The sequence below is a fragment of the bacterium genome (assembly GCA_024742285.1).
Taxonomy (GTDB): Bacteria; Myxococcota_A; UBA9160; order UBA9160; family UBA4427; genus UBA4427.
The window spans coordinates 458,521-515,325 of record JANSYR010000001.1; the positions used below are offsets into that span (position 1 = coordinate 458,521).

Here is a 56,805-nt window from a genome sequence, read left to right on the forward strand (position 1 = left end):
CGCGTCGCGTTCTCGGAGTAGGTGCGCTCGGGCAGATAGGCGGTCAGCGACAGCCACAGGAGGGGCTTCGCGAAGCGTTCGCCCTCCGAGAGCGCGACGAACCAATCGTTGCTCGAGGGCCGCTTGAAGAGGTAGTCCGTCCGTCCATCACCGTCGAAGTCGCCGAGGAACTGGAAGTTGTGGGGGTCCTCGTGATAGGCCTGCCCGGTCGGCGAATCGCTTCCGGCGAGCCAGCGCGTCGGGAGGTCGAACACGTCCGCCCGGGAGCGGGCGACGTACCACTCGTCCACGCCCTCGCGCTTCCATAGATAGTCGTCGGCCCCGTCGCCGTCGAAGTCGGCCACGTACTGATACCCACGGTTGAACGTCGGGAAGCCGGGGGCGTCGACCTCGCCGAGCCACAGCGTCGGCGTATGGAACGAGTTTCCGGACGAGAGCGCGACATACCAGTCTCCGCCTCCCGTCTCCTTGAACAGGTAGTCGCTTCGACCGTTTCCGTCGAAGTCGCCGATCAGCTGGAAGCTCGGATCGGCGTGGTAGGTCCTTCCGGTCGGAGACGCCGCGCCGAAGAGCCAGGGGAGCGGCGGCTCGAGCCCGTTCCCGGTCGATCGGGCGACGAGCCACTCGTCGATGCCCGAGCGCTTGTAGAGGTAGTCCGACCGTCCGTCTCCGTCGAAATCCGCGACGTACATGTACCCGGCATTGTGGGTCGGACCGGCGGGAGCGGTGCTCGCGTCCAGCCAGAGGGCCGGCGTCTCGAATCCATCTCCGTTCGAGACCGCCGCGTACCAGTCGTTCGTTCCCTCCTGCTTGAAGAGATAGTCGCTCCGTCCGTCCCCGCTGAAGTCCGCGACGAACTGGAAGGCCGCGCTGACGTGGTAGGACTTGCCCGTCGGAGAATCTCCGTTGGTCAGCCAGATCATCGGCGGGGCGAAGCCGCCCCCCGTCGAGACCGCGACGTACCAGTTTCCGGTCGCGACCTCTCGGAACATGTAGTCGTCCCGCCCATCGCCCGTGAAGTCGGCGACGTAGCGGTGCCCCGGATCCGGATGGAGGCTCACGCTCGTCGCCGAGTCGGCGTCGAGCAGCCAGGGCGTGGAGTGCGATCGATAGACGTCGCCGAGCGTGTCCTCGAAGACGCCGTAGCCGGCGACGACGCTCAGCTGATTGTCCCAGCCGTTGACCGATACGAGCTCCTCCGGTGGCACCTCGAGCGCATACCGGTAGCGATCGTAGATACCTCCGATCGTGCACTGCTCTCCGACCTCGGGCTCGGACACGAGATCGGCGGTGACGATTCGAACGGCGTGGCCGTCCGAGAAGAGGCCGACCTCGAGCGACTCCTCGAGATCGACGGCACAGACCCAACCCTCGACGACGTAGTCGCCGGCGTGATCGAACGAGGCCAGCTCGATGTCCGCGCGCACCTCCGGAAAGCGTGTCGTCCGCTGCGAGGCGGTGAGGACGAAGTCGCCTCCGACGTCGAGCACCAGAACCGCCTCCTGGAGGGTCTCGATCGCGAAGCCCGGCGGAGAGACGATCTGGGGATCGGTCGCGTCGTAGTGGAGAGAGATGGTGTCGCCGACCGTCGGGGCGAGGAGCGCCTGGCGGATCTGCGGGCCGTAGTCGAAACCCGCGACCTGGATGGTCTCGGGGACGAGAGCGAGGGGCAGGAGCACGAAGCCCTCGGCATCCCCGGCGAGCTCCGCGAGCTCTTCGTCGATCTCGGACTCGACGACCCGCGCGAGGGCGCCTTCGATGACGGAGAGATCCAGCGCGTCGGCGATCACGTCGGGAAGGAAATCGCCGAAATCGTCGAAGAGGCTGATGACGGATCCCAGTCCGCCGCCTCCGTCGATGTCGACCGTGACGGGACCGTTCGTGGCGGCGAGGTTCGTGATCTCGCCCGAGATCGGATCGAAGAGTCCGCTGACCGCGATGTCCGGGACGGTGATCTTGACGATGAACTTCGTGTTGTCATCGGCCTCCGGCTTCAGCTTGAACTTGAGGAACGCTTGTTCGAGTCGTGCCGTGAACGCATGGGATCCCGTGGCGAGGGCGGTCGATTCGACGCCGATGCTTCGCGTCAAGGTCAAGCGAACGTTGCGCACGTTGAACGAGTACTCGTTGAACTCCTGGACCAACGCGGACCGAAGCTTGTTCTGCAGATCCGTTTCGATGTCGCTCACCTCGCCCCGGAGCGTGTCACCGACGCTCGCGACGATCTCGACGTCGTCCTGCGTTCCGGTCTGCACGGAACCGTCTTCGTCGTAGACGACCGCCCCGACGTGTCCCGTCCGGCGCACGAGCTTGTCCACGCGAGGGCACTCCCCGCACGAGCCGCCGCAGCCATCGTCTCCGCAGAGTCTGCCGGAGCAATCGGGAGTGCACGTGCCGGGAGGCGGGGTACACGTGCTGATGTGGGACACCATGATTCCGCCGAGACCCGGCCCCGCGCAGCCCGCCCCACCCTCTCCCTGGATCCGGATACGGATCCGATCGCCCTCGCTCATTCCCATGTATCGGAACGTGTAGACGTCGGTCTCGCCATCGAAGCTGAAGTCGGGATGGGGTTCCGGCTGACCCTCGACACCGAACTGCGGAACCGCGCCGAGATCGAAGTCGGCGTCGGAATCGTCCGCGCGCGCCTCGAGACGAAGGTTCGGAGCGTGTTCCGGTCCACTGTTGTCCGTGATCAGATTGAGGCAGAAGTCCTGGAGCGTGCCCGTGTTGATTCGGAGCTGGTTGACGAAGTTGTTGGCGTTACCACAGGCGTGTTCGTCGTAGGTCGTTCCAGAGGTTCCGGTCGTCCCGTCCGGGAGGATGAACACGTCCCAGCTCGGGTCACCGCCGGCGGTCTTGACGCCGACCGGCTCACCACCGGCATCGGGCGAGAACGTGCGATCCAGTGCATCGAGTCCCAGGTGGTGCTTGAAGTTCTCGAACTCCGGAGTCCACTCGATACAACCATCGCAATCGGTCGGGAGACCCGACTGGAAGTCGTCGAGATCGAATGCCGGGAAGTACTGCAGGTGCTGCCCCATTCCCGGGCCGCGGAAATCGGTCGTCGTCGTCTTCCCGACGTAGGTGATCGTCTGCTTGAGAGGCGGGGTCTCGGAGAGCGCGAAGGTCTGGGGGTCCGCCATCTCAGCGCGAACGACGGCCAGCCCGAGCAAGGCGAGCGCGACGCCGAAGACGCGGGACGCCCTGGCGCGAACGAGGGCTCGACCGCGCCTCACGAGACACCGACCCCGGCGGCGCCGGCGCGCTCGCCCGACGCGCGGCTTCCATCAGCGTACGAACGCCGCCGCTCCCAGAGGAGGAGCGCGAGCGCCACCAGTCCGATCGGAACGACGACCAGATGGAATCCGCTCACCGGATCACGGAAGAGCTCGATCCATCCTTTCGCGAGTCCGTGAATCGCCAGGAAGAGGAGCGTGACTTCTCCCTCGAAGCGGGCGCGTTTGCGCAATCGAAGGAGGTAGGCCGCCAGGATCCATTCCATGAGCAGCAGGTATATGGGAAACGGGTGGACCGCGGCCGAGAGCGACTCGACCTGCGAGATGTGCCCGGCCGCGAGGTGATCGTGCCACGGGATCGAGCCGTACGGATACTGGATCGCCCACGGAAGACTCGACGGAGCGCCGTAGCAGCAGCCGTGCAGGAGGCACGCCACACGACCGATGCCGCCCCCGAACGCGAACGCGGGCGCCCATGCATCGAGGTATGCGCGGGCCGACAGACCCCGCGGAAGGAGTCGCCGACCGAGCCAGACGGCGAGCAACATCCCGACGAGCGCCCCCGGATACCGCCAGCCCCCTTGAACCTCCTGGGAGAAATCCCCGAGTGCTCCGCCGAAGCTCGCCCATCGATAGAGGAGGCTGTACAGCTTCGCGCCACCGAAGCCCCCGATCCCGACGAGCACGGCCATCGGGACGAGATCCCGGATCCGGAATCCTTCCCTCCCCAGGAGCCAGAAAAGGACGAGGCTGACCGCGAGCGCCGCCAGCGCGGTCACCGGCGTATAGAGCAGCGCCCCGTCGAGATTCTCGAAGCCACCGAGCCGGGGATACATACGCGAGACCCCATCGGTCCGATCAGGGCGGAGACGCGGTATGACGCATCGATCCGAAGAGCAGCGGGACCGATTCCGAGTTAGCGCGGGGCGCGGAGGGGCGCAAGAAAGGAGCGGGTTCGCGGGCCCGAAGCCGCCTCCGCGGTCCGACGAACGAACGCCTCTACGGAACGCGCGTGAGATCTCGGGCCCGCGAGGATGGCGAACCGACCGACGCGTAGAAGACGAGCGGACGCGCGTTTCCTCGAGGGAACCGCGATCGGCGATACGCTCTCGACTCGCCGAGAGATCGAGAGGGGCGAGCGGGGAGACACGAATGCAGGCATTGAGACTCGTCGAGTGGAAGTCCGAACCGAAGCTGGTCGAGGTCGACAGGCCCGAGCCCGGCCCCGGCGAACTCGTCGTCAAGATCGGCGGAGCCGGTGCGTGCCACTCCGACCTCCACATCATGCACGACTTCGATCCCGAGACGGCCACCTGGGAGCTGCCCTTCACGCTCGGCCACGAGAACGCCGGCTGGGTCGATGCGGTGGGCGACGGCGTGACCGGCATCGAGCGCGGGCAGCCCGTCGCCGTCTACGGGCCCTGGGGCTGTGGAACCTGCGCGCGCTGCAGACCGGGGATGGAGATGTACTGCGAGAACCCGCTCGAAGCGCCGACGCCCGGAGGCGGAGGTGGCATCGGTGTCGACGGAGGCATGGCGGAGTACATGCTCGTGCCCGACCCGCGCTTGCTCGTGCCGTTGCCCGACGGACTGGATCCTGCCCGCGCGGCGCCGCTGACCGACGCCGGACTCACGCCCTATCACGCGATTCGACGCTCACTGCCGAAGCTGGTGCCGGGCTCGAGCGTCGTCGTGATCGGCGTCGGGGGTCTCGGGCACATGGCGGTGCAGATCCTCAGGGCGACGACGGCGGCGAAGATCATCGCGGTCGATCAACGCGAATCCGCGCTGAAGCTCGCGCAGGAGCACGGCGCGGACATCGCCCTGCTCGCGAACGACGCCACGGCCGAAGAGATCCGGTCTGCGACCGGGGGGCTCGGCGCCGACGTCGTGTTCGACTTCGTCGCCGTAGAGGCGACACTCGGTCTGGCCGCCGCCGTCGCGCGCCCACTCGGCGACCTGACGGTCGTGGGGCTCGGCGGCGGGGCGCTGCCCGTGTCGTTCTTCACCGTGCCCTACGAAGTCAGCATCCAGACGACCTATTGGGGATCGCGCCCCGAGCTCGTCGAGCTGCTCGATCTCGCGGCGCGCGGGCTCGTCGGATCCCGGGTCACGAAGTTTCCGCTCGATCAGAGCGTCGACGCCTATCGCGCCTTGCACGCCGGCGAGATCGACGGGCGCGCGGTCGTCGTGCCGTTCGAGAGCTTCTGAACGGGGGCACCGGCGAGCTGAGGCGCGCGACCGGGTCCTTCACGACCGACGGCGCGGGAATCGTCGCACCTAGCGGTCGAGTATCTCACCGACCATCGCGAGGAGGTCGTTCGGCTTGAAGGGCTTCTCGAGAAAATCACCCTTCAGGATCTCGGCTTCTTCGCTCGAATCCATCACATGCCCGGAGACGAGGAGCGAACGGAACGAGGGCTGAAGCTTTCGCAGCTCCTCGAGCACGCTTGGGCCCGTTCGACCCGGAAGAACGACGTCGGCGACCACGAGATCGACGGGACGACCCGCCGCACGCATCACCGCATGGGCTTCGTCACCATCGGCGGCCGTCAGAACCCGGTAGCCGGCTTGCTCCAGCACCGAGGCGTTCAGCAGACGGACCATCTCATCGTCTTCGACGAGGAGAACGAGTCTGCCCGCACCCGACTTCCGCGAGGCGACCACCCCATCGTCGTCGGAAACGTCATCCACATCGTCTTCGGGCAAGAGAACGCGGAATCGGGTGCCCTCGCCAGGGACGCTGCGCACGAAGATGTCGCCGCCCAGCTGTCTGGCGATTCCGTAGCAGGTCGAGAGTCCGAGGCCCGTCCCTTTTCCGGCCGGCTTGGTCGTGAAGAACGGCTCGAAGATTCGATCGAGATCCTCGGGCGGAATTCCGGGCCCCTGGTCGACCACGTCGATGCACGCGTAGCGTCCCGCCGGAAGGGGGCACTCGACCGTCGATCCGCTCAGCTCGTGCGACGACACCGTGATGGCGATCTCTCCTCGTCCCGAGATCGCATCCCGTGCGTTGATACAGAGATTCATCAACACCTGCTCGACCTGACCGACGTCGACGCGAGCGGTCGGACGATCGATCGCGCGAATCACGATCGTCACGTCATCCCCCACCATTCGTTCGAGCAACTGCGATACGCCATCGACCAGAGTCGCGAGGTCTACGCGCGTCACCTTCAAAGGCTGTTGGCGGGCGAACGCGAGCAGCTGTCGGGTCAACTGGGCGCCGCGTTCCGATGCGTCGGCGATCATCTGCGCCGAGCCTCGCTCGTCTTCGCCCAGCTCCGAGTCGTCGAGCAGAACCTGGGCGAATCCCGTGATCACGGTCAAGAGATTGTTGAAGTCGTGCGCGATTCCCCCTGCCAGCTGACCGATGCCCTCCATCCTCTGGGCCTGGTGCAGCTGGTCCTCGAGCTTCTTGTACGCAGTGCAGTCGCTCATCGTCCCAAGCAGGCGATCCGAACCGCCGCTCGGCGACCTCTGCTCGAGCTGTCCGCGCGTTTCGATCCATCGGATCGAGCCATCCGGAGCCATGATTCGATAGGTAAGAAATCGCTGGAGCTCCGGATGGCGGATGACGCTCCCGAACTCCGCGGCAACGCGATCCCGGTCGCTCGGATGAATGATCGAGAAGAATTCTTCGTGGCTCGCCGGGCTCCACCCGTACTCGCGCCCGAGAATCTCCCCGACCTCCTCGCTGCAGACGACCCGGTTCGAACTGAGCGACCAGGACCAGGTCCCCATGGCCGCGGCCTTCAACGCGATCCTCAGCTCCTGCTCACGAGTCTGAAGCACCTTCTCAGCGCTTCGCCGGAGCTCAGCTTCCAACGTGAGTGCCGCGAACTCCCCGATCGATGCGGCGAAGCTCTCTTCATCGCGTGTCCAGCTTCGACGTCGCCCGACCTGTTCGTGGCAGATCACGCCGACGCTGCGCCCGCCCATCATGATCGGCGCATCGAGCATCGAGTCGATGCCCAACTCCGACAGATAGTCGGCAGCGAACTCGCGCGTCAATGGGTGATTCGCCGCGTCGATCGCCGCAATCGTGCGCTGGTCATCGAGCGCGGAGAAGTAGATCGGGTAGTCGCTCCGTCTCAGCTCCGCACCCGACGAGTGGGTCTGGTCCCGAGTATCGAGGAGATTCTCGCAGACGAGCTTCGAACGGGAATCGTCGAGTAGCCAGACGCTGACTCGCGCGACCCTGAGCGCATCCGAAGCCTTCTCACAAAGCTCGCGAAAGGCGCGACGCCGATCACCCGAATGCCACGTCGTGCTTCGAGAGAGATTCAACAGCGCAGACGTGAACTGCTGGAGCTGATCACTCACGCGCCGTTCCGCGGTCTTTCGGGTCATCGAGGCTCCGCCGCTTGACCAATCAGGTGCGTACGTCGAACGCTGAAAGAGAGTATGACGAATCGGTAGCTGCCGCTCGAAGTCTCCCCCCTGCCGATTCGGCTGGCGACGGTCTTTCCATGACGACACTTTTCTTTGTTCGACACGAAAGCCTGAGAAGTGGGTTGGCCAGACGACGGCTCGCGTTCGGCTGACACATCACGGTGGTCCGGACGGCCTGGGGACGCATCCCGATCGCCGAGACTGGGAGAAACGCCCGAGGAGGGTCCGGAGATTGCCCGGGAGCGGGAGACTGCAGCCCGAAGTCCGAGCCGGCCGACTGAATCGCCCCGAGTTTTCCGGAGGCTCCATCTCTCGAGAGGATGGCGTCGCGCCACGGCAGGAAAGGTCTTCACAAGGAGTTCGGGAACGTGCGGTTCGGATGGTCGCAGGACACCGATCCGAATGGGGCTCGGAGTGGGAGGCCATCCGATCGATCGCGGAGAAGATCGGATGCTCGGCTGAGGCCCTCCGCACCTGGGTCCGAGGGACCCGGCCGGGATTCCCGGCGTGGTTCACTTGAATCGGTGATTCCGGCAGAGCCCGATGGGATTTCCCGTCCCCAATTCCCTCGCCGCAGGCACTCCCATTCATGGCGTCGATCCTCCGATCACGAAAGGCGATCGGCACGGTTCTTGCTCAAACGCGGGTGCGGACACGTCGCCCGTCCAGGCAGGCGACGCCACCGCGACCGGGAAAGACGGGAAGTCGGCCTCCCCGGGCGTTTCGAACCTGCCCTCCGGCGCATTCGCAGCTTCTGCTGCGTACTCCGGAGGGGAAATAGTTGAAGTTGAGTTCCACTTCTTGCGCAACGGATCCGAGGCCTCTCGTGAAATCGAGCGGCCGAGGCGCGCAGGCAGGTGGCAAGGGTCGAGCAATCGGGTGCCGGAACACGAGCGGCCCAGAGCAGAAGAAGCGAGATGAGATGAGAACGACGATGACTCAGCCCCCCCGAGCCGCTCGCCCGGAGATTCGTGGACGTGCCCTGGGAATCTTCGTGATCGCCGCCCTCCTGATGGCGCCTGGCGTCGGAAGTGCCGCCTTGATCACCCTCACCTTCGACGATGGCGCCTACGATCCGACGATCGTCTACCCGGGCGGAGAGCTGCACGGCCCCTACGACTGGATCGAGTCGAACGGGATCCGGGCGGCCGGATTCTGGGCGACGGACGTGGGTACGCCGAGCGCCGCGTTCCAGCTCGGGCATACGCACGTGCAGCCGAACTGGTCCGGACGACCGGATGGCCGATACGAGCGGATGCACTCCTGGACCGACGACCTGCAGGGGCTCAACATCTCCCTCGAGAGCGGGGCGCGCTTCGACGTCGTGTCGATCGACTACTCGATTCGGGAAAGGATCTCGACGGTGCCCGATCTCAAGCGGCTTCCCTGGGCGACGGGCCCCGACGACGCCCAGATCCTGTTGAGCACCGAATTCGATCCGACCGTCGCGGACCTCGAGAGTCAGTGGACCGCCTTCGCCATCGACGACTACGGGTTGCCCTACAGGCCCTGGTTCACCCTGGACGTCTCGGGCTTCGACAACGTTTCGAGCTTCTATCTTTCGCAGACCATCGCGGGCCTCGGAATCGACACCATCGTGCTCGACGTGCACAGCGTCACGCCCGTCCCCGAGCCCTCCACGGCGCTGCTGATCGGCCTCGGGCTGGCGGGACTCTCGCGCCGGGCCTCTCGGCCCGTTCCGGAGGCGGCGCTCGGCCTCCGGGATCGACACCGTCGGTAGGACGCGGGACGGAAGACCCACTGCGACTGCGAAGCCGAGCCCTTCGTACCTGAGGCCTGGCCGGTAGCCAGTCGCGCGTGCTCGCGGGCGCCGACCGAAAGGCCGGCCGGGCGAGCTCGACGGCCGATTGTCTTCCCGGGCTCACGCGCGAACGCGATCAGCCGCGCTTCGAAGTTCGCACGGCGTGTCGCGAGCGCCTGCCGCGTGGCGACTCCCGTTTCCGGTTCGTCAGCTGCCCCCCGTACGAAGCGCGGCAGGACGCGACGGCGACGTGACCGGGGGCATCGCGTCCGCGAACCGCGTCTCCGACGAGAGCCGCGCGATCGTTCGTGTCAGAAGACCGAGTCCAATGGAGAGGCACTCGTCCGGAAAGCGGTAGTCGTCGTGGTGCAACGCTGCGGCTTCCATGCCGGCTCCGAGTCCGAAGTACACGGACGGCCATCGCAGGGAATAGACGCCGAAGTCCTCGGACCAGGCGAACGGCGCGTCCGCGGTCCGGACGTCGACCCCCCGCGCGCGAGCGCAGTCGGCCAACACGCGCGTGAGGCCCGGGTCGTTGCGGCAAGCCGGGAACGACTCGTGCCAGCTGAGCGCGTGACTGAGTTCGTGTTCGCTCGCGACCGAGACCACGAGCTCCTCGACGGTGCGCTTCAACGGCCGAAGCGAGGCGTCGTCTTCCGCGCGCAGCGTCGCGAGCACCTCGGCATGCCCCGGCGAGAGACCGAACGACGGACGTCCGAGCGAGGCGTGAGTGACCGTGACGATGCGACCTCCGTCGAGGCTCGCTGCGACCTGCGAGAGACCGAGGAGCAGATCGGCGACGGCGAGGGTCGGCGGGCGCGCGAGCTCCGGCTGCGCCGCGTGCCCCGGGATGCCGTCGAGTCGCACGCGTACGCCCGTGGAGGCGCGCGTGAAGAGTCCTTCCCTGACGACGACCGACCCGAGCGGATGCCCCGGCAGGTTGTGGAAGCCGAGGACCGCATCGGGCCGCAGGGTCTCGAACCGCGCATCGTCGACGATTCGCAACGCGCCTTCGCCGGTCTCTTCGGCGGGCTGGAAGAGCAGCACGACGCGCCCCTTCGCCGGCGGCGAGTACCGAAGGATCGGAGCGAGGCCGGCGACGATCGACATGTGCCCGTCATGTCCACAGCGGTGCGCAGCGGATCGCTTCGCGAGTGGTTCCGCGCTCCCGTCCGGCTCGACCGCAAGGGCGTCGAGTTCGCAGCGAACGACGAGGGTCGGGCCCTCTTCTCCGCTCTCGAACACCGCGGCGACACCATGCCCCCCTAGACCGAGCAGGAGCTCGTCCGGCGCGTAGACCGAAAGGAAGTTCGCGATGATCTGCGCGGTGAGCGCCTCGTGACCGGCGGGCTCGGGCACGTCGTGGAGGGTGCGTCGAAGGGTCGCGAGGGAGTCCAGCAGCAGTCGGTCGGGGAGCGCGTCGATCATGGTCGCGAGGATAGCGTTCAGCGCTCTCCCGCATCGCCCACCACGGCGCCGACCGCGGCCGCGCCGACGGCATCCCCCCAGACGTTCACCGCGGTGCGGAAGCGATCGATCAGCCAGTCGATCGCGAGCAGGAGCCCGAGGCCCTCGAGCGGGAGACCGACGGCCTCGAGGACGACGACCATCGTGACGAGACCGGCCTCGGGAATGCCCGCGGCGCCGATCGTCGAGAGCGTCGCCGTCACGAAGAGGGCCACCATCGCGCCCGCGTCGAGGTCGACACCCACGGCCTGGGCGATGAAGACCGCGGCGACCGCCTCGTAGAGCGCGGATCCGTCCATGTTGACCGTCGCGCCGAGCGGAAGCACGAACCGGCTGACGTTCGCGTCGACGCCCGCTTCCTCCACGGCGTCGAGCGTGAGTGGGAGCGTCGCCGAGGAGCTCGCCGTGGCGAACGCCGTCGTGAGCGGCGTGCCCAGATCGCGCGCGTAGGCGAACGGATCGCGTCGAGCGACGAGTGTGAGCACGAGGCCCAGCGTGAGAATGCCATGGATCGCGAGCCCGCCGACGACGGTCAAGGTGAACCACCCGAGCCCGGTCAGCAGCGCGACGATTCCCTCGCTCCCGCCGGCTGCGCCGAGTCGCGCGGCCACTAGGCCGAACACGCCGATCGGTCCGAGCAGGATGATTCCGTGGACCATCTTGAGGATCGCGGCGAACACGCCCTCCACCAGCTCGGAGACGGGTCGACCACGATCGCCGATCATCGAGAGCGCGATCCCGAACGCGAGCGCGAAGAGGATCAGCGGAACGAGGTCGCCCGCCGTCGCCGAAGCGACGAGGTTGGGCGAGAGCAGATTGCGCAGGACGTCCTGCCAATCCGTGCGACCCGCCGCGGAGGTAGCCACGTCCGGCGTCGCCGCACCCAACAGGTCGACGCCCTCGCCGGGCGCGATCACGGTCACGGCGACCACGCCGAGTCCGATCGCACACGCGGTCGTCCCGAGATAGTAGATGGCGGTCGCGGAGCCCAGACGGCCGAGACGCCCCGAGTCTCCGATCGAGGAGACGCCGTGCACCACGGAGAAGACGATCAGCGGGATCACCGTCATCCGGAGCGGCAGCAGCCACAGTTCGCCGAGGATTCCGACCTGCGCCGCCCGCTCGGGCGCGACCCATCCGAAGACGCCGCCGAGCAGAGCACCGGCCGCCATCGCAGCCAGCAAGCGATGGGATCTCGATCCCGCGCTCGCTTCCGGCTCAGCCGTGGACACGGCGCCCCCCTCGCCCGGACTGCCCGCTGCGCCCGTGCGGTGCTCTCGCGCCGCGACCCGCCTCGCGTCCGCCCGCTTCACTCCCACTCGGGATCATCGCCACGCTCACCGCCACTCGAAGTCCCGCCCCCACGTCTCGCGTGCGTGCGTCTCGATCTCGTCGATCGTCTCCTGCGGGACAGCGAAGCCGTCGCCGACCTCGTAGGGGTTGTAGTGGAAGGCATAGAGGTGGGCGGCAAAGTGCTCGAAGGGAAGCGAAGACTCGCCCGGCACCTCGCCATGCCCACGCACGGTCGGTTCGACGTCACGGCCCCAGCGCTGCCGTCCCTCGTTGTTCGGATTGAAGAAGTACACCCGCAAGTCACCGCCGCCGTCGGACGTCACGCGCTGGATCGAGATCGCGTGGTATCCGAGGAGCTGGCCGTGGACGTCGGTCACGAAGATTCCGACCGGGTTCGGATAGATCAGATCGGCGTGGTCTGCGTAGCCCGGATGATGCGTCGCGAAGAAGAGACGGACGAACTCCGCGTAGCCCAGAACGCTCGCGCCGCCGACGTCGAAGATCGACGCGAAACCGTTCGGGACCCAGCGTCCGTAGAGCGCGGGGTTCACCCATTTGTGCGGATCCTCGCCGCGGAGGGAGGCCTGCCGCATCATCTCGTCGTAGATGCGGTCGAGATGCGGCACGAGGATGCGCGAGACCGGGTCCAGCGACGTCGTGTCGAAGACGCCTTCGGCGACGCCCCCTCCGAGTTCGTCGGACCGCAGCGGCCGGCCTTCGAAGGGAATCTCCACGGTCCCGTCCCGCGCGGCGCCCACGAGGTGCTCGAGGAGGTATCCCGGCGCCTGGAGACTCCACATACTGATCGCCCGTGCCGCCACGCACGTCGGGTTCGAGCCCTGCCCCACGCCGAGCGGCTGCCCGAGAACGGAGACGACGCCCGCGATGAGCGCGCCATTCGCCGTCATCCCACTCCCGGAAGGCAAGGGGTCGAGGAGTGCCGAACGGACCTCGCTCCGCAGGTCGATCGTCCCCAGCTTGGCGAGAGAAGTCGCGACCTCCGGGCGTGAGAGCAGAGATCGCTCGAGCATCTGCGAGAGTCCGTGAATCGCGTCACAGGTCGCGGGCGTGATCGCCGCACCGATCAGATTCGCGACCAGCTCCGCGTTCTGCTCGAGGTCCGCCCTGCCCACGTCCGACAGACCGAGTGCGGTCGCGACCCGGTCGACGTCGCGCCGCACGCGGCGGAGCAGCACGGCGTGGAACCCGCTGGAGAGCCCCGTCGAGGCGAGCAGCTCTCCGAGCAGGGACACCTCTGAATCGACCGTCGCGTCTCCGGACTCGACGAGGTGGGCCCGGTAGGCAGTCAGCGAGCCGGCCACTTCTGCACTCGCGGACGGGAAACGACTCGCGCGGACGAAGCGATCGAGGCGCGCACGCGTTGCGTCCGACTCGCCGTCGACGGGAATCGACGTCGCCTGTTGGACGAGCCGGTGCAGCACGTCCACGCGAATCGGGCGCTGGGCCGCACGCTGCTCGATCTCTTCGACGACGCGGTCCAGGAGGCCGTCGGTCGGGATCTCCTCCTCGATCAGGCGAAAGAGGCGACGCGCTCTCGCCATCACCCGCGGCCGGACACGCGCCTCTTCCGTCTCCCCCTCGCCGTAGAGGAGATCGAGATTCAGCTTCATCACGTCCGAGAGGAACCGCCTCGCGTCGTCCTCCGACAGGTGCTCGTTCGCGTACTCCCCAGCGGCGATCGACAGCAATCGAATCTCGCTCAGCGCTTCTACGGTCGGGTAGACGCCTTCGCCGCGCAGCCCGGCGGCGACGAGCTCGGGAACCAGCCGGTCGACGCGTTCCCATGGACCGCCGCGAAAGACGCCAGCAGCGTCGAAGCGGCGGGCGTGGTGCCTGACGAAGCCGATGCTCTCGTCGTCGTCCAGTCCCTCCGCCGCGAGTCGGAAGAGTTCGGTCTGGTAGCGCGCCTTCGCGAAATCCCTCGCGCCTTCGAGATCGTCGAGGGCACGGACGAACGACGAAGCCCAGGCCCCGGTAGCCGGATGCGGCTGCGCTGCGCCGCTCTCGGGCGGCGCTGGTGGCTTGGCTGCCTTCGTCCGGGTATCCGCCGGAGGCGTTCCGGGAGAGCCCGCCGGGTGAGTGGTGGGATCAGACATAGAAGTCGTACTCCTCGTAGTGTTCCACCAGCTCGCGAAGGACCTTCGGATCCTCTCCTGAAAAGAAGATCGTTCCATAGTGATTTCCGAATCCGATCCGTTCGGCGACCTTGCTGGTCGCGGGTTCGAACATGTCGTGGCGCTCGAAGCAGGGGTGCTCGAGCAGAGCCGACGGCATGTCGAGCTCATGGACGCGCTCCTGCCGGGGGTAGACCATCAGGTTGGCCGAGTACCTCGTGGCCTCGGGGGCCGGCGGGAAGAAGCGGTCGAGCTCCTCTTCCGTCGTCTCCGGGCGCGCACAGAGCACATACGCTCCGTAGGCGTTGAAGCCGTGTGCTTCGCTGATCAGGTCGAAGATGTGTCCACCGGGGACGCGCGCAGCGACCTCGCCGAAGTTCAGATCGCCGTCGGCGTCGACGAAGTACTCGGGATGAATCACGCCGTACTCGACCTGGAACGCGCGAATCAGCTTCTCGACGGCCGCCTCGATCCGATCGCGGTATCGATCTAGATCGGGCGACGCGGGAACGATCTGCGAGTAGCCGAGATGGACGTACTCCGTGATGTTCATGAAGCGAATCCGGCCGCGGTGGACGAAGGCCTCGACCGAGAACTCCTGTCCGGAGATGTGGCTCTCCGCGAGGCACGGAAAGGCGTCGTCGGGAAGCGCCGCGACGTCGTCCTCCGAACCGATCACGACATGACCGACGCTGCCCGCCGCGTTGAGCGGCTTCACGTGCACGGGGTCCGAGACGTCCTCGTGGGTCCGCAACATCGCCCGGTTCACGCGGCGGAAGAATTGCAGCGCGTCGTCGCGCGACGCGATCTCCTCGAAGACACCGACGCGAATGCCGTTCAGCTGCGCGTTCCGCTTCATCATCGCCTTGTCGCGGAAGAGGAGCGACCGCTGGAACGAGCGCGGATCTTCCCGCAGGACGCCGTTCACGGCCCCCGCCCATTCGACGGTTTCCTCGTAGAGCGGAACCGCGACGCTCGCACCGCGCTCGGAGAGCCGCTCTGCGAGTCGGCCCGACTCTTCGTTGCGGAGCCCGAAGTCCCAGGACTCCACGGGGATCCCGTCCTTCTCCAGCTGGTCGACGAAAGGCTCCGGGACGACGGCAATGAAGGGAACGTCGAGCTCGGTGGCCGCTTCCATCGTTTCGACGCTGTAGCCGAGGAGCGCGATCGGACGCCGATCGGTCGATGACTCAGACATGATTCGAGACCTCCTCTCGCTGGGAAAGGCCCGCGGCGCGTCGTGCGGACAGGTCCGCGGCGCGCGAGTGCTCCGCGATCGCCCAGCTGCGCGGAGCCGAGGCGGAACGGGCCTCCCTGTCGTCGGCCGGCTCGACGGCGAGCCCGTAGAGTTCGAAGCCCTCCTCGTAGTAGGGAGCGAGCCAACCGTCGTGCCAATCGAGCACCTCGTCGCGTTTCGTGGCGATCCGCTCGAAGCCGAAGCGGGTGTAGGCGCGGGTCGCCCACGTCGCCTCGGGATGCGCGATCAGCACGAGGCCACGTTTGCCCTGGCGTCGGGCGCACTCGGCCGCGTGATCGAGCAGCTGAGGGCCGAACCTGCGTCCGGTCTCGTGCTCATAGACGTAGACGTACCCCAGGTAGAGCCAGTCCCCGGCTTCCTGCGTGGACAGCACGCCGACGGGGTCGCCGCCGGACCAGCCGAGAAAAAAATCTCGCCGGTCGAAATTCTCTTCGATCCACTCCGGACCGACGTCGTGCTCGGACATGTCCTCGGGCTCGAGGAAAGGGCGGTACCAGTCGGCGGTCGAGCGCAGGATGTCCGCCGCGATCGGCATCTCCGCCCGCGTAGCGCGGCGTACGGTCATCCGGTCGCCGCGACGCGCGGCGCCTCGTCGACGTGGGCCGCTGGACCCGGGACGTGGGCCCGAGGCCAGGTCTCGTCCGCGGGGTCGAGCGCGCTCGGAGCGCTCGGTGGTGGGTGTCGTTTCGGCACTCATGTTTCAGTTCTCCTTGGTTTCGGGACTCGGTATTCGGGGGGACGGGGAAGGGATCGGGGGAGACGGAGCGCCGTCGACGACAGCGTCCGAAGCCGTCGGAGCGAACGCCGCACGCTTCATGCGAATCCGCTCGCGACCGTCGAAGCCGCGATGTCGACTCACGGGCCGGAATCCGTATCGCTCGAAGAAGGCGGGCTGCGTCGTGCGGCACCACACGTCGATCGAGCGGGCGAGTTCGTCGCAGAGGAGCGGCTCGAGGACCGCACGTGCCAACCCGCGGCCGCGAAACTCGCGCGCGACGGCGACGGATCGCAACGACAGCGCGCCGTCCTCCGCGGGAAGGAGCGCAGCAGCAGCGACGACGGTCTTCGTGTCCGACGGCGTCGCGACCAGGAATCGGTGGGCGTGGGTACGAATCCACGCCTCCGGCTCCGGGACGCAGTTGCCCGCGGTTGCGCGCAGCAACGCCGAGATGGACGCGGCGTCGTCGCGACGCCCCGCTCGCAAGACGATCGAGGTGTCTGGGATCATCGATTCGAGCCGACTCATGCGCTGATTCGCAGATCGCGCTCGTCTTCGGCGTCCGACTCGATGCGGGTCGCGAGGCCGGCCGCGAAGTCGTCGAAGCCGCCGAGCCGGACGGTCGGCACCCCCGCGCCGCAGCCGTCCGCTTCCGACGCGAAACGGGCCGCCCGGAGCTTCGGGATCATGCCGTCGGTCGCGACGCCCTCCTCGATCAGGTCGTCGATTTCGTCGGTCGAGATCGCGTCGACCGCTCGGCCCGCCGCGTCTCGCAGCGGCCCGGTCGTCACGAGATCGAGCCGGTCCGCCCCGAGCGCGCGCGCGATCGCGCCGGCCGCGACGTCGCCGTTCACGTTCATCACCTGATGCGACGGCCCCCGCGCGATCGGCGCGACGAGCGGAACCACGCCGTCGTCGAGCAGGCGCCAGACTCCGCGCGGATCGACGGTCGGTACGTCACCGACCTGCCCATAGCGCGCGAGGTCGAGGGGCTCGGCGCGGAGCAGGTCGTCGTCGAGACCGCTCAGCGACGATGCCTCGATCCCGACTTCGGCCATCGCGGCCAGGACGCGCGGCGCGACGAGGCCGCAGAGCGCCGCAGCGACGAGCGCAGCCCCCGATTCGGTGGTGACGCGGAGACCGCCTTCGTAGGTGCTGGGCAGGCCCGCCATGTCGAGCAGGGTCGAGATCTCCGGGCTGCCGCCGTGGACGACGACGAGGCGTCCGCGAAGCGACTCCCGTTCCAGCATGAGCTGAAGCGCCTGGATGGCGCCGTGGGGTTCGAGCGCGCTTCCCCCCAGCTTGATCACCACGAGGGGATCGCGGGCGTTCCGGCGGGTGGCGCCGTGCCTCGCACGGCGCTCGGGAACGGGCGGGTCGACCAGCGGGCGAATGGGTTGGGTGTTGCGGTGGGAGTCGAGCCGAAGTTGCATCTGATTCATGGCGGGCTGCATGTGCAGGGCCCGTGCCAACGCCCGAGCAGCCTCTGCACGGATGCTCTCACGAGACGGGACATACTTGGCACCTCGAAAAGTGCCACCCATGGCACTCTCGTCCAGAACGGGTCATAGTTGGCACGTGTCCGAAGCCAATGCCGCCGAGAGCAACTCCGAGAACGTCGTCGTCGTCTTGAATTCGCGCCGCGCGGCGAACTGGCTCGCGCGAGCCGGCTGGGAGACCCGCGAGATCGCCAGCCCGAGCGAGTTCAACGGGCTGCGCGAGGGACGCAGCGCGCGCGTGATCGTCGTCGGGTGTGGCCGCTCTGGCCCCGAACGAACCGCCGAAGTGGTCGAGCAGCTGCACGCGGCGGCTCCACTGGTCGACGTCGTCGTGTGGCGCGCAGGCGCATCGGCCGATTTCGTGCGCGCGAGCTTCCGCGCAGGCGCGCACGACGTGGTCCTCGGGGACACCGCGCAAGCCCTCGTCGAGGCGACGGAGCAGGCCTTCCAGCGGCAGCGCCTGTTGCCGCAGGTCGAGAACCTGAGCCGGGCGCGCCATCGCAGCGGCCGCTTCGAGGGCATGCTGAGCCGAAACGACGTGATGTGGGACATCTTCATGACCATCACCCGAACCGCCGCGACCGAAGCGACGGTGCTCGTGACCGGCGAGACTGGCACGGGCAAGGATCTGGTCGCCCGCGCCATCCACCGACGCTCGGGCCGCGACGGTCGCTTCGTCGCCGTCAACTGCAGCTCGATCCGGCCCGAGATCGTCGAGTCGGAGCTCTTCGGTCACGAGCGGGGCGCGTTCACCGGCGCGAACCAGTCGAAGGAAGGCCTCTTCCGGCACGCGGACGGCGGGACGCTGCTGCTGGACGAGATCGGGGACATGCCGGGAGAGGCACAGCTGAGCCTCCTGCGTGTCCTCCAGGAGGAGCGGATCCGACCCGTGGGCGCGACGAGGGAGGTGCCCGTCAACGTCCGCGTCGTCGCGGCGACCAACGCGCCGCTCACGGACCAGGTGCGCGATGGGTCCTTTCGCGAGGACCTCTTCTACAGACTCGACGTGATCCGCATCGAGATCCCACCGCTTCGAGACCGACGCGAAGACGTGCTGTATCTCTTCGGGCATCTCCTGCGGACGCACTGCAAGCGCTACGGCGTCGACCGCCCCCACCTGAACCAGGGCTTCATCGACCGCCTCACGGAATACGACTGGCCCGGGAACGTGCGACAGCTCGAGAACGTCACCGAGCGGCTCGTTCTCGAGGGCGATCGCGAGACGCTCGCCCCCCGCGATCTGAACCGGGTGCTACCGAAGACCGAGGAGTCCGCGACCGCGAGGCCTGCGAGTGACCGGGTTCCCCAACCGGTCGACTCGAAGCTCGACACGGAGATTCCGCTCGCGACCCACCTGGATACCGCGCGCGAGCGGATCGAGCGCGAGTACCTGGAGGCGGTGCTCACGGAACAGTCCGGGCAGGTACTGAAGGCCGCGGAGCTCGCCGGGATCAGTCGCCGCACCATGTTCCGGAAGATGAAGGAGCACGGCCTGGACAAGCAGGACTATCGCCCTTAGCGCCCCGGGCGATCTGCCCGGGGCGCTAAGGGCGATTCTCAATGCCTGCTCGATCGAGCCGCGTGCACGCCTAGCGGAATTCGAACTCGAAGCTTCCCTGCGGAACCGAAACCGGCGCGTAGAAGACCGGAGCCGGCGCAGGCTCTTCGGGCGGCGGCCCGAGTACGAGACCGCTGACACGCGGGACTCAGACGCTCGCCGCGGACCCCACTGGCTCGGGCTTCGAGAGGCCGTAGACGATCTCGCCGTCCGGCTTCACGTCGTAGACCTCGTAGCCGTTCTCGACCCGGGGCGCGTCGCCGCCGAGGGCGACGGCCACCTTGTTGGTCGCATTGCGCAGCAGGTCGAGGACGAGCTCCACGCGGGCCTCGGGCGAGACGTGCCGGCGGAGCGCCGCGACCCCCTCCGCGTCGAAGCGGGCCGGGCTGGCGAGCATCCCTTCCGAGAAGGCGAGCGCCGCCTTCGTCGCCGGGTCGAGATCGCTCTGCGCCCAGCCATCCACGGCATCGAACGTCGCGTCGTCCGCGCCGGCAGCCATCGCCGAGTGGCTCCGCACCGACTGGCAGACGCGGCAAGCGTGATGGCGCGCACCGAGCAGTCGCACGAGCTCCGTCGTCACGGGGTCGATCGACTGGAGCGCGGGCACGACCCGGATCAGCTCGTCGACCGCAGTCTGGAGCGTGCCCGTCGAAGGCGCATCGGTCGGCCAATCGCTCGCGCCGAAGCAGGCATCGAGCGCGGCCCGCGCACGGGGGAGGAGGTCGGCCGCGAAGAGTGCCTGGGCGAAGGGCACGGCGTTCTCGCCGAGTGCGGCGAAGAAGGCCTCGCGGTGCTCCGGCTGTACGGAGGCGACGTCGAAGGCGATCTGCTCCGCCATCGCGAGCGCCGCGCGTGCGCGCTCGTCGACGCCGTCGTCGCTGCGCCAGGCGGCGGCGGTTTCGAGCGTCCACGGGCTCTCGCCAAGAGACGCGGGCCGGGGCAAGGCGGCGAGCCGGTGCTGACCGGCGATCGCGAGGCGCGCGCGGTCGAAGAGCAGATCGAGCGCTCGGGCACGCAGATCGCTCCAGGGTGCGGATGCGAGCGCGTCGAGGACGGGCGCCTGCTCGGGGGCGTGACACGCGAGTGCGTCGCGTCCGGAGCGGCCGCTCTTCGCCTCGCTCGATTCCGGGTCGGGCGTCGATCGGTTCATGCGCACTCCTCCGTGTGGGACCGAGGAACCTAGAGGACCGGAGGCTTCGACGCACCAACGCGTCACCGGCGCGCGCCGCACGGCGAGCGGGCAGAGGCGAGTCGACCGGAGGCGCGGTGGGCAGACCCGGGCCATGTCGGTCCCGGACCAGGGATCTCCGCGGCCATGGGGGGCGGTCGACTGGATGGAGCGGTGCCGACCGCACCTCAGGGCTCCGGCACGATCTCCTGCAGGCAGAGGCGCAGACCGCAGTACTCGTCGAAGCCGGCCTGCCGGATCGAGAACCGCTCGCCGTCCGAGAGCTGTCGGGCGTCGACCTCGTCTGCCGAGATCGTCTCGCGGAAGAGCAGGCGCCGGCCCTCCGCTTCGAGCGCGGCGACCCGCGCGTCGAGGTCGTTCACGTCGTAGACCACGCTGTAGACGCCGTCTCCATGCTCGGCGAGGAAGGCCCGTGCCGCGTCGACCATCAGGCCGCTCGCGTAGGCGGGCGTCATGATCTCGATGCCGGCGCGCCAGGAGATCAGCACTCGGAGCCCGAGGTCGGGGAGGTCGATCTCGTGAAGGGAAACGTCGAGGGATTCTTCCCAGAAGCGTCTGACCGACTCGAAGCGCTCCGGCGCGACGCACCACACGACGTGGTGGACGCCGCCCGCCGCTACAGGTTCCTTGCGTTCCATCGCTCGCTCTCCCGATGCGGGGGCGCCGTCTAGAGCGCCAGGTGGATCTCCCCGTGCGCGCGAGCCCAGCGTGAATGGATCCAGCCGGGCTCCTCGAGCAGTCGGTAGTCGGGATGTCGTGCGAGCAGCTCTTCGAAGGCGACCCGCGCCTCGAGCCGCGCGAGCGAGGCGCCTAGGCAGAAGTGGAGTCCGTGTCCGAACGAGAGGTGGCGCGTGATCTTGCGCGTCACGTCGAAGCGCTCGGGCTCCTCGAACTCGCGCTCGTCGAGGTTCGCCGCGGCCCAGACCAGCAATACGCGCTCGCCTTCCGGCACGCGGCGACCGTGGAGCTCGAGGGGCCGACGCGTACGTCGCGGCAGCGCCTGAGCCGGGGTCTCGTAGCGGAGCATTTCCTCGACGGCCGCAGGGATTCGATCCGGTGACTCGGCGAGGAGCTTCTGCTGATCGGGGTGTCGCGCGAGGAGCACGGCGCCGTTCCCGATCAACGACGTCGTCGTGTCGTTGCCGGCGACGATCAGCTGGTAGCAGAAGCCCAGGATCTCCTCGTCGGAGAGCGTCTCGCCGTCGAGCTCCGCGGCGAGCAGTCCGCTCATCAGGTCGGCGGCGGGGTGTCGCCGGCGCTCCTCGAGCAACCGTCCGAACTCCTCGTAGATCCGCTGAGACGGCTCCTCGATCGTCTCCGCGATGCTGAGCGAAGGATTCGTCGTGAGCATCCGGCGCGTATGACCCAGGAAAGTCTCGCGGCGCTCGGGCGGGACGCCGATCATCTCGGCGATGATGCGCCCCGGCAGCGGCGTCGCGTAGTCCTCGACGAGCTCGCAGCGATCGCGCCCCGCCAGACCGTCGAGCAGCTCCCGGGCGATCGCGCGCACGCGATCCTCCATCGCGGCGACCCGCCGGAAGGTGAACGCGCGCGAGACGAGCGTGCGCAGGCGGTCGTGGCGGGGTGGGTCGAGGTAGTTGAGCATCGGGAGCAGGCTCTGCGCCTCCTCGATGCCCTCGGTCGTGAGCGTCTCGACGTCGAGGGTGGCGTTCCAGACGTCTTCGAAGCGGGAGATCGCCCAGATCCCCCGCTCCGGGTTGTGGTAGACGGGATGCTCGTCGCGAAGCCGTTGGTAGACCGCGTGCGCGCGGTCCTGGAACTCCGCGACGTAGGGGTCGTAGACGAAGGCCGATTCCTCGCCCATGCGGACACCTCCTCGTGTCGGACGTCCACGGTAGCGGAGAACGCGCCCGACCCAGGGCGCGACAGCGAGCCCCTTCCGGCGGCCGAGCTACCGTCGGAGCGATTGGCTGAAACGCGTTCACGAGGCAGTGCCGGCCCGCGACGCGACCCTCGCCCCCGCTCGGAGCTTTCCATGCGCTTCTCACTCTCGCTCCCGACGATCCGACACCCCGAGCGCGCCGATCCCTACGACGAGACCTTCGCGCTCGCACGTCTGGCCGAAGAGGAAGGCTTCGACACCGCCACGATCGGTCACCATCATTTCCTGCCCGGCAATCAGAGCGACCCCCTGACGTTCATGGCCGCGGTGGCCGCTCGGACGACGACGTTGCGCGTCGGGACCGGGATCTTCCAGCTCCCGGTCCACAACCCCGTGCGCGTCGCGGAGCAGGTCGCGACGATCGATCAGATCTCCGGCGGGCGGATCTCGCTCGGCGTCGGCTCCGGCTGGTGGCCTCTCGAGTATCAGGTGCACGGTTCGAACTTCCGCGAGCGCGGCGCGCGCATGGAAGAGGCCCTGGAGATCCTGAGGCGCGTCTGGACGGAGACCGACGTCGCCTTCGAGGGGCGCTTCTGGAGCTTCCCCGAGCTGACGGTCCACCCCCGCCCCGTGCAGTCGCCACGCCCTCCTCTCTGGGTCGCAGGCGTGGTCGATGCCGCCGTCGACCGTGCGGCGCGCCTGGGCGACGCATGGCTCTGCGGTCCGGTCCAATCCCTCGGTCGTGCGAAGACCTGCCTCTCGGTCTACCGCGATTCGTGTCGGCGGATCGGAAGGGAGCCGGAGTGGATCCTCAGGCGCTTCGCGTGGATCGGAACGGATCGGCGCAAGATCGAGGAGGAGATCCTGCCTCGCTACATCGAGGGGCTGCTCGTCCATTGGCGAGAGTCCGCCGAAGACGACGTCGAGAAGGCGTTGTTCGAGCGACTCGACCGCGGCGAGAAGATCACGCCGGAAGAGATCGCCGGCGACCGGCTGCTCTGGGGCACGCCCGAAGACGTGATCGCGCAGATCGAGCGCTATCGATCGCAGACCGGCTGCCATCACGTGCACGCGGCCTTCGGCGCGGGCATGCCGGCCCACGAGGACGAGTACTCGACGCTCGGCCGTTTCGAGGAGCAGGCGGAGATGATCCGCCTCTTCGGTCGCGAGGTGATTCCGCATTTCCGCGACGGACGCTGAGAGGGACCGCGGGATTCGCGTCTGCTGGGCGGGACGCTGGTCGTCCCGAACGTACCGAGCGGTCATGGCGGAGAGTTGCCGCTGATCCTGTTGGGCGCCTGGTACTTCGCGAGCTTCGTCACGCGCGGCTTCTAGGACGCGCGAATCCGATCGATGCGGAGACGGCGACGGGCGCTCACGTGCGTGCGCGGCGAGCCCCCGCCGTGAGAGCCAGGGCGCCGATCGCGAGTGCGAGGGTCGTGCCCGGTTCGGGCACGCTCGTGTAGCCGAGACGCGCCTGCGGATTTCGCGGAACGAAGATCCCGGACCTCCACTCGTAGTCGATCGCGTAGGGACCGACCATCGCGATCAGCGGATCCGGATCCGGATCGTTCGTTTCGCCGATCGAGAGGTGCCCGCCTTCCGGACCGCGCAGCACGATCTCGCCGTAGGTGTCCGGGAGCGTCGGGAAGGGGCCTCCGTTCACGGTGAAGCTCGGGACGACGGTCCGGGTGTAGACATCGATCGCGTGTGTCGCGCTTTCGAGGAACGCGAGGTCCGAGGCCGCGCGCTGACCGACGTTGTGGGGCACGATGCTCGATCCGGCCACGTAGTCGTAGAACAGATCGTAGGTCCCGGGGATCACGCTGAGGGTCACCTGCTGGTCGCAGCTGCAGCCGAGGGGGATCACGTCGCCTGGCGTCTCGCCCACGAGGCGGAAGTCGCCGCGTTCGTAGGGCGAGGCGGGAAAGGGTGCGCCGTCGAGACGGAAGTCGAGGGTGATTTCCACGGTCTCGACGTCGACCTCGAGGGTCGAGGGGCCGAGGATCCGCACGCGGCGGCGGAGCAGAGCGTCCTCGTTCCAGGGCACGATCGAGCTGCCGGTGACCGCCCGGTAGTGGAGGTCGTAGCCACCCGCGACGACCCAGACCGGATCGAAGTCCGAGGACGTGTATCCGAGCGTGACTTCGTCGCCGCGTTCACCCAGCAAGACGAGGATTCCGTGCTCGTACGCGGACGCGGGAAAGGTCGCGCCGTCGAGCGTCGCGTCGACGCTCGTCTCGTACGCGACCAGGTCGATCTCGCTGAACGACAGCATGTTGGGCAGCGGAGGCGGCGCAATCTCGAGGTCGGTCGCCACGACCGCGCGCTGGTTCCGCGGCACGATCGAGCTCCCGGCACGGTGTTCGTAGACGACGTCGTAGGTCCCGGGGATGACGCGCTGCACGCCGACCGGTACGTGCGTCGGGCCCCAGGGCACGCGGTCGCCGGTCTCGGGATTCTCGAGGGAGAGGTCGCCCCGCTCGTACGCCGAGGTCGGGAACGCCGCGCCGTTCAACGTGGCCGAGACCGCGTGCGAGAACGCCGGGATGTCGATCGCGACGGTCGGGGTCAGGGCGAAGTCCACGTCGGTCGCGATCACGGCGTGGGTGTTCAGCGGGAGCACCGCCCCCCGGTCGTACTCGTAGACGACGTCGTAGCGCCCCGGCAGGACGCTCACGGCGATCGGCACATCGTGGGTCGTTCCGATCCACGACTCGACGCCGCTCTCGACGTTCCGCAGTCGGATCGTCGCCCGCTCTTCGTACTCGGTCGGGAGCGCGCTGCCGTTGAGCGAGAGCTCGAGCACGCCGTTCAACGCGGGCAGGTCGACGTCGACGTCGGACAGGCCGTCGACCTCGATCGGCGGCCCGACCGGCGCCGACGCGTTTCTCGGAAGCACGCCCCCGAAGCTGTAGTTCAGCTCGTAGCGCGGCTGATAGGTGCCGGGGACGAGGAAGAGCGGCCCCCAGTCGGGATCGGCGCTCGTGCCGACCGGCGTCGTCGTCTGCGGCCCGACGATTCCGTCGAGCTGCAGCGTCGCGAGCTCGCTCGCCGAATCGGGGGGCGGCGCGCCGTCCAGAGTGAGCGTGCCGCTCACGGCGACCGCCGGAACGTCGACCGTCAGGAAGGTCGCGATGGGGAGATTCTGCGCCGCACCGGGCCGCGGGAGCGCGATGCAAAGGAGGAGGAACGCGAGGGAGAGTCGGGTTCGAGACGGGAGCATGCGTCGGTCCTCTTGTGCTTGCGGCCGTGGCGGCCGCCGACGAGCAGAGGGTCGGCGAGAGGCGGCGCGGGCTCCGTGAAGCGCTTCACACGGGCGCGGATCGCGCAGGGACGCTCTCCTGCGCGCTGGAGATCGCTCGAGAGCGCCTCGGTTTTCGGGGGGGGGGGCGCGTCACGGCCATGGCCGCGAGCGTCGCCTTCGCAATCGCACCGCGCGGCGGTCCCGAAGGCGAAGAACACGCTCCGTCGTCGGGGCTTGGGCGCCGGAGGCTTCCGTGAGTCCGTGCGAATCAGGCCCCGGGTCGCGTCGCGCCCGGCCCCGCGATCGACATCGCCTTCTGGTAGGCGGGCCGCTTCGCGATGCGCTCGACGTAGGCCTGCGCGTGCGGGAGCTCCGCGACGCGAAGTCCACCGAAGGGCGGGAGTGTCGTCAGATTGAAGGTCACCATGATGTCGGCGCAGGTGAACTCGGACCCCGCGAGGTACTCGGACTCGGAGAGACGCTGATCGAGGTATCGGAGGTAGCGATCGGCTCGTCGCGCGATGAAGCCGGCTGCCCGGTTTTCGCTGCCGTCGACCGGCTCGCCCAGGGCGAGCGACGCGAAGAAGAGCCCCTGAATGTTGTTGTTGAAGTGCAGCCAGTAGAGGTAGTCCTCGTAGGCTGCCTGGTCGGGCCCGATCGTCAGCCGACCGCCCGCGTGGCGATGGCAGATCGACTCGAGGATCACCGCCGATTCGGTCAGCAGTCGCTCTCCGTCCTTCACGACGGGGGCCGTGCCTGCGGGATGCAGCGCCAGGTAGTCGGCCGTGGCCAGACCGTCGGGGCCACGATCGAACCACTCGAGCTGATAGGGCAGCTCGAGCTCCTCCATCAGCCAGACGATTCGATCCGATTGCGAGACCGCGAGGTGGTAGATCGTGATCATCGATACTCCGGTGTTCCGCGGGACGGCTTCAGACGGTCGGGCAAGAGAGTCCGAGATTCGGGGCCCCGTCGCCACCGGTCGTCCGTGGGAAATCGGCATCAGGTGCGCCGTATTCCCGCGAATCCAACGCGACTCGGTCCGGTGGCTTCGTTTTGTTTCATCTGACCCAGCGTTCGACCGAAGCGATCCGCGGAAGGGGGAAGCGCATGGTCGAGATGCTGCAAAGCGCCGCGGGGCTCGGTTGGCTCGCGTGGAATCTATCGTCGCTCTACATCGGGGCCCGGCTGCTCCGCCTGGGTGTCCGATCGGAGAATCCACCGGCGAGATGGATCGGAACCTACCTGTTCTTCGCGATGGGCCTCGCCAGCGTCCTCTATATCATTCCGATGTCGCGCACGGAGATCGCCAGCAATCCAGCGACCACCCTCGACCGGACCTTCATCGCGGGACACTTCGCCGCGACGATCATCGCGAACTACGGACTGCTCACCTTCACCCATCGTGTGTTTCGACGCGACAGCGCGATCGCCGGCTATGCGTCGAGCGGCCTGCTGGTCTGCATGACCGCGGGCGCAATCGGCCATTGCTGGACGACGAGCTTCGACGGGTCGTTCGCGACCGCCTTCGCGGGCGTCTACCTGGCGGTGCCGGTCGTCGGCAACACATGGGCGGCGACCGAGTCCTTCCTCTACTTCCGCATGATGCAGCGGCGCGTCACGCTGGGTCTGGCGGACGCGACGATGGCGAACCGCTTCGCGCTCTACGCGCTCGGCGCGGCGGCCGCCGCGATGCTGTTGGGTGGCAACTGGCTAGAGATGCAGGTCGTCGCGCGACGCGACCCCTCGTCCGTCGCCGGTGTGAAGATGGTGTCCCTAGCCGTGAAAGCGGTCCTGGGGCTCGTCTGCGCGGGCGCTTATCTCCTTGCGTTCATGCCCCGACGGGAAGCGAACCGGCGCGAGCGCGTCGGCGGCGAGGCGTGAGACGATGGCCGAGTCGAAGGTCTTCGCGTGGCTCTGCGAACGCCTGGAAGCCGACACGGATCTCGACCGCCTCGAGGCCCGTGGGACCGTTCGGATCTGCCTGAAGCAGGCCGGACTGATCGCCGCCGACCTTTCGCCGGCACAGGCGGCGACGGTCGTCGAGAAGGTGCTGCCGCAGGAGCTCGAAGCTCGCGGGGTCGCGGAGGCCGACGTCCTCTGTGAACGCCTCGCGCACAATACGCAGATGCTGACCGACGAACGTTCGGAGGCAGCGCCCGACGAGGTCTTCGGTAGCTTGACGCGATCCTGATGCGCGACGCGCGTCCGGCGTCAGCGAGGCCCCTCCGCCGTCGGAGATCGAGTGCCCGAACGTCGATTCGTCGGGCCGCCGGGTCGATCGTCGGGCCCAGGAGAAACGCCGAGTCGCCAGTCTGATCGCGCTAGGCATCTTCGTCGTCGTCAACTCCGCGGTGGGTTTCCGCCTCCTTCGGACCGCCATGAGCAAGGGCGGGGAAGCGACCTGGGCCTGTGGTCTCGGCTTCGTCTTCATCGGCCTGCTCGGCTACCCGCTCACGTCGATCGCCGGCGTGGGCGCGAGGTCCGTGGGCGAGGTCACCGGGGAGCGAATTCGGGACAAGATCGCGGCCTCCAAACGGAAGGGGCTCTGGATGGGCGGACGTGTGCCGCTCGGATACCGGTCAAACGGCCGAACATTGGAGATCTCGGAGTCGGAGGCAGGAATCGTCCGCCGAATCTACGACCTCTACGAAACCGAGAAATCGGTGACACGAGTGGCCGAAGAAGTCTCGCGCCTGGGTCTCAGGACCAAGGTATATGTCGACAAGCGGGGCCGAACGAGCGGCGGAAAGTCGTTCAGCCGCGGGCATATCCATCGTCTTCTAGCGAACCCCATCTACGCGGGTTGTATCAGCCACAAGGGTGCGATCTATGAGGGCCAGCACCGCGCGATCATCGACGTGGCCACTTGGGAGCGGACTCAATCGGTTCTCAACGCCGGGGCACCCGCAGGAGAGCGTCGCAGCAGCCCGAGCCTTCTGCGAGGCAAGTTGTTTGACGCGACGGGGGCTCCCTTCACCCCGAGCCACACCGTCAAGTCCGGGCGACGCTATCGGCACTACGTCTCCCGACCCGCATTGCCAACTGAGACTTCCGACGCATGCTCCTCGATCTCTCGCCTTCCTGCCGGCGATATCGAGAAGCTCGTGTCCGAGACGGTCGCAGAGCTGCTCTCCGACCGGAGGCAGATGAGCGACCTCCTTCGAGGCCAGGGCGTCGGCGCCGCCGTCATCTCCAGCACCCTCGGAGCGCTCTCGAGCTGGCGCGGCAATCCTGTCGACATGGTTCGTCGGGTCGACGTCACGTCCGAGAAGATTTCGATCGAGCTCGATATATCAACGATCGCGCAGCGAGAGATTCCCCTGCTGCGACTCAACATCGCGACTCGAATTCAGAAGCGCCGGAGTACTCGACGAATCGTGCGGAAGGGAGACACTCGATCTAGATCCCGATGCCTCGACCTTGCTCTCTTGAATTCTGTCGCCCGAACACGGTGTTGGTTCGAGGCCATATCGACTGGGCGGGTTCGATCGTTCGCGGAGATTGCTGCGGCTGAAGGAGTGAGCGAGCAATACGTTGGAAAGCTGATGTCGCCTGCCTGGCTGTCGCCAGAGATCGTCGAGGGCGTCGTCGACGGCACCGACTTCATCGAGATCACGACGGAAGCGCTGACGTCGAAGATCGATATCCCAGCAATCTGGGGGAGGCAGCGATTGGCGCTCGAAATCAGGGATTCGGCTGCTGCTTCCTAATCGCCGACCGTTTCCGCTCTAGCGAACTCCACACGCCCCAGTCTCCAGATGGGAATCACAGTGCGGCGCCTGAGAAGCCTTCGCTCGCGAGCTCGCCCTCATTCTAAAGCCGAGTGTTGCGCGTCGAAGTTGATATCAAGCGGCGTCCTATCTTGCACTACCTGCGACTATCCTGACCCACGGATACAGACCGGTTTGCACTTCGAGATGGTCCCGAACTCGATTGGACGATACCGACGACGCCCGAATGACGGCATCAGAGGATTTTCGGACGTAAGCTTTGTGGACGGCCGCACCTTCACTCACTCTGTGGGCGATAGCGCCGCGCCGAGTAACCATTTTCTCGAACTTGTCGAGTACATCGGCGTTTGAGTTCTTCGCCCAGCTCCATTTCTTCGACAGCTTGTCAAGACCGATCAGGTCCGAGAACATCTCGTCGATCTGCGCTGGTCGTGGAGTGTTGAGCCTTCCAACGTGGCGCTTGAGTGTTGTGTGTTTGTGGTTGACGAGGACCTTCTTCCAGTTGTCCCCGGCCAGCTCCCATACCTTCGTTTCGTCTGGATGGCTTCTGAGTTCGCGCGTGGCTGCGACTCGCACTTTGGTGGGAAAGACGCTTGGGTCGTTTGCATTCGCAAGTAGGAACTCGAACGCATTCGTCGCCAGGTCTTCTACGAATGCTTCCCAGCACGCGACTAACAGAACCAGCGCGCTCCGGTTCAACACCTCAACCTTGTATTTGCGCCCAACTGTCTTTCCAGCGATCTCGGAGTGAATCTCGAGAAGCCTGTCGACCTCAGCAAGGTTGCTTTTCAGCTGATCGATATGCGCGGGATGTACGATTTTGCTGGGGGCCACGTGGAATGCCCTGTAGCGGAGTAGCCCACAACCCGCAGACTTCGCAGTTGAGGCGCCTCAGAGGTACAGCCAGTCTACGCCAGATGGCACAAGCCGTGCTTTCAGGTCGCTCTTAGGCGGGGATTGTGCGATGGAGGGCGTTCCAAGCTCCGCAATCGGTCTGTCAGACCCAGGGACTTGTTATACGGCGGGCGAACGCCACCAAATCACCGCCACGACGAGCAAGCTCGTCGCCCAGATCATTGCGACGTGTCGCCACCACGACCTCCAAGCGGGTTCGTTCGGAGTGTTGTGCCAAGAATCGGGATAGACACGCTCGCCGGACGGGGTTTCGAGTTCGGAGAGCCCTAACGCCTCGTTCACGCGGACCACGACTCCCGTCACGCGGAGGTAGGAGCGATTGTTCGCTCGAACCATCGCCGACGCGACGTAGGCCGCGAGCAGCGCGAAGATCGAAAGCGATGCGCGAACACCCCACGGCATCGACTCAGTCGACGAGACGAGCCAGCCTGCAAGGATCAGCATTGTCGCGACGGTCCGCTCCGTAACGGAATGCATCTTCGCCCGGAGCGACATCGCCTGATCGGAATGTGTCGCTAAGACTCCGAGCAGCTTCTCATCAGTCTGCACAGCGTCCGCCGCCTTCCTTATGACGGATCAGCCCACAACCTGCAGGGATCGCCATCAACCCCGCTTCGAGCTGATCGGGTTCGCCGCCAGGGTACCACGAGCGGCCTTCCCGGCGAAGCCGGGATGAGGCCGCGGGGCCCACTCCCAGCTCGCCCAACGCCCTGTCAGGTTCAGGGGCTTGTTATGCGGCGTTCCAGTCTAGACGCTTCGAATTACCTGATCGGCAATACTCTTGAAGACTACCCACAGCACCGAGGCGTCGTTCTCGTCAAGAGTGACGCCGTGCGAGAGCTCCTTCGCGGGATGGATGTAGTTGCGGTAGTCGCGGATCACGACGCCAACATCTCGCGCGGACTGACGAATCCACCCCTGGTCATGGGCCACGTCAATATAGTGGCGAAGTGTCCAGTCTTTGAGCTGGATCGGCTTTCCAGATTTGTCCTTGGGGACGGCTCCGGATCGAAAAATGGGAGCGAGGTCAGGGACGTGATTGACGCGTGACAGGAGTAGCGCCTCGAGAAGAGCTCCCATCATCACGACGGATGCCAGATTGGCTCCCGACTGAAGGCACAGCGACGTTTCGGCCCACCGTCGCGTGAGAATATTCCGCATTGCCGAATCAGAAACCAGCGGCGAGAAGTCCGGACACTCATCTACGATCGCGGCACTTCCATCCAGAAGCGCTGGGTCCTGAATCAGCTCTGAGCGGAGTGCGACTAGATCTTTCCGTAGGTCACCGGCAACCTTCTTGTACCGGCTGCGCGTAGTTGACCTACCAGTTGCGTCTAGGAGCTCTCGGAATCCAGCGTCTACATAATTGAGCTCGGGCTCGTCTGAGCGCGTGGTCAGATTAGGTCTGTGCGACTTAAACCACGCGTAGGCGGTCGCTTGGATGAGGTTCTTCTCGGCGCTCGACGAGACTTGCAACGAAGTGCCTCTGTTTATCGATCGCCTAAGCCTCTCAAGGTCCTTGATGGCTTCGTCCACCACGGCACTAGGATCGAGCTTGTTGGGCGAACTCATCTATCTGCGCCCGCGTGCGGCCGCCTTTTTTGCTCCCTTCTTCTTCTTGGCGGCTTTCTTCTTCGCCGCCTTCTTACGGGCGCCCTTCTTCTTGGGCTTGCGAGGAGCCGCGCTTGCACTTCCGTCCGGCAAAACCATCGCGACGAGATTCTCGCCGACTGAGTTGATCTTGAATTGACCGCGCTCGCCAGCCTTATCGAGGTAGCCGGCCTTAAGTGTGTTGTTCAACGTGTCTTTCGGAGAGTTGAGACGCGCCCGCCCCGCCTTGCGACACGCGTCTTGCAGTAGATCGGTACCGATCGACTCGGCGCGCTCAGCGGAAGGCGCCTCGAACTGGTAGTAGTACGCCACCGTCGCAGCGAACTGCGTATCGGCTCGGGGGGATTTGCTTTCAACGAAGGTCTTGATGTCTGAACCCTGAGGAGCGGCAAGCTGCGGAGTGGCGGCAGGGGTGACTTGGGGAGCGGCACCTGCTGCCGGCGGAGCGGGAACAGAAGGAAGTGACGTGCCGAGCTTTTCGGACGCCCATCGAATGATCCGGGCTCGTTCGTCGTCGTCGAACGGCTCTAGCGTGTCGACCAAGACTCGAACTGCCTCGAGGTCGTCCTTGTCGTTCGGCATGTCGCGTCTCCTTACAGCACGGCGTCGGCGGAATGCCGCATAACAGGTTAGTAACCCGCAACAGTGCTATTGGCCGTCGTTGAACCCCGCAGTTGCATTGGTCCTGATCCTATCACGAGCGCGCCTGCAACCGCTCCAATCGCTGTCTCAAGCGGGAAGCAGCGTGATCGTCGTCGTTATGCCGCGATGAAAATGGGAGCGGGCACGATCTCGGCAGCCGCGAAGTTGCGTCTTCGCATGGGTGCGCCAAAAGGGGGAAGCGCGGCACACTAATCCCCGGCGGGACCTGCCGGCGGTGGCAAGCTCCCAACCACCGGACTTCGCCACAGAGATTTCCTGGCCAGGTTCGCCCGAAACCCTCGCTCTCCGGCGGTCTCCGGTTGGCTGCATAGTCGCGCACCCCGCAACATCGCCCCACACACCCCCAAAGTCGCCGACTCCACGACCAGCGCGCACAGAGCCTCTGAAAAGAAGGACTCAATGGCGGAGAGAGTGGGATTCGAACCCACGGTAGGTTGCCCTACACACGCTTTCCAAGCGTGCGCCTTCGACCGCTCGGCCATCTCTCCGGGAGCTCGGGGCGACTGTTTTCGTCGCCCTCCGAGCGGCGCGGAGGCTAGCACAGCGCCTCCGCATGGCCCCAAGCGGCGGATTCCGGGGGTCTCAGCCTGGTTCTCGCGTCGGGTGGATGGGCTTCCGCCCCCCTGATCGCTGGCCTTCCGGCGGAAACCTAGGGCGCCGGTGTCGCCGAGACGCACTTCGCGGCCGCCTTTCGCGCCTTCGGCGAAGACGTCAGCGCATGTGAGCGGACCAGGGTCCACCAGTCGTACTCGTCGCGACTCGGCTGCTCGAGACCCGGGTGCCACATGCGCGAGATGTTCTCACCGTTGCGGACGAACCAGTCGAGGGCGTAGGTCGTCGGGATGATCTCGCGGGCGCAGCAGCTGACGCCGTCGGTGATTCCCTTCGCCACGTCTTCGGCGGAGTCGTGGTCGGCCTGGGCGTCCGCCACTCGGGAGCGGTAGTCGGCGAGGATCTTCGGGTCGCCGCGCAGGTTCTTGAAGAAGTTGGTCGCGATCCCGCACGGATAGCTGACGCTCACGCGACCCGGGAGCTCGCGGACCGAGGCGTAGGCCCAGCCACGGATCGCGTGCTTGGTCGCAGAGTAGAGGGCGAAGGTCGGTGCGGCGACGACCGACTGATTCGAGCCGACGACATGGACGTGGGAGGCGCCGCCGGCGAGGGCCGTCTGCGCCTGCTCGATCGTGCGGAGGACGTTGACTTCCCACATCTCGCGGGCGTCGGCGTGGACCGGGCTCGCGCTCGACTGGAGGAGGCCGAAGCTCGCGTTGAGGAAGACCGTGTCGAACTCCGCCGGATCCCATTCGTCGCCGCGGGAGAGCGGCGTGACGTCCGCGCCGCGGGCGCGCAGGGTCTCGACCAGCGCCTTGCCGACGCCGCCGCTCGCGCCCGTGACCGCCGTCTTCCGTCCTTCGAAGTCGAATCTCATCGTGCCGTCTCCTGCGAGAAACGGCTGCGCTTCGTCGCGGTGAAGTCCCAGGAATCGCAGCTTCGGCAGGGCTCGGGGAGCTTCTCCCAGGCCTGCCACTGGTGCAGGGACCAGATCTCTCGGTAGGCGTCGCTGTGCCAGATCTCGCGGATCGTCTGCCCGTCGATCACGTTGCCGAAGGAGAGCTCTCCGTCGACGTCGACCGAGCAGCCCTGGACGTTGCCGTCGGCCGCGATGATGATCCGGTCGCCCAGATAGCGACAGGCGGCGCGCTTCTCCGGCTGGATGAAGTCCTGGAACCGCGTTCGGCCCAGAAAGCCGAGCGCGGGGCGGATTTCGATGTCGTCGACGATGCCCTTCCAATGGTCGAGGAACGCGTCGATCTCTTCGTCGGTCTCGTCCGTCCGGACCGAGGTGATCGCGATCCAGGGAACGAGCTGGTCACGGTCGTTTCGGATGCCGTGCTCACCGCGCACGCGGAGCGCGGTCTCGATCCGGCTCTCGATCACCGAAGCCTTGGCGCCACGCACCTGGCGATAGAGGTCGGCGTTCGCTCCCTCGAACGAGAAGTGGAGCGTGTCGAGGCCGGCCTCGATCAGATCGTTCATGATCTTCTCGGTGAGCGGCGTACCGTTGGTCGTGACGGCGACGATCGGGATTCCGCCCTGCTTGGCCCGCGAAATGACGGGCAGGAGCCGGTCCAGGTGGAGGAGCGGCTCGTTGAACAGATGGAGGTAGAGGCCGTAGACCCCGTTCTCGGCGCACTCGTCGACGACACGCGCGAGGGTCTCGGCGTCCATCTCACGGGTGAACTTCTTCCGGGTCGGCTTCGAGCAGAAGCTGCAGTCGAGATTGCAGTCGGCACCGACCTCGAGATAGACGGTCCGGGGGAAGTCGACGGGCATCACGTTCCCGTGACGGGCGATCTCGAGATAGTCGTCGCGATTCCGGGGGACGTGGTTCTTGATCCAGTGGAGCTTCTCGGCGTCGTAGTTCTTCAAGGTCGCCCCTCGCGCACGCGCGCGTCGGGCGCGCGGTCCTGTGCGTATCTCGGGTGCAACGAAGAGGCACCTTAGACGCAAGTCCCGGAATTCGGATTCCCCGATCCAGAATGCGCGAAAGGGGTGAAGGCGACTCGGGAGGAACCCCCACTCGGGACTGGGCGCCCTCCCCCATCCCGGCTCCACCGTTTTCGGTACCGTCTCACGAGTCCAACGAGCGAGGAATCTGCCGTGAGCTACGTGATCGACTGCCGCAAGAACTGGGAGATGACCGAGCGTATGCTCGCCGAAGAGACGGACCCGATCCGCCGGCGCAACCTCGAGACGATCGTCGCCCACGCCAAGGCCGAGGCGAAGCCGGACTTCGACGCGCTGATGGCGACCGTCGCAGAAGACGCCAGCTACACCAGCTACACCGACGGCGACGCCGACGCGAACAGCCCGACCGGCAAGGACGGGGTCGCCGCCTACTACTCCGGGATCGTCGGCTCCGGCTGCAATCACATCGAGCACGCCGTCGACCGGATGGCGGTCGGCCGCGACGTGATCACGACCGAGGGCGACATGAAGATGGCGTACCCGGGCAAGGTCCTCGCGGCGATGGGCATTCCGGTCCCCGACGAGGACGCGCACTATCTCTACCTGTCGCGCCTGATGATCGTGTGGGGCTTCGACGAGAACGGGCTCGTGACCTGCGAGGACAGCTACGCGGCGGGGGGCCATCCCGGCTTCGACGGGATCGCCGAGCGCCCGGTCACGATGGACCAGATCTATCTCTGGGCGGACGATCCGGCGAGCTGAAGCGCCGGGATCCGTCGGCTTCGACACCGCTGCGATCGTCCGGCCGTCGTCGTCTAGCCCTCGGCCGGAACGACGTCCGCGAAGACGAAGCCTTCCCGCTCGACGATCTCTCCGCACTCGATCGGGATCGGGGCGGCGAAGTCCGGACTGTCGTAGACGAAGGTGTGGAACTCGCCGTTCTCGCCGCAGGGGTCGGCGCCTTCGGGCAGGCGCGCGAGGAGCGACTCGTCCCAGTCGTGCCCCGCGAGCGCGCGATCGATTTGCTTCGGGTCGACACAGGCCAGTGCCGCACGAATGCCGGCGCCCATCATCTCCCCGGCGAGCGCGCGGGTCTCCTTCCCCCAGATCGGAAAGACCGGCTCGAGGCCGACGCGCTTCATCTGCTCGATGCGGTAGTCCCGGATGTCCTCGAGGAAGAGGTCCCCGAACGCGACCGCACGCACGCCCTCTCCTTTCGCGCGGAGGAAGGCCGCGTCCATGCGCGTCTCGTACTCCTCGTTCGTACAAGGAAAGGGAAGTTCGACGCACTCGATCGGCAACCCGATCGCCTCGGCCTGCGCTTCGAGGAGGGAGCGACGCACCCCGTGCATCGCCACGCGATCGTGCTCCGCATTGCAGCTCGTGATCAGCCCCCGCAGATCGGCCCCGCTCCGCCGCAATACGTGCAGCGCCCACGCGCTGTCCTTGCCCGAGCTCCAGGACAGGAGCATCGGGCCCGCCTCTCGGCCGACTCCACTCAAGGCGATTCCTCCGCGCTCGCAGTATCGCACGTCCGATGCTCTACTCTCGAACGGAATGCATCCGCCAAACATCCACGAGATCGAACGCATGGTCCTGCTGCGACAGGCCCTCGACGTGCTGGAAGCCGGCGAGGAGGAGCAGCGGGCGCTCTATCCCGAAGATCGAGACCCGGCGCTCGAGATGAAGCTCCTCTTCCGCGAGGCCTGGCACGGTGTCCGCGCCGTGTTCACGCCGATCCTGCCTCGTCTGGCCGTCGAGATCCTCGACACCCTCGACGCCGAGCTCGATTCCGCGCCGCCCGATTGGTCCGGCATTCGTCGCAAGGCGACGGAAGCACGCGCGAACCTTCCGAACCTGGGAGAACGGAGCGCGCCCCGTGCCTGGCTCGACCAGATCGTGCTCGGCCCGCACCACCTCCTCGTCCGGAGACAGCTCGGGAGCGAGTAGTCGGACTGCGCGGGCTGGAGCGCGCGACTTCGTCCGCGGTCGACGAAGCGCCATTAGGCCGACGCTCCGTCAGATCCTGCCTGGCCATCGGAAGGCACCGCCCGCGCGATCCCGAGAGCGCAGAATCCCCCCACATCCGCTCCCTCCAACCGGCTCGAGGGTCGAACTTCCGCGTTGGCGGCGCTCCGGGCGTCTCACTATTCTGGCCCGACCGCGAGAACCCGAATCGCGGCCCCTCCCTGCTCCGGAGCCTCAGAATGCGCCCCTCCCTCCGTTCGCTTTGCCTGCCCCTGGCCGGGCTCCTCCTTCTCTGCGTCCTCGCTCCGACGAGCGCACTCGCGGAAGAAGGCGAGGTCGATTGGTCGCGGACAGGCCCGTACCTCGGCGCGAGCCTCGTCGGCGGACGCTTCCTCGTCCTGGCGGACGACCTGGAAGAACAGCTGGTGCCGCTCGGCCTCGAGATCCCGCGCGTTCCCGGAACCGGCCCCGGGTCGACGCTCGGCATCCAGAACAGCATCGAGCACGACTTCTCGATCGGCTACGACGTGTTCGTCGGCTACCGCGTGCACAAGTACGTCGCCGCCGAAGCCGAGTTCGAATGGCTGACCGACGTCGCGTTCGACGAGAACGGCGGCACCTTCGTCGACGGTGACACGATGACCTTCGCGGCGTCCGTCCGCGCGATCCTTCCGCTCGGGCGCTTCGAGCCCTTCGCGGTCGTCGGGATCGGCGCGATGTACGCGAACCTCGAGGACGCGCAGCGCCTCGGCGTGATGTTCGAGGACGGCACCGACTTCCTCTGGAAGGTCGGCGGCGGCTTCGATTTCCACCTGACCGAGCAGGTCGGCGTGCGCTTCTCGACGGACTACATGCGCCCGAAGGGCAACATCCACGCCCTCGAGCACGCCTCGGTCGGCGGCGGGCTCTTTTACCGTTTCTAGCCGCGGGCGCCTACCGTTTCTAGCCGCAGGCGCCTACCGCTTCTAGCCGGGCGCTAGAAGAAGAGGCCGAGCGTCGGGTACTCGATGTCCGCCATGTCGAGGATCACCTCGCGGCGGACGATCCGTAGATCGCCGGCGGAGCCGCCCTCCGCTCGGGCCAGCACGTCTCGCCGCTGACCCGCATAGAGGAAGGTCGCGCTTCCCGGGCGCGTCCAGTGCAGATGGAAGGCGCTCACGACCGAGAACGTCTCGCCCTCGGTCCCGGTGATCTCGACGTTCCCGACGAGTCGGCGCGTGCGCGCCGGTGGATTCTCGGACCAGGAGTTGGGCTTGAAGGCGCGCTCGACCCGGAGCATCAGATAGGGGAGCGTCTCGTCGCGGATCGGCAGTCGGTCCCCGTCGCGCTCTTCGAGCTCCCGTTCGACGCTGATCATTTCCTCGGTTCCGCGGAGGGCGTTGTCGACGAGGGGGTTTCCGCGTCCGGGAACGACGTATCGGATCTCGGGCGCGCAGAGCGCGAGCCATTTCTGGTACTCGCGCCCGTCGAGGAGCCGCGCCTCGCGGTAGTACCACTGTTCGATTTCGTGCTGGAGCTCCAGGCTCGCTCGGAAATCGTCCGACATCAGCCCTCCTCCACCGCCATCAGCGCATCCCGCCAACGCAGGTAGAAGTTCCGCGCGTAGAACTCGTTCGCGGTCACGCTCACCAGCCCCGGCAGGTCCGGGTGGGGCTTCTCCTCCCCGACGCCGAGCCCGTAGAAGTAGGGCCGGTCGTCCGCGAAGTCGATCGCGCTCCCCAGGTACTGCTGGGTCCACGCTTCGGAGTCTTCCTGCTCGAGGAGTCCGCCCGGACCGAAGAACGCGGTGTGGTTGCCACGCAGGATCCGCTTGTACTCCTCCGGCGCGTCCGACGGCACGACGGACCACGACCAGTACTCGACCTTCCCCGGGCCGCGAGGATGCGAGACCTTGAACGCGGTGTTCGACCAGAGAAAGGACAGGTTCGGGTAGACGCCGTAGGTCAGCCCCTTCATCCGCGCGCGAATCGGGCCGACGCGCTCCTCCGCTTTCATCTGCAGCTCGCGCAGATACTCGTGGATCTCGGGCGAGAGCAGAGAGGCCATCCCCTCGAAGCCCCACGCCACGCTCTCGAGGGGCGCATCCTCGGGCATCAACCGGAACGTCGCCCCGTGCCCCGGCTGCGCCACGCAGCTATAGCCGTGATCGAAGACTTCGGCGTTCGCCTCCGGCGGGATGACGGCGGCGTGCAGAAAGGGGCCGTGGTTGACGTCGCCGAGCTGGTTTTCCATCGGGAGCTTCCAGTTCGCGTTCAGCACCCATCGCTGCGGCGAGCCGACGAACTCGATCCCGTTCTCGAAGCGCTCGAAGAAGGCGTCGAGGTACCAGCGCTGGTCTCCGAGATACTGCTCGAGGGGCTCGATCTCGGGGTCGAAGGAGCCGAAGATCATCCCGTGCCAGGTTTCGACCCGCGGCACGGCCTTGAGCGAGAGCTTCGACTTGTCGGTCCTTCCCTCGACATGGCGTTCCTGCGGAATCGACTGGAGCTTGCCTTCGACCGAGTAGCTCCAGCTGTGGTAGGGGCAGACGAAGCTCTTCGCGTTGCCGTGGTCCGCTCGGCAGACGGGCAGCCCGCGATGGACGCAGCTGTTCACGTTGGCGTGGATCCCGCCGTCGCGACCGCGAGCGACGATGATCGGCGTCTCGCACATGTAGGCCTGCACGAAGTCGCCCGGGTTCGGGATCTGCGTCTCGTGGGCGAGGAAGAGCCAGCTCTTCCCGAAGATGCCCTTCTTCTCGAGCTCGTAGAGCCCGGGATCGCTCCAGGCCTTCCGGCCGATCAGCGTGGCATCGGCATTCACGACGTCGGCGACGCGCGGGGGACTCGCTCCCATGATGGGCCTCCTGCAGTGGAGTCCAAAATTATCGTGTGATAATTTTCTCGCAACCCGGGCGGATCGCGCCGGTAAGGAGGATTCGCGCATGGACTACTGGCTCTACCTGACCGGCGAAGACGAGAGGCAGTACGTCGATCTCGCGCGCCACGCCGAAGCCGCCGGCCTGCGCGGCGTCGCGATCGCCGATCACGTCGCCGTGCCCGTCCGGTTCGATTCGATCCACCCCTCCGGCGCCCCGGCGCCCTTCGATCACCGATCGAGCTTCCCGGATCCGATGACCTTCGCCGCGGCGATCCTCGCCTCGACCGAGACGCTCGAGGTCATGCCCTACGTCTACATCCTGCCGATGCGCGAGCCCTTCTCGGTCGCCAAGCAGGCGGCGACCCTCGCCGTCCTCTCCGACGGCCGCTTCCGCATGGGCGTGGGCGCCGGCTGGCTCTTCGAGGAGATCGAGCTGATGGGCCAGGCGGTCGCGCGGCGCGGCCGTCGCATGGACGAGATGCTCGAGATCGTGCGCGGGTTCTGGACGCAGGAGTCCGTCGAGTTCCATGGCGAGTTCTTCGACTTCGCCCCGGCCGGGATGGCGCCGCGACCCGCGAAGCCCGTCCCGATCTGGGTCGGCGGGAAGAGCGACGCGGCGCTCGCCCGGGCCGTCCGACAGGATGGCTGGCTCGGCATGAACTACGACCTGCCGGAGGTGCATGCCCTGCTCGAGCGCCTCGCGGCGATGCGCGCCGAAGCCCCGCCGCGGGAAGAGCCCTTCGAAGTGTTCGTCATCCCGAACGCGGAGCCCTCGCCCGATCTGCACGCGGAGCTCGGCGAGCGCGGCGTGACGAGCACCCTCGCGTTCGCCTGGCCCGCTGGCGACCCCGCTTTCGACTCGCTCTCGGCGAAGCAGCAGGCGATCGACGCGTTCGCGAAGAGCTACCTCGGTCGCTGAACCCCCGCGGAGGAGCCCCTCATGCCCGCAGCGCGAAGCGAGAACCTCGAAGCGTCCGGAACGACGAAAGGCGAGCGGACCGCGGCGCGGATCCTCGACGCTGCGGAAGCGGTCTTCGCCGAGTCGGGCTTCCAGGGAGCGTCGCTGCGCGAGATCGCGCGGCGGGCCGGGATCCAGCAACCGGGGCTCTACAACCATTTCGCGAGCAAGCGCGATCTCTATGCGGCGGTGCTCGACCGCGCGCTCACGCCCATGACCGAGGCCATGGCCGACGCGATCGAGGACGCCCACGGAAGCCGCACGCTCGAACGACTCCTGACGGCCATCACCGACGTCCTGCTCGAGCATCCCCAGATGGCCGCGCTCTTCCAGCAGGCGCTCCACGACGGAGATACGCCGGGCCAGGAGCTGATGCGGGACTGGCTGGACCGTCTGCTCGCCCAGGGCGTGGAGACCGCACGGAGCGCGACGCGCGAACCGGTCGATCGCGCGCAGCTCGCGATCGGCGTCGTCGCGATGTTCAACGTCACGACGGGCTACTTCCTGTCCCAACGCGCCCTCGATGGCCTGGGCGTCGGCGCCCTCGACGATCCGGCCAACGTCGCGAGGCAAAAGGCGCTGCTCGAACGGGTGGGCCCGGCGGCGATGAGGCGATAGCGTCCTCGAGGTTCATCGGGCCGCCGGCTTCGGAAGCGAGTCGTGCGGGGAGGAGACGCCATGCGGAGCGCGCTGATCGGACTCGGAATCCTGCTGCTGATCGCGGTCGTCGCGGTCTGGATCGCGGGGACCGGCTTCTTCGGCGAGGTCGACGGCGAGGGCACGTCGCCGAAGGGCGTTTCCCGGGACGCCACCGTCGTGGCGCAGGCCGTCGCGGACCAGCAGGCCGCGGCACGCGCGGTTGCCGCCCCCTCCGGCGAACAGATCCTCTTCGGCGACTTCCATGTCCACACGACGCTCTCCGGCGACGCGTTCGTGATGAACCTTCCGTTGATGGGCGGAGCCGGCGCGCTCAGCCCGGCGGACGCCTGCGACTTCGCGCGACACTGCGCCGCCCTCGACTTCTGGTCGATCAACGACCACGCGAACAGCATCTACCCCGAGGACTGGACAAACACCGTCGCCGCGATCCGCGAGTGCAACGCGAAGTCGGGCGACCCTTCGAATCCGGATACGGTGGCGTTCCTCGGCTGGGAGTGGACGCAGGCGGGACTCACCCCGGACGGCCACTACGGACACAAGAACGTGGTCCTCGCGCACACCGACGACGAACGGATCCCGACGCGCCCGATCGGTGCGAAGCCCGGCTCGATCCTGCTCTCGAGCCTGGGGGCGATGACCCGGGGCGCGCTCTCCTTCGTCGACGACCGATTCGACGACCTCAATCTGCGGATCGCCTCCCGCTCCGAGACGCCCGTCTGCGGCGACGGTCACGTGACGGAGCTCGGAACAGACTGCCAGGAAGTCGCACCGACCCCGGCGGACCTCTACCGGAAGCTCGACGAGTGGGGACACGACGCGATCGTGATCCCGCACGGCACGGCCTGGGGGATCTACACGCCGCCGAACTCGAGCTGGGACAAACAGCTCGAAGGCGACATGCACGACCCGGATCGGCAGACCCTCCTCGAGGTCTACTCGGGCCACGGCGACTCCGAGGTCTACCGCTCGTTCCGCGGCTTCGAGATCTCCGCGGCGGGCCACCTCGTCTGTCCGGAAGAGACGCCGGGTTATCTGCCGCCTTGCCGCCAGGCGGGCCGGATCGTGATGCAGCGCTGCCTCGGCGAAGGCACCCCGGAGCTCGAGTGCGAAGGGCGTGCGGAGCTCGCCCGGCAGCACGCCATGAAGGCGGGCAAGGACTATGTTGCGACGATCGAGAACGGCGACGCCCGCGAGTGGCTCGACGCCGGCATGTGTCGCGACTGCGACCAGCCGAGCTTCAGCTATGTCCCGACCGGCTCCGCCCAGTACATCGCGGCCCTCGGCAACTTCGACGAGGACCCGAACGCGCCGCGGCGATTCCGGATGGGCTTCATGGCCTCGAGCGACAACCACTCCGCGCGGCCCGGCACGGGCTACAAGGAGTTGCTCGCGATGACCGACGGCGGGTTCGACCACCCCGAGAGCGCCTCCGCCCTCGTCGACGACCTCCGCTCCGGTCCCGGCGAGGACGCGGAACGGCCGGGCCGCTCACGTCCGATCGATCCGGGCGCCACGTCGCCGCTGACCGCCCTCGCCGACTCCGAGCGCGCCGGCTCCTTCCAGTACACCGGGGGTCTCGTCGCCGTCCACGCGCCGGCCCGGGATCGCGATTCGATCTGGGGCGCCCTCGAACGTCGCGAGACCTACGGCACGAGCGGCCCGCGCATCCTCCTCTGGTTCGACCTCCTGACCGAAGAAGGCGAGCGACCGATGGGCACCGAGATCGAGCTCGCCGGGAACCCGACCTTCCGCGTTCGCGCCGTCGGCTCGCGCGAGCAGCAGGCCGGCTGTCCGCAGGGCTCCCTCGACTCGCTCGGGCCTGAGGAGCTCGAACGGCTGTGTCTCGGCGAGTGCCATCACCCGGGCGACGCGCGCCGAGCGATCGAGCGGATCGACGTGATCCGCGTGCGGCCGCAGATCTTCGAAGGAGAGGACGTGGGCTCGCTCGTGGACGATCCGTGGCGAAGCTTCGAGTGCGACGGCGACCCGGCGGGCTGCGTCGCGACCTTCACCGACGAAGCGTTCCAGTCCGGCGGCCGTGACGCGGTCTACTACGCGCGGGTCTACGAGCCCGAGAAGCCGACCGCGAACGGCGACCCGCTCAACTGCGAGCGCGACGAGGCCGGAAGATGCCTCGCCGTGAACACGTGCGACGGATCCGACGACTGCCTCGCCCCGGACCGCCCGCGCGCCTGGTCCTCCCCGATCTACGTGGACCATCCGAGCCGCGCTCGGTCTCGCTAGCGTGTCGGCATGAAGGTCTACACGACGGCACCCCTCGAAGATCCGCGCGACGCGCGCACCCAGTTCACCCGACTCGAAGAGATCGGATACGACGGCGCATTCAGCTTCGAAGCGAAGCACGACCCGTTCCTGCCCCTCGCCCTCGCGGCGGAGCACACGAATACGCTCCAGCTCGGGACGGCGATCGCGATCGCCTTCGCGCGCAATCCGATGAACCTCGCGAACCTGGGCTACGGCCTTCAGTCGATCACCGGCGGCCGCTTCTGGCTGGGCCTCGGCACCCAGGTCAGACCGCACATCGAGAAGCGCTTCAGCATGCCCTGGTCGAAGCCGGCGGCGCGGCTGCGCGAGATGGTGCTGGCGATCCGCGCGATCTTCGCGCGTTGGGAGGGCCAGGCGGAGCTCGACTTCCGCGGCGAGTTCTACCAGCACACGATCATGATCCCCGCCTTCGATCCCGGCCCGAACCCGTTCGGACCGCCGCCGATCTTCACCGGCGGCTTCGGCCCGCTCATGACCGAGATGGCCGGCGAGGTGGCGGACGGATTCATCTCGCATCCCTTCAACTCCCGCGAGAGCCTGCTCGCCAACACGCTGCCGGCGCTCGAGCGCGGGCTCGCGAAGGCCGGACGAACGCGCAAGAGCCTGACCGTCCTCTCCGCCATCAACGTCGTGACCGCGGATACCGAGGAGGAGTTCGCCGCCTCGAAGCTCGCCGCCCGCAAGCAGCTCGCCTTCTACGGATCGACGCCCGCCTACGCGCCCACGCTCGTCCATCACGGATGGGGCGAGCTCCACGAAGAGCTCAACCGCATGTCCAAGCAGGGCAAGTGGGACGACATGACGGACCTGATCGACGAGGAGATCCTGCACACCCTCGCCGTGGTCGGCGAACGCCACGAGATCGCGGAAAAACTGCGCGTCCGCTTCGAGGGAATCGCCGACGGCGTGAGCCTGACGCACAATCGGTATCCCGACCCGCATCAGTGGGCGGACGTCGTGGCCGACCTGAAGCGAACTCCCTGAGACACGGCCCGAAGGAGGATGCACATGGCCTTCAACGCGGAATCGACGACGGACCAGGTCCTCGAAGGCATCCGACTCGACGGCAAGCACGCGCTCGTGACCGGCGCGACCGGCGGACTCGGGATCGAGACGGCCCGCGCCCTCGCCTCCGTCGGCGCCTCCGTCACCATCGGCGGCCGCAGCCCCGCGAAGATCGAGAACGCCCTCGCCGCGCTCCGCGAGCAGGTCCCGGGCGGGTCCTTCGACTCGATCGAGGTCGACCTCGCGTCGCTCTCGAGCATCGCCTCCGCCACGAAGGCCTTCGTCGACGGCGGTCGGACGATCGACCTGTTGATCAACAACGCCGGCGTGATGATGTGCCCGGAGGGCAAGACCGCGGACGGGTTCGAGACCCAGTTCGGGACGAACCACCTCGGCCACTTCGCCTTCACGGCCGGCCTCATGCCGGCGCTCGCGCCGGGCGCGCGCGTCGTCACGCTCAGCTCCGGGGCCCATCTCCGCGGGACCTGCGACGTCGACGATCTCAACTGGGAGAGCCGGGACTACGACCCGAACCTCGCCTACGCCCATTCGAAGACGGCGAACATCTGGTTCGCTTCCGAGCTCCAGCGCCGCTTCGGCGATCGGCTGCTCTCGCTCTCCGTCCACCCGGGCGTGATCCAGACGGACCTCTCTCGCCATCTTCCGGACACGGTCGTCGAGGGAATGCGCGAGGGCTTCGAGAAGGCCGGCATCGCGGTGAAGAACGTGCCCCAGGGCGCCGCCACGTCCGTCTGGGCGGCGACCGCGGCCGAGCTCACGGAGCACGGCGGGGCGTACCTCCTCGATTGCCACGTCGCGCCGCCGATCTCCGAGGAGGTTCCGCGACAGGGATACGAGAAGTGGGCGTACGACGAGGCGAACGCGAAGACGCTCTGGGCGAAGTCCGAAGCGCTGACGGGCGTCTCGTTTCCCTAGACGGTTCGTCGGGCGCTACTCACCGGGCAGGTACGTGATCGCCGAGGTGACGGCGCGCTCCTGCACCGTCGTCGGATCCGGCGCTTCGATGCCGAGCGCTTTCGCGTCGTAGGTCGTCCAGCGGGGCGTCTCGATCTCGAGCACGCGCGCGTAGTAGCGGGTGGGGCGAGACCGATCCCATTCCGGGTCCCGCCAGACGGCGGCGAGCTCGGTCGCCCCGACGCTGTTCGTGTAGGAGGCGTTCGGGACGTCGACCGTGCTCTCGAGCGCTTCGACCCGATGGCGCGTCGGGTCCGCGACGCGTCCATCCGAGGCGGCGACGTCGAAGATCTTCTCCTGCGGCTCGCCGGCCTCGTCCACCCAGAGCTTCACGATCTGGATCCGGTCGAGGTTCGCCGCGAAGGGGTCCTTGACCGCCCAGACCGCGAGGGTCGGCCCCGTCTCGCCCGTCCCCTCGAGCTGATCGCCCATCGCGACGCCGGTGGCGTAGGCCTCGCGGATTCCGTCCGGGCGATCGAAGAGGTCCGCCGGATAATCCCAGCCGGCGAAGAAGCGAACCCGGATGCGGGTGCCGGAGGTCGCGAAGGTCTCGCGCCGGCGCATCGCCTCGAAGAGCGAGTCCCGGGTGTTCTCCTCCGCCCAGATCGCGGCGAGTCCCCCGGAGCCCCACGCCGACGCGGCACGCACTTGTTCCGGGAACAGGGTCGCCGTGCCCATGCGGATGCCCGCCGTGCCGTCGAGCAGCGGCAGCTTCCCGTGGAAGGCGTCCTCGTCGATCGGCGCGCTCGCGCCGTGGCCGTCGCTGCTCCCGATCACGCCGAAGTCGAAGGGGTCGAAGCCCTGCGTCGCGCGATAGGCGAGCCCGCGCTTCAGCGCGTCGCGCGCGTAGCTCCCGCGCGGCTCGCTGTAGCGCTGTTCGAAGTTGAGGGTCTTCTCGTTGAGCTCGAAGCGCGCGAACTCGTCCTCGCTCGACAGGACGGGATGGGCCTCCGATTGCCCCTTCACCTGGAAGATCTCGGCGATCGGCTCCCAGCGCGCTCGCCGCGCCGCGTAGTCCGCGTCGACGGGATCGCCCGCGACCGTCACGTCCTTCCACATCTCGCCGTTGCTGACGTTGCCGTTGTGCGGAATCGCGATCGCCTCGATCCCCTCCTCGAGCTGAGCCTCGAGGGTCGCCCAGAGATCCTCGGCGTCCTTCGAATCGATGGCGCTGAAGGGCAGCTCCGGTGCGCGACTGCTCCGATAGATCACGTTGCGATGGAGATTGTCGAGACCCGGCTCGCTGACGGCCGACCACTCGTAGGCGACGAAGCTCGTGAAGACGCCGGGGTCGTTCGCCTGCTCCGCGGCATCGATGGTCCGCTGCCAGGCCGCGCGCATGATCGCCGGGTCGCGCCCCATGCTCTGTCCGCTGACCGACGGCGGCTCGAACTCCGCCATCGTCTCGAGAAAGAGAAGCGTCGCCGAGAGTCGATTCCGCCCGAGCAGGGTCTCCCGCAACTTTCCTCCGTGGAGCGGAAGAACCAGTCCCTGTCCGTCCTGCACCCCGAGATACTCGGCGTGGTCCGTCACGGCGGCGAAGTCGAGCGGCTCCTTCAAGCGGATCGCGTAGCCGACCCCGTGCTCGATCGTCCCGCCCTTCGCGTAGACGTACGCGTCTTCGGGTCCGGCCGTCACGCCGAAGCGATAGGCGTCGAGGGACAGGCGCGTGTGGATGTGGAGGTCGCCGAAGAAGACGTTCCGCTCTTCGCTCGAAGGCGTCGCGACCTTAGGCGGCGGGGGAAGCGCGGAGGCCGCGTCGTAGGGCGGCTGGAGGGTCGAGTCCTCCGGTGCCCTTCCGAGCGTCGCGAACCAGAGCGGAACGAGGGCGACGAGCGCCGCGAAGACGACGAGTCCGATCAGCAGCTTCCGAATCATCTGCGGCTCCCTAGCGATAGCCCGGCGAGACCGGTCGCCGCGGCAGGGTCCACCAGACCTGCTCGCAGACCTCGCGGAGATCGTCGTCGAACTCGACCTCGAGGGCGGCCAGGTTGGCGTCGAGCTGGTCGGCGCGCGAGGCGCCGATGATCGCCGTCGTCACGCCGGGCTGGGCGAGGACCCAGGCGACCGCGACCGAGACCAGATTCAGACCCCGCTTCTCGACCTCGCCCTTCAGGCGCGCGACCGCCTCGATCTGCGCGGCCTGCCAGTAGCGATGCTGGTACATCGCGCCGGCGCCCCCGAGATCGAAACGCGTTCCCTCCTCGACGTCCTGCCCGGCCTTGTACTTACCCGACAGCATGCCGCCAGCGAGCGGGTTGTAGACCATCAGACCGATTCCCTCGTCGCGGAGCATCGGGAGCAGCTCGATCTCGAGATCGCGATAGAGGAGGTTGTACCGGGACTGGATCATCATGTATCCCGGAACGCCGAGTTGATCCGCGGTCCGGGTCGCCTTGCCGAGGCGCCAGGCCGAGTAGTTCGAGCAGCCCACGTAGCGGACCTTGCCGGCGCGGGTGATGTCGTCGAAGGCTCGGAGCGACTCGTCGAGGGGTGTGTTCTCGTCGTCCATGTGGGCGAGATAGACGTCGATGTGGTCGACGCCCAGCCGCTTCAGGCTCCCGTCCACGGCGTCCATGATCCGCTGTCGCGAGAGCCCGTAGCTGTTCGGCCCGCGGCCCGTCGGCGCGAAGCACTTGGTCGTGAGGATCAGGTCGTCGCGATTGCCCTTGTCCTTCATCCAACGACCGAGGATCGCTTCGGTCTCGCCCGCCGTCTCCGTACTCCCACCGAGGGGATACGCGTCGGACGTGTCGAGGTAGACCATCCCGGCGTCGTACGCCTTGTCGAGGATCGATCGGGACCCGGCCTCGTCGACCTGCAGACCGAAGGTCATCGTCCCCAGACACAAGACCGGGACTTCGAGGCCGTGCCGGCCCATCTTTCGCGTTTCCATCAGGACTCCTTCCGAGGCGCGCGTTCTAGAGACGACTCGTGAGCAGGTCGAGGGTGCGCGCTTCCGAGCCCTCTTCGACCGGGAAGATCGCCGCGTCGAAGTCGGTCACGCCGATGTCGCGCAGGCGATCGAGCCCCTCGCCGACCTGCTTCTCGTTCCCGACGATCGCGATGTCCGCCGGGCCGGACGCGCCTTCCTTGTCGAGCATCGCGCGATACGACGGGAGCTGGCCGTACATGACGAGCCCCTTCGCGATCTCCTCCCGCGCCGCTGCCTCGTCGTCGGTCACGACGATCGGGAAGCCCGCGACGATCCGCGGATCGGGCCTGCCCGCGTCGGTCGCCGCGGCGCGCAGCTTCGGGCCGATGTGGTCCTCGATCGTGGCGGGGCCGGTCATCCAGAGGATCGTGCCCTGGGCGAGACTGCCAGCGATCTTGAGCATGAGGTCACCGAGCGCCGCGATCAGGACGGGGGTCTCGGTCGAGCCCGGGACGTCGAGCGCCGCGTTCACCTGGTAGTGCTCCCCCTGGAAGCTCGCGGGCTCGCCGCGGAGCAGCGGGCCGAGCACCTCCATGTACTCGCGGGTCTGCTGGGCGGGCTTCGCGTAGGAGAGCCCGAGCATGTCCTCGATCACGAGCTTGTGGGAGAGGCCGATTCCGAGGGTGAAGCGTCCACCGCAGGCCACCTGGGTCGTGAGCGTCTGCTGCGCGATCGCGACGGGGTGGCGCGGTGGGGTCGGGACGACGGCGGTCCCGAGCTCGATCCGCTCCGTGTTGCAGCCGACGATCGCCTGGGCGCCGATCGCGTCGAGGCCGAAGATGTTCGCCATCCACATCGAGGCGAAGCCCCGCGCTTCGAGGTCCTGCGCGCGGGCGATGAGGCCTTCGAGGGTTCCGTCCGGGCCGGGCGTCGCACCGGCCATCACTCCGATTCGCATCGTGAGCTTCCTTTCGAGGAGCGACTGCGCTCCCCCATGAATGAAGAGTGTCGTATCGAACTACGTGCTAGGCGTCGTCGGGAAGACCGAGGGCTTCGCGGGCCGTTCGCGTCGCCCACTTGAAGTCGGACTTTCCGTTGGGGCTTCGGAAGAACTTCTCCACGCGGACGATGTTCTTTGGGAGCTTGTAGGGCGAGAGCTTGCCGCGGAGCTTGTCGACGAGCTCCTTGTCCTCGACCTCGAAGCCCGCCGCGACCTCGAGCACCGCCGTGACCGCCGCGCCCCACTTCGGATCCGGCACCCCGACGACGTTCACGTCGACGACCTCCGGCAGGAGCTTCAGCGCCTCTTCGACCTCTTCGGGATAGACCTTCTCGCCGCCCGTGTTGATCGAGACCGAGCCGCGCCCGAGGAGCGTCACCGTCCCGTCCGCCGCGATCCGGGCCCAGTCGCCCGGAACCGACCAGCGCTTCCCTTCGAACTCGCGAAAAGTCTCCGCGGTCTTCACGGGATCCCCGTAGTAGCCGAGCGGGATCGGCCCCGTGACCGCGAGGAGCCCCGTCTCGTCCGACCCGGGCACGACGCGGCGACCGTCCTCGGTGAAGACGGCAGCGTTGGGGCCGAGCGTGAAGGTCGCCGTCTCGGTGTCGCCCCCGCCGCTCGACTGCTTGGCGGCAAAGCCCACGCCCTCGCTCGCGCCGAGCGAGTCGTTGAGGACGAGGTTCGCCCCCGACGCCTTCGCGAAGACGAGCAGCCGATCCTTGACCGGCTGCGTCCACATCACGCCGGACGAGCCGACCGCGCGGAGCGCCGACAGGTCGTAGGGCTCACCGCGCTTCTCTGCGTCTTCGAGCGCCTCGACCATCGGTCGACAGAAGACGTCGCCGACGATGCTGATCGTCGTGCACTTCTGCTCGACCGCGACCCGCCAGAGCTCGTCGGCATCGAATTTCCGACCGACGAGGGAAACGACCGCCCCACCCTGCAGGAGCGTCATCAGCGCCGTGAGTCCCGCCGTCCCGTGCATGAGCGGCGAGGCGGCGAGCTGTCGCGGCACGCCGCCGACCGCCTCGATCTGGTCCAACATGCCCGGAACGCCGTCGAGTGAATCGGGCAGCTCGATCCCCGCCGGCGCCAGGGTCCGACGCGCGAGGGTCGCCAGATTGCCGTGGGGCCACATCACGCCCTTCGGATTGCCGGTCGTGCCGCCCGTATAGAGGAGCCAGAGGTCGTCCGGGCTGCGCTCGATCCGCGGCGCCGGATCGTTCGCGGCGATCGTGGCCTCGTGCGCGACCGCCCAGTCCGGACAGCTCCCGTCGCCGACGTGGACCCAGAGCTTCACCTTGTCGAGCCGCCCCCGGACCTTGTCGAAGCGTTCGGCCAGGGAGTCGTCGAAGAAGACCGCCTTCGCGTCGCTGTTGTCGACGAGATAGGCGAGCTCGTCTTCGACATAGCGGTAGTTCACGTTGCAATGGGCGGCGCGACATTTCATCGCAGCAAACTCGGCTTCGATGTACTCGTTGCCGTTGTAGAGCGCGATCGCCACGTTGTCGCCGGCCCCGACACCGACGTCGGCGAGGGCGCGGGCGAGCCTGGCCGCGCGGTCCTCGAGCTCGGACCAGGTCCGCGAGATGCCGCCGCAATGGACCGCGAGGCGATCGCCCTTCCGGTCGGCGACGATCTCCCAGCTGGACGCGAGATTCAGGGGCACGGGGGGACCTCCGGGTGGATCGCCGACGATAGCTGCGTCGCGGGCGACCCGACCAGCCAGGGATGAGAAGGCGGGACCTGAGGCTGGATCAACGAGGTCGGCGACGATCGACCTACCCGCGTCCAGCAGCGTGCCGCCCGCCGCGCCGACCGAAGAACGTGGCCTCGCCGATGCAGGTCCCGCTCGAGTAGCCGGCCCCGTCCTGCGCGATGTTCGACGCACAGGCGCCCGCCGCGTAGAGCCCCGGGATCGGTGCTCCGTCCTCGCCCAGCACCTCGGCGTCGATCGACACGTCGAGTCCGCCGAGGGTGAAGCCCACGTAGTACGACTCGCCGACCGAGCACTGCAGCGCCGCGAAGGGCGGCGTGGCGATCGGCGCGAGCCAGTCCGCGTGCTTGTGGAAGTCGAGATCCTCGCCGGTCTCGGCGAACCCGTTGTAGCGCTCGATCGTCGCCTGGAGCTTGCCCTCGGGCAGCCCGAGGTCCCGCTCCATCTCCTCGATCGTCTCCCACGCGTCGATCAGCGGCTGCATCTCGAGCTCGGGGCGGCCGAAGGTCGTCTCGTCGCAGACCAGATAGACGACGCCGTCGGGCTGGCCGACCGCCGCGTCCATCGTCCGCGCGTGGTAGCAGTCCTCGTTGATGAACCGCTCGCCGTGCTTGTTCACGAAGATCGCCTTGATCAGGCTCTCGGGCGGATAGAAGGGCGCGGTGACGAACGCCTTCTCCATGTGGACGGCGCGACCGCCTGCTTCGACGCCCATTCGGATCCCGGCGCCGTCGTCGTTGGGATTGCCCTGGCGGTGGATGCCGTACCGCGCGAGCGTCGGGCAGAGCTCGTTCACCATCTCCTTGTTCATCGAGAACGCCCCCGCCGCGAGCGCGACGCCGCGGGCCGCCCGAGCGAAGCGCTCTTCGCCGAACACGGTGAAGCGCGCGCCGACGACCGCGCCCTCCTCGTCCGTGACAAGGTTCGTCACGTTCGCGTCGTAGAGAAAGCGCACGCCCAGGCGTTCGGCCGTCGCGCCCAGGCGCTGGATCAGGAGCGCGCCGCCCTCGGTGTCGTGTGCGACCTTGTGGCCGCGCGGGGCGGGGGCTGCGTTCTCCGAGATCGGCCAGGCCTTCTCGTTGCCCGACCAGGAGAGACAATTCGTGCCGGGCGGAGTGTGATGCTTGGGCGCGTAGTAGCCCTCGGTGAAGGGGACGTCCTGCGCCTGGAGCCAGGCGAAGTGGTCGACACTCTCGTCGCAGTAGAGTCGAAGCTTCTCTTCGTCGGGCTCCGGCGTGTTCGCCATCAGGTAGTCGAACATCGCCTGGGGCGTGTCGTCGAAGCCGTTCGCCTTCTGGACGGGCGTTCCGCCACCGAGGTAGAGCATCCCGCCGGCGAGCGTCGTCGTTCCGGAGAGGCCGCTCCCGCGCTCCAGAACGAGTACCTCGGCCCCGGCTTCGCGCGCCGCGATCGCAGCCGAGAGCCCGGCCGACCCCCCGCCGATCACGAGCACGTCCGCGCGCTCGGCCTCGACGGGCACGATCGCCGCAGACAGCGTGGTGTAGTCGTTCCCCGGCGCGGACATCACCGGCCTCCTCGATCGTCCGGGGGCGCGAGAGGCGGCGCAGCGAATCGCCCGCCCGCCTCCATCCAGGCCCGAAAGTTCGCGTCGGCCTGCGCGCTCGAGAGCGTGACGTCCTGCTTCAGGTTCCACAGTCCGTCGCCCGCATATCGATGGCGCGACCAGACGTCGGTCGCGAAACGCGGCCCCTCGTAGCCTTCGGGCTCCGGCAGGATCATGTACTGCTGGAAGATCACCTCCTGGCGATCGACGTCGATCAACGACCAGTCGCGTTCGTAGCGGAGGTGGGGAAACGGAGCATGGACGCGGACGACGAAGTCCGAGACCGCCTCGCGTCCACGATAGGTCCCATAGAGCGTGTCGTGGAATTCGACGTCCTCGGAGAGACAGGCCGCCCAGATCGTCCAGTCGCCCGCCTTCGACGACGCCGCGCGGAGGCGATCCATCTCGTCGAGGGCCTCCTCGATCTCCGCGCGCGAAGCCGGCACGTCAGCGCTCGCGTCCGACCGGCGGATGGATCGGTCCGTCGAGCCGAGGTCGTTCGTGCTCCCAGAACGCGCGCAGCGAGAGGATCTTCCCCTCGTCGTTCACCTTGTAGACGAAGACGCCCTCGGAGCCGTTCTCGGTTCCGTCGGGCAGCGTCGTGTAGACGGTCCCGATGAACGCGCACTCGTTCGCGCAGGCGTACGAACGCGGATAGTCGAAGCTCACCTTCACCTTCGAGATCGCGTTGTCGTAGAAAGCGGTGACCGCGTCCTTGCCCTGGTGACCTTCGCCTTTCGGGTCGAAGGGCGAGACGCCGACGGGGTCCGCGAGCATCCCTTCGTCGGCCCACAGATCGAGCCAGGCGTCGCGGTTGCCTTCGGCGACGTGCTTCTGGGAGAGGAGCCCGGCGCGGCGGGCAGGGTGTTCGGAATCGGCCATGGATCGTCCCTCCTCTGACGGTTCGTCGAGCCTGATCGACGACGTTGACCCTACCACGGCCTGACCTAGAGTCGCTGATCGGCTTCGACGAAGGAGAGACGACATGATCCTGGAAGGCAAGACGATCCTGATCTCGGGGGTGGGCCCGGGGCTCGGCCGCGAGATCGCCAGCCGCGTCCTGCGCGACGGCGGCAATGCCGTGATCGGCGCGCGCAAGGCGGAGAGCCTGGAAGCCGCGGCCAAGGAGCTCGACCCGACCGGGGAGCGCGTGCTCGCCCACTCCTTCGACATCACGGATGCGGAGAGCTGCGCCGCCATCGTCGCCGCCGCCGAGGAACGCTTCGGCTCGCTCGACGGAATAGCCCAGGTCGCCGCCGCCGAGCCGATGGGCGACCTGAACACGACGCCGATCGAGGACTTTCGATTCTCGACGGAGGTGAACGTCATCGGATCGGTCCAGCTCGTGAAGGCGGCCGTGCCGGCCTTCGAACGCGCTGGGGGCGGGTCCGTCGTCCTGATCGGCTCGCAGTCGACGGAGCTCCCGCCGCCCTCGCCGCAGCTCGCCTACTCCGCATCGAAGGGCGCGCTCCGTGCGGTTTCGATCGCGCTCTCGACCGAGCTCGGCCCGAAGAAGATCCGCGTGAACACCGTCGTCCCGACCTGGATGTGGGGCCCACCGGTCGAGGGCTACATCACCTGGCAGGCGAACGAGCGGGGCGTCGCCGAAGACGTCGTGAAGGACGAGATCGAGTCGCTCTTCTCCCTCGGCGAGATTCCGGCGGACGACGACGTCGCCGAGGTCGTCGTCCTCTTCCTGAGCGATCGCATGCGAATGGTCACCGGCGAGTTCCTGCGCGTCGACGCCGGCCAGCTGAAGCGACTCTAGGAGGTCCGACGTGGACGCGACCCAACGGCTCGTCGAGATCGAAGCGATCAAGCAGCTGAAGGCCCGCTACCAGCGCGCCGTCGACACGAAGGACTGGGCGCTCATGCGGAGCGTCCTCGCGCCGGACGCGCGAAGCGTCTACAGCGACGGAAAGCACGCCTACGAAGGGCGCGACGCGATCGTCGAGTTCCTGTCGGATCCGCGCGGACTCGGGAATCCGGAGATCGTGTCGATGCACCACGCCCACACGCCCGAGATCGAGATCACGGGCGATACGACGGCCACGGGCAAGTGGTATCTCGAGGACTTCGTGATCACGGCGCTCGCCTCCGACTGGGCGCCGAACGGAACCGTGATGCACGGAACCGGGATCTACCTCGACGAGTACGTGAAGATCGACGGCGAGTGGCTCATCAAGGAGACCGGCTACGAGCGGATCTTCGAGGATCTCCAGCCGCGGGGAGAGAACGCGCGGCTGCGTTCGCGCTTCCAGAAGGGCAAGTAGCGCCCTCGCCTCAGGCGCGAATCTGCAGACTCGCGGAGCCGCCCGACCAGGCGTAGAGCGCGAAGCGTTCGCCGTCCTCGAGCCATTCGCCCGAATGCGCTGCGCCGTCCGGCAGGCCTCCGTCCGCGGCGACGCCGCCCGCGTGCGCGAGCCCGTGATCGCCACGCGCGAGGTGTCGGGCGTAGGGCCCCGCTCCTTCCGGCATCGCTTCGATCAGCTCGAGCTCGAGCTGTCCCGCCGGCCCGCGGACGCGACGGACGCGCTCCTCGATTCCGTCGATCCGAAGCGTCACCGTCTCGATCCCGACGCCGTCCCATCGGAACGCCGCGGCGTGGAACGCACGGGCGCGGTCGAGATCGTCCGTCACGATCGTGGCGCGATCGAGCAGGACGCCAGGCGGGGCGGCCGTGCCCGCGCCTTCCTTCGCGTCCTCGCCCGGGGGCGGCGTGTCCCCGGTCTCCTGAAGCAGCTCGAACATGCCGGGACCCGTCGGCGTGTCGATGAAGGCGAAGCGGATGCCGGGGTACTCCGCGGCGTCGTCGAGCCGCGCTCCGACCCCCTCGAGCGCCTCGACGGCGGCCTCGCGATCCTTGCAGCTGATCCCGAGATGCTGGAAGCCCGTGCCGTAGCGCGCCTGGTAGGCGCCGACCGTGTCGTGGCCCTTCCGGACGTGGATCAGCTCGACCTGGACGCCACCCGCCATCCCGAGCGCGACGTCCGTCTCCTTCGCCCCGACCCAGTCGTGGTAGCGGGCCTCGGGAACCGGCGCGCTGAACTGATGGAAGGGACCCCAGCCGAAACGATCGACGCACTCCGCAACGGCCGTCTCGACGTCGTCGACGACGAAGCAGACCTGGACGGGATGGAGTCGCGGAAAGCGGGCGTCGGACATGGGAGCCTCCCTCGGCGGTCCACCAGAATAGGGGGCGCGGCGGAGCCGGGCGATGGCGTCGAGCGCGCCCCGCTCAGCTGATACCGTTCGGAGCGGACGCAGACGAGGAAGTCCGATGGCCGAGAATCCGAAACCCGTCGCGATGATCATCGGCGCGACGTCGAAGTGGCAGTCCGACGGGCGCAATACGCACCTCGCCCACGGCGGCGACGTCGACGACTCGGACCTCCCGCCGACGGTGCGCTGGGGCGTCGGCGGCGCCCTCGCCCTCCGATTCGCGAGCGAAGGACACCACGTCGTGCTGACGACCCGGATGGCTTCGAACGCGGCCGCCCTCGAAGCGGCCATCCGAAGCGAAGGCGGCTCCGCCTCGACGACCGAGATGGACGTCGTCGAAGCGGACTCGATCACCGCGGGATTCGCCGACGTCACGAGTTCGATCGGTGCCCCCGACGTCGTCATCTACAACGTCGGCTACCTCGAAGGTCGCGACCTCCCGCCGGACAAGGAGCTCCTCGAGCACGTCCCCCTCGACATCTTCGAGACCGCCCAGCACCTCGCGAGTCGCGGCCCCTTCCTCGTCGCCCAGGCCGCGCTGCCGGCGATGCGTGAGCGCGGGCGCGGCTCCTTCCTGATCACGAACAACCCCGCCGCCTTCCGTGGCCGCAAGCGCCAGACCGGCCAGTCCCTCTACTACCCGCGCGTGATGATGCGCCATCTCGCCCAGGTGCTCACCGAGGAGTACGGCGAGCACGGCGTCCACGTCGCCAACGTGATC

50 protein-coding genes and 1 tRNA gene (2 of these 51 cut by a window edge) are annotated in these 56,805 nt (G+C 67.5%); 18 read left to right on the forward strand and 33 right to left on the reverse strand.

The features are described from left to right. Window positions 1–3,239 carry the 5' portion of a VCBS repeat-containing protein gene (locus NXI30_02035; GenBank protein MCR9092973.1) on the reverse strand. Its footprint begins 142 nt before the window's first position, so 3,239 of the gene's 3,381 nt are visible here — the first part of the coding sequence; its start codon is at window positions 3,237–3,239; its stop codon lies off the left edge, out of view. Then, window positions 3,236–4,075 (reverse strand): prolipoprotein diacylglyceryl transferase, encoded by an 840-nt coding sequence (locus NXI30_02040; GenBank protein ID MCR9092974.1) that lies wholly within the window; start codon window positions 4,073–4,075, stop codon window positions 3,236–3,238. The genes NXI30_02035 and NXI30_02040 overlap by 4 nt, the downstream gene beginning before the upstream one ends. Window positions 4,076–4,391: 316 nt before the next feature. On the opposite strand from NXI30_02040, the gene NXI30_02045 reads away from it, so the two are divergent. Next, window positions 4,392–5,450 carry an NAD(P)-dependent alcohol dehydrogenase gene (locus NXI30_02045; protein MCR9092975.1) on the forward strand — a complete coding sequence of 353 codons (1,059 nt, stop codon included), beginning with the start codon at window positions 4,392–4,394 and terminating at the stop codon, window positions 5,448–5,450. 69 nt (window positions 5,451–5,519) lie between these two features. On the opposite strand, the gene NXI30_02050 is transcribed toward NXI30_02045, so the two are convergent. After that, entirely contained in the window at window positions 5,520–7,592 is a 2,073-nt protein-coding gene (locus NXI30_02050; protein MCR9092976.1) for an ATP-binding protein, read from the reverse strand. 976 nt (window positions 7,593–8,568) lie between these two features. On the opposite strand from NXI30_02050, the gene NXI30_02055 reads away from it, so the two are divergent. Continuing rightward, on the forward strand, window positions 8,569–9,375 hold the full coding sequence (locus tag NXI30_02055; GenBank protein ID MCR9092977.1) for a PEP-CTERM sorting domain-containing protein: 807 nt from the start codon (window positions 8,569–8,571) through the stop codon (window positions 9,373–9,375). Window positions 9,376–9,603: 228 nt separating this feature from the next. Here NXI30_02055 and NXI30_02060 read toward each other — a convergent pair whose 3' ends face one another. From NXI30_02060 to argB, 7 genes are all read right to left on the reverse strand, one after another. Beyond that, window positions 9,604–10,824 (reverse strand): amidohydrolase, encoded by a 1,221-nt coding sequence (locus NXI30_02060; GenBank protein MCR9092978.1) that lies wholly within the window; start codon window positions 10,822–10,824, stop codon window positions 9,604–9,606. A 17-nt stretch (window positions 10,825–10,841) separates the two neighbouring features. Continuing rightward, window positions 10,842–12,035 carry a dicarboxylate/amino acid:cation symporter gene (locus NXI30_02065; GenBank protein MCR9092979.1) on the reverse strand — a complete coding sequence of 398 codons (1,194 nt, stop codon included), beginning with the start codon at window positions 12,033–12,035 and terminating at the stop codon, window positions 10,842–10,844. Between the two features lie 165 nt (window positions 12,036–12,200). Beyond that, window positions 12,201–14,273, reverse strand: coding sequence for a hypothetical protein (locus NXI30_02070; protein ID MCR9092980.1), 2,073 nt, complete (start codon window positions 14,271–14,273; stop codon window positions 12,201–12,203). Next, the gene (locus NXI30_02075; protein MCR9092981.1) at window positions 14,266–15,489 is read right to left on the reverse strand and encodes an ATP-grasp domain-containing protein; all 1,224 of its coding nucleotides are present in this window, start codon (window positions 15,487–15,489) and stop codon (window positions 14,266–14,268) included. Before NXI30_02075 ends, NXI30_02070 begins: the two co-directional genes overlap by 8 nt. Further along, a complete protein-coding gene (locus tag NXI30_02080) occupies window positions 15,482–16,114 on the reverse strand; it encodes a GNAT family N-acetyltransferase (GenBank protein MCR9092982.1) in 633 nt (210 codons plus the stop codon). The genes NXI30_02075 and NXI30_02080 overlap by 8 nt, the downstream gene beginning before the upstream one ends. 135 nt (window positions 16,115–16,249) lie before the next feature. Continuing rightward, window positions 16,250–16,795 (reverse strand): GNAT family N-acetyltransferase, encoded by a 546-nt coding sequence (locus NXI30_02085; GenBank protein MCR9092983.1) that lies wholly within the window; start codon window positions 16,793–16,795, stop codon window positions 16,250–16,252. Next, window positions 16,792–17,709: an acetylglutamate kinase gene (gene argB / locus NXI30_02090; protein MCR9092984.1), complete on the reverse strand. Its 918-nt coding sequence runs from the start codon at window positions 17,707–17,709 to the stop codon at window positions 16,792–16,794. The genes NXI30_02085 and argB overlap by 4 nt, the downstream gene beginning before the upstream one ends. Before the next feature lie 136 nt (window positions 17,710–17,845). Here argB and NXI30_02095 point away from each other — a divergent pair, with 136 nt between their 5' ends. Next, window positions 17,846–19,285 (forward strand): sigma-54 dependent transcriptional regulator, encoded by a 1,440-nt coding sequence (locus tag NXI30_02095; GenBank protein MCR9092985.1) that lies wholly within the window; start codon window positions 17,846–17,848, stop codon window positions 19,283–19,285. A 187-nt stretch (window positions 19,286–19,472) separates the two neighbouring features. On the opposite strand, the gene NXI30_02100 is transcribed toward NXI30_02095, so the two are convergent. The 3 genes from NXI30_02100 to NXI30_02110 all read right to left on the reverse strand — a co-directional run bounded on the left by NXI30_02100 (window position 19,473) and on the right by NXI30_02110 (window position 22,338). Then, window positions 19,473–20,474, reverse strand: coding sequence for a hypothetical protein (locus tag NXI30_02100; GenBank protein ID MCR9092986.1), 1,002 nt, complete (start codon window positions 20,472–20,474; stop codon window positions 19,473–19,475). Window positions 20,475–20,680: 206 nt separating this feature from the next. Then, window positions 20,681–21,151: a hypothetical protein gene (locus tag NXI30_02105; GenBank protein ID MCR9092987.1), complete on the reverse strand. Its 471-nt coding sequence runs from the start codon at window positions 21,149–21,151 to the stop codon at window positions 20,681–20,683. Between the two features lie 29 nt (window positions 21,152–21,180). Further along, complete coding sequence (locus tag NXI30_02110; protein MCR9092988.1) at window positions 21,181–22,338, reverse strand: cytochrome P450; 1,158 nt, start codon at window positions 22,336–22,338, stop codon at window positions 21,181–21,183. 171 nt (window positions 22,339–22,509) lie between these two features. Here NXI30_02110 and NXI30_02115 point away from each other — a divergent pair, with 171 nt between their 5' ends. Then, complete coding sequence (locus NXI30_02115) at window positions 22,510–23,556, forward strand: LLM class flavin-dependent oxidoreductase (protein ID MCR9092989.1); 1,047 nt, start codon at window positions 22,510–22,512, stop codon at window positions 23,554–23,556. Window positions 23,557–23,731: 175 nt separating this feature from the next. On the opposite strand, the gene NXI30_02120 is transcribed toward NXI30_02115, so the two are convergent. Both NXI30_02120 and NXI30_02125 read right to left on the reverse strand, forming a co-directional pair. Beyond that, on the reverse strand, window positions 23,732–25,582 hold the full coding sequence (locus NXI30_02120; GenBank protein MCR9092990.1) for a PEP-CTERM sorting domain-containing protein: 1,851 nt from the start codon (window positions 25,580–25,582) through the stop codon (window positions 23,732–23,734). Window positions 25,583–25,871: 289 nt separating this feature from the next. After that, window positions 25,872–26,507 (reverse strand): glutathione S-transferase, encoded by a 636-nt coding sequence (locus NXI30_02125; protein MCR9092991.1) that lies wholly within the window; start codon window positions 26,505–26,507, stop codon window positions 25,872–25,874. Window positions 26,508–26,713: 206 nt separating this feature from the next. Here NXI30_02125 and NXI30_02130 point away from each other — a divergent pair, with 206 nt between their 5' ends. The 3 genes from NXI30_02130 to NXI30_02140 all read left to right on the forward strand — a co-directional run bounded on the left by NXI30_02130 (window position 26,714) and on the right by NXI30_02140 (window position 29,316). Beyond that, the gene (locus NXI30_02130; protein ID MCR9092992.1) at window positions 26,714–27,487 is read left to right on the forward strand and encodes a hypothetical protein; all 774 of its coding nucleotides are present in this window, start codon (window positions 26,714–26,716) and stop codon (window positions 27,485–27,487) included. A gap of 4 nt (window positions 27,488–27,491) precedes the next feature. Beyond that, window positions 27,492–27,797 carry a hypothetical protein gene (locus NXI30_02135; protein MCR9092993.1) on the forward strand — a complete coding sequence of 102 codons (306 nt, stop codon included), beginning with the start codon at window positions 27,492–27,494 and terminating at the stop codon, window positions 27,795–27,797. Between the two features lie 187 nt (window positions 27,798–27,984). After that, a complete protein-coding gene (locus NXI30_02140) occupies window positions 27,985–29,316 on the forward strand; it encodes a recombinase family protein (GenBank protein ID MCR9092994.1) in 1,332 nt (443 codons plus the stop codon). Between the two features lie 147 nt (window positions 29,317–29,463). Here the strand turns inward: NXI30_02140 and NXI30_02145 are convergent, their stop codons facing one another. From NXI30_02145 to NXI30_02175, 7 genes are all read right to left on the reverse strand, one after another. Then, a complete protein-coding gene (locus tag NXI30_02145) occupies window positions 29,464–30,171 on the reverse strand; it encodes a HEPN domain-containing protein (GenBank protein MCR9092995.1) in 708 nt (235 codons plus the stop codon). A gap of 180 nt (window positions 30,172–30,351) precedes the next feature. After that, window positions 30,352–30,801, reverse strand: a complete 450-nt coding sequence (locus NXI30_02150; protein ID MCR9092996.1) for a hypothetical protein — start codon at window positions 30,799–30,801, stop codon at window positions 30,352–30,354. Window positions 30,802–30,999: 198 nt separating this feature from the next. Then, the gene (locus tag NXI30_02155) at window positions 31,000–31,788 is read right to left on the reverse strand and encodes a hypothetical protein (GenBank protein MCR9092997.1); all 789 of its coding nucleotides are present in this window, start codon (window positions 31,786–31,788) and stop codon (window positions 31,000–31,002) included. A gap of 36 nt (window positions 31,789–31,824) precedes the next feature. Further along, window positions 31,825–32,445, reverse strand: coding sequence for a hypothetical protein (locus NXI30_02160; GenBank protein ID MCR9092998.1), 621 nt, complete (start codon window positions 32,443–32,445; stop codon window positions 31,825–31,827). Between the two features lie 481 nt (window positions 32,446–32,926). Further along, window positions 32,927–33,014: transfer RNA gene (locus NXI30_02165), tRNA-Ser, on the reverse strand. A gap of 161 nt (window positions 33,015–33,175) precedes the next feature. Further along, window positions 33,176–33,955, reverse strand: coding sequence for an SDR family NAD(P)-dependent oxidoreductase (locus tag NXI30_02170; protein ID MCR9092999.1), 780 nt, complete (start codon window positions 33,953–33,955; stop codon window positions 33,176–33,178). Next, the gene (locus NXI30_02175; protein MCR9093000.1) at window positions 33,952–34,956 is read right to left on the reverse strand and encodes a radical SAM protein; all 1,005 of its coding nucleotides are present in this window, start codon (window positions 34,954–34,956) and stop codon (window positions 33,952–33,954) included. Before NXI30_02175 ends, NXI30_02170 begins: the two co-directional genes overlap by 4 nt. Window positions 34,957–35,187: 231 nt before the next feature. Here NXI30_02175 and NXI30_02180 point away from each other — a divergent pair, with 231 nt between their 5' ends. Further along, window positions 35,188–35,757 (forward strand): nuclear transport factor 2 family protein, encoded by a 570-nt coding sequence (locus NXI30_02180; GenBank protein MCR9093001.1) that lies wholly within the window; start codon window positions 35,188–35,190, stop codon window positions 35,755–35,757. A gap of 53 nt (window positions 35,758–35,810) precedes the next feature. On the opposite strand, the gene NXI30_02185 is transcribed toward NXI30_02180, so the two are convergent. Continuing rightward, on the reverse strand, window positions 35,811–36,467 hold the full coding sequence (locus NXI30_02185) for an adenine nucleotide alpha hydrolase (GenBank protein ID MCR9093002.1): 657 nt from the start codon (window positions 36,465–36,467) through the stop codon (window positions 35,811–35,813). Window positions 36,468–36,585: 118 nt separating this feature from the next. Between NXI30_02185 and NXI30_02190 the strand changes: the two genes are divergently transcribed. Continuing rightward, window positions 36,586–36,945: a hypothetical protein gene (locus NXI30_02190; protein ID MCR9093003.1), complete on the forward strand. Its 360-nt coding sequence runs from the start codon at window positions 36,586–36,588 to the stop codon at window positions 36,943–36,945. A 257-nt stretch (window positions 36,946–37,202) separates the two neighbouring features. Beyond that, complete coding sequence (locus NXI30_02195; GenBank protein MCR9093004.1) at window positions 37,203–37,886, forward strand: porin family protein; 684 nt, start codon at window positions 37,203–37,205, stop codon at window positions 37,884–37,886. Between the two features lie 53 nt (window positions 37,887–37,939). Here NXI30_02195 and NXI30_02200 read toward each other — a convergent pair whose 3' ends face one another. Beyond that, complete coding sequence (locus tag NXI30_02200) at window positions 37,940–38,509, reverse strand: aromatic-ring-hydroxylating dioxygenase subunit beta (protein ID MCR9093005.1); 570 nt, start codon at window positions 38,507–38,509, stop codon at window positions 37,940–37,942. Continuing rightward, window positions 38,509–39,798 carry an aromatic ring-hydroxylating dioxygenase subunit alpha gene (locus NXI30_02205; GenBank protein MCR9093006.1) on the reverse strand — a complete coding sequence of 430 codons (1,290 nt, stop codon included), beginning with the start codon at window positions 39,796–39,798 and terminating at the stop codon, window positions 38,509–38,511. Before NXI30_02205 ends, NXI30_02200 begins: the two co-directional genes overlap by 1 nt. 88 nt (window positions 39,799–39,886) lie before the next feature. Between NXI30_02205 and NXI30_02210 the strand changes: the two genes are divergently transcribed. From NXI30_02210 to NXI30_02230, 5 genes are read left to right on the forward strand one after another with little or no spacing between them, the layout of a single operon-like run. Then, a complete protein-coding gene (locus tag NXI30_02210) occupies window positions 39,887–40,741 on the forward strand; it encodes a TIGR03619 family F420-dependent LLM class oxidoreductase (protein ID MCR9093007.1) in 855 nt (284 codons plus the stop codon). A gap of 21 nt (window positions 40,742–40,762) precedes the next feature. Continuing rightward, the gene (locus tag NXI30_02215; protein MCR9093008.1) at window positions 40,763–41,398 is read left to right on the forward strand and encodes a TetR/AcrR family transcriptional regulator; all 636 of its coding nucleotides are present in this window, start codon (window positions 40,763–40,765) and stop codon (window positions 41,396–41,398) included. A 60-nt stretch (window positions 41,399–41,458) separates the two neighbouring features. Further along, window positions 41,459–43,684: a DUF3604 domain-containing protein gene (locus NXI30_02220; protein MCR9093009.1), complete on the forward strand. Its 2,226-nt coding sequence runs from the start codon at window positions 41,459–41,461 to the stop codon at window positions 43,682–43,684. A gap of 9 nt (window positions 43,685–43,693) precedes the next feature. Further along, entirely contained in the window at window positions 43,694–44,710 is a 1,017-nt protein-coding gene (locus NXI30_02225; protein ID MCR9093010.1) for a TIGR03617 family F420-dependent LLM class oxidoreductase, read from the forward strand. Between the two features lie 24 nt (window positions 44,711–44,734). After that, complete coding sequence (locus NXI30_02230) at window positions 44,735–45,667, forward strand: SDR family NAD(P)-dependent oxidoreductase (GenBank protein ID MCR9093011.1); 933 nt, start codon at window positions 44,735–44,737, stop codon at window positions 45,665–45,667. 15 nt (window positions 45,668–45,682) lie between these two features. On the opposite strand, the gene NXI30_02235 is transcribed toward NXI30_02230, so the two are convergent. From NXI30_02235 to NXI30_02265, 7 genes are all read right to left on the reverse strand, one after another. After that, window positions 45,683–47,584: a DUF3604 domain-containing protein gene (locus tag NXI30_02235; GenBank protein ID MCR9093012.1), complete on the reverse strand. Its 1,902-nt coding sequence runs from the start codon at window positions 47,582–47,584 to the stop codon at window positions 45,683–45,685. 10 nt (window positions 47,585–47,594) lie between these two features. Continuing rightward, a complete protein-coding gene (locus NXI30_02240) occupies window positions 47,595–48,602 on the reverse strand; it encodes an aldo/keto reductase (GenBank protein MCR9093013.1) in 1,008 nt (335 codons plus the stop codon). Between the two features lie 25 nt (window positions 48,603–48,627). Continuing rightward, complete coding sequence (locus NXI30_02245; protein ID MCR9093014.1) at window positions 48,628–49,539, reverse strand: TIGR03564 family F420-dependent LLM class oxidoreductase; 912 nt, start codon at window positions 49,537–49,539, stop codon at window positions 48,628–48,630. Between the two features lie 67 nt (window positions 49,540–49,606). Further along, window positions 49,607–51,250 carry an AMP-binding protein gene (locus tag NXI30_02250; GenBank protein MCR9093015.1) on the reverse strand — a complete coding sequence of 548 codons (1,644 nt, stop codon included), beginning with the start codon at window positions 51,248–51,250 and terminating at the stop codon, window positions 49,607–49,609. A gap of 112 nt (window positions 51,251–51,362) precedes the next feature. Continuing rightward, a complete protein-coding gene (locus tag NXI30_02255; protein ID MCR9093016.1) occupies window positions 51,363–52,823 on the reverse strand; it encodes an FAD-binding protein in 1,461 nt (486 codons plus the stop codon). Further along, window positions 52,823–53,308: a nuclear transport factor 2 family protein gene (locus NXI30_02260; protein ID MCR9093017.1), complete on the reverse strand. Its 486-nt coding sequence runs from the start codon at window positions 53,306–53,308 to the stop codon at window positions 52,823–52,825. Before NXI30_02260 ends, NXI30_02255 begins: the two co-directional genes overlap by 1 nt. A gap of 1 nt (window position 53,309) precedes the next feature. Continuing rightward, on the reverse strand, window positions 53,310–53,744 hold the full coding sequence (locus NXI30_02265; protein MCR9093018.1) for a nuclear transport factor 2 family protein: 435 nt from the start codon (window positions 53,742–53,744) through the stop codon (window positions 53,310–53,312). Window positions 53,745–53,847: 103 nt separating this feature from the next. On the opposite strand from NXI30_02265, the gene NXI30_02270 reads away from it, so the two are divergent. Further along, a complete protein-coding gene (locus NXI30_02270) occupies window positions 53,848–54,630 on the forward strand; it encodes an SDR family oxidoreductase (protein ID MCR9093019.1) in 783 nt (260 codons plus the stop codon). 10 nt (window positions 54,631–54,640) lie between these two features. Beyond that, a complete protein-coding gene (locus NXI30_02275) occupies window positions 54,641–55,135 on the forward strand; it encodes a nuclear transport factor 2 family protein (GenBank protein ID MCR9093020.1) in 495 nt (164 codons plus the stop codon). 10 nt (window positions 55,136–55,145) lie between these two features. Here the strand turns inward: NXI30_02275 and NXI30_02280 are convergent, their stop codons facing one another. Continuing rightward, entirely contained in the window at window positions 55,146–56,027 is an 882-nt protein-coding gene (locus NXI30_02280; GenBank protein MCR9093021.1) for a VOC family protein, read from the reverse strand. A 115-nt stretch (window positions 56,028–56,142) separates the two neighbouring features. On the opposite strand from NXI30_02280, the gene NXI30_02285 reads away from it, so the two are divergent. Beyond that, a protein-coding gene (locus tag NXI30_02285) for an SDR family oxidoreductase (protein MCR9093022.1) crosses the window boundary here: on the forward strand, window positions 56,143–56,805 show its 5' portion. Its footprint extends 180 nt past the window's final position; only the first 663 of its 843 coding nucleotides appear in the window; its start codon is at window positions 56,143–56,145; the stop codon falls past the right edge of the window.

Excerpts from the sequence above, each read along its gene's own strand:
- NXI30_02040 (MCR9092974.1), bottom strand. The coding sequence starts at position 4,075 with ATGTATCCCCGGCTCGGTGGCTTCGAGAATCTCGACGGGGCGCTGCTC.
- NXI30_02045 (MCR9092975.1), top strand. The coding sequence starts at position 4,392 with ATGCAGGCATTGAGACTCGTCGAGTGGAAGTCCGAACCGAAGCTGGTC.
- NXI30_02050 (MCR9092976.1), bottom strand. The coding sequence starts at position 7,592 with ATGACCCGAAAGACCGCGGAACGGCGCGTGAGTGATCAGCTCCAGCAG.
- NXI30_02055 (MCR9092977.1), top strand. The coding sequence starts at position 8,569 with ATGACTCAGCCCCCCCGAGCCGCTCGCCCGGAGATTCGTGGACGTGCC.
- NXI30_02060 (MCR9092978.1), bottom strand. The coding sequence starts at position 10,824 with ATGATCGACGCGCTCCCCGACCGACTGCTGCTGGACTCCCTCGCGACC.
- NXI30_02065 (MCR9092979.1), bottom strand. The coding sequence starts at position 12,035 with ATGGCGGCCGGTGCTCTGCTCGGCGGCGTCTTCGGATGGGTCGCGCCC.
- NXI30_02070 (MCR9092980.1), bottom strand. The coding sequence starts at position 14,273 with ATGTCTGATCCCACCACTCACCCGGCGGGCTCTCCCGGAACGCCTCCG.
- NXI30_02075 (MCR9092981.1), bottom strand. The coding sequence starts at position 15,489 with ATGTCTGAGTCATCGACCGATCGGCGTCCGATCGCGCTCCTCGGCTAC.
- NXI30_02080 (MCR9092982.1), bottom strand. The coding sequence starts at position 16,114 with ATGACCGTACGCCGCGCTACGCGGGCGGAGATGCCGATCGCGGCGGAC.
- NXI30_02085 (MCR9092983.1), bottom strand. The coding sequence starts at position 16,795 with ATGAGTCGGCTCGAATCGATGATCCCAGACACCTCGATCGTCTTGCGA.
- argB (MCR9092984.1), bottom strand. The coding sequence starts at position 17,709 with ATGAATCAGATGCAACTTCGGCTCGACTCCCACCGCAACACCCAACCC.
- NXI30_02100 (MCR9092986.1), bottom strand. The coding sequence starts at position 20,474 with ATGAACCGATCGACGCCCGACCCGGAATCGAGCGAGGCGAAGAGCGGC.
- NXI30_02105 (MCR9092987.1), bottom strand. The coding sequence starts at position 21,151 with ATGGAACGCAAGGAACCTGTAGCGGCGGGCGGCGTCCACCACGTCGTG.
- NXI30_02110 (MCR9092988.1), bottom strand. The coding sequence starts at position 22,338 with ATGGGCGAGGAATCGGCCTTCGTCTACGACCCCTACGTCGCGGAGTTC.
- NXI30_02115 (MCR9092989.1), top strand. The coding sequence starts at position 22,510 with ATGCGCTTCTCACTCTCGCTCCCGACGATCCGACACCCCGAGCGCGCC.
- NXI30_02120 (MCR9092990.1), bottom strand. The coding sequence starts at position 25,582 with ATGCTCCCGTCTCGAACCCGACTCTCCCTCGCGTTCCTCCTCCTTTGC.
- NXI30_02125 (MCR9092991.1), bottom strand. The coding sequence starts at position 26,507 with ATGATCACGATCTACCACCTCGCGGTCTCGCAATCGGATCGAATCGTC.
- NXI30_02130 (MCR9092992.1), top strand. The coding sequence starts at position 26,714 with ATGGTCGAGATGCTGCAAAGCGCCGCGGGGCTCGGTTGGCTCGCGTGG.
- NXI30_02135 (MCR9092993.1), top strand. The coding sequence starts at position 27,492 with ATGGCCGAGTCGAAGGTCTTCGCGTGGCTCTGCGAACGCCTGGAAGCC.
- NXI30_02140 (MCR9092994.1), top strand. The coding sequence starts at position 27,985 with ATGAGCAAGGGCGGGGAAGCGACCTGGGCCTGTGGTCTCGGCTTCGTC.
- NXI30_02160 (MCR9092998.1), bottom strand. The coding sequence starts at position 32,445 with ATGCCGAACGACAAGGACGACCTCGAGGCAGTTCGAGTCTTGGTCGAC.
- NXI30_02170 (MCR9092999.1), bottom strand. The coding sequence starts at position 33,955 with ATGAGATTCGACTTCGAAGGACGGAAGACGGCGGTCACGGGCGCGAGC.
- NXI30_02185 (MCR9093002.1), bottom strand. The coding sequence starts at position 36,467 with ATGCTCCTGTCCTGGAGCTCGGGCAAGGACAGCGCGTGGGCGCTGCAC.
- NXI30_02190 (MCR9093003.1), top strand. The coding sequence starts at position 36,586 with ATGGTCCTGCTGCGACAGGCCCTCGACGTGCTGGAAGCCGGCGAGGAG.
- NXI30_02195 (MCR9093004.1), top strand. The coding sequence starts at position 37,203 with ATGCGCCCCTCCCTCCGTTCGCTTTGCCTGCCCCTGGCCGGGCTCCTC.
- NXI30_02200 (MCR9093005.1), bottom strand. The coding sequence starts at position 38,509 with ATGTCGGACGATTTCCGAGCGAGCCTGGAGCTCCAGCACGAAATCGAA.
- NXI30_02205 (MCR9093006.1), bottom strand. The coding sequence starts at position 39,798 with ATGGGAGCGAGTCCCCCGCGCGTCGCCGACGTCGTGAATGCCGATGCC.
- NXI30_02210 (MCR9093007.1), top strand. The coding sequence starts at position 39,887 with ATGGACTACTGGCTCTACCTGACCGGCGAAGACGAGAGGCAGTACGTC.
- NXI30_02215 (MCR9093008.1), top strand. The coding sequence starts at position 40,763 with ATGCCCGCAGCGCGAAGCGAGAACCTCGAAGCGTCCGGAACGACGAAA.
- NXI30_02220 (MCR9093009.1), top strand. The coding sequence starts at position 41,459 with ATGCGGAGCGCGCTGATCGGACTCGGAATCCTGCTGCTGATCGCGGTC.
- NXI30_02225 (MCR9093010.1), top strand. The coding sequence starts at position 43,694 with ATGAAGGTCTACACGACGGCACCCCTCGAAGATCCGCGCGACGCGCGC.
- NXI30_02230 (MCR9093011.1), top strand. The coding sequence starts at position 44,735 with ATGGCCTTCAACGCGGAATCGACGACGGACCAGGTCCTCGAAGGCATC.
- NXI30_02235 (MCR9093012.1), bottom strand. The coding sequence starts at position 47,584 with ATGATTCGGAAGCTGCTGATCGGACTCGTCGTCTTCGCGGCGCTCGTC.
- NXI30_02240 (MCR9093013.1), bottom strand. The coding sequence starts at position 48,602 with ATGGAAACGCGAAAGATGGGCCGGCACGGCCTCGAAGTCCCGGTCTTG.
- NXI30_02245 (MCR9093014.1), bottom strand. The coding sequence starts at position 49,539 with ATGCGAATCGGAGTGATGGCCGGTGCGACGCCCGGCCCGGACGGAACC.
- NXI30_02255 (MCR9093016.1), bottom strand. The coding sequence starts at position 52,823 with ATGTCCGCGCCGGGGAACGACTACACCACGCTGTCTGCGGCGATCGTG.
- NXI30_02265 (MCR9093018.1), bottom strand. The coding sequence starts at position 53,744 with ATGGCCGATTCCGAACACCCTGCCCGCCGCGCCGGGCTCCTCTCCCAG.
- NXI30_02270 (MCR9093019.1), top strand. The coding sequence starts at position 53,848 with ATGATCCTGGAAGGCAAGACGATCCTGATCTCGGGGGTGGGCCCGGGG.
- NXI30_02280 (MCR9093021.1), bottom strand. The coding sequence starts at position 56,027 with ATGTCCGACGCCCGCTTTCCGCGACTCCATCCCGTCCAGGTCTGCTTC.